Here is a 57,481-nt window from a genome sequence, read left to right on the forward strand (position 1 = left end):
CGGGCCCCTGCCGGGTCTGGGAGTCGTACCCGCGATGGCGGCCGGCATGGCGGCGGCCTCGGCCACCACGCTGCGGCTGCCGGTGAGCAGCGTGGTGCTCGTGATCCTGCTGCTCGGCAGCTCCGCCATGATGCCCGTCGTGATCCTGGCGGCCGTGGTCGCCTTCGTCGTCACCGAGCTGCTGCCTCCCGGGCCCGCCGTGGCGTAGGCAGGCCGCCCTGGCGTAGGCCGTCGGAGAGACCCCTCTCAGGTGTCTCTCCGACGGCCGCCGGACGCCGTCAGGTGGTGCAGAATTCGGCCGCCAGCATGCCGTTCAGGCTGTACAGCTCCCAGAGCGGCCAGTCGCCGTTCATGTTGAGCACGAGGGCGTGGCTGCCGTCCGCCGTGGAGTAGAGGTAGCTCAGCGAGCCGAATCCGCCGCCGTTGTGCCCGTACAGGACGACCGTGGAGCCGTTCGCGCAGGTGATCGTGCGGCGGGTGAGCCCGAGTCCGTAGTCGGCCTGGACGGCCTTCCAGGGGCGACTCGCGTACCAGTAGCCGGGCGTGGCCTTGTCACCCGAACTGACCGTACTGATGGCCGGGTTGACGATGCACTCGGGCCAGGCCCGGGCCGGGTCGCAGGGGACGCCGGGGAGTTGGGATCCGGAGGGTCCGGCCCCGGTGGAGTTCAGGTCGGTCATCATCTGCGCGAGCTGCGCCGGGGGCAGGAGTTGCCCGGCGAGCAGGGCGCGGATGAAGGTGATCAGGTCACCGCTGGTGGACACGACGGCTCCGGCCGCGCCGCCGATGGACGGGTTCCAGTCGGCGGCCGGACGGGAGAGGTGGCCGAACAGCCCTCGCGGCCGGAGGTAGTTCGTGAAGAACTGGTCGTGGGGCGTCGGCAGGGTGGCCGTGGATCCGGGGAGCACGGTGTGGGTGAGGCCGAGCGGCTGGATGACCCGGCGGGTGACCTCGTCGGCCCACGGGTGACCGGTCACCCGCTCGATGACCATGCCGAGCAGGACGTAGTTGGTGTTGCTGTAGTGCATCCCGGCGCCCGGCGCGAACTGCGGTCCGTGGGAGGCGCCTTCGTCGACGAGCTGCTGGGCGGAGTAGTCGGGCAGGTTGGGGAAGCTGCTGCCGGCGCTCGCCAGCACCCCCAGGTCGCCGAGGTAGTTGAAGACGCCGCTGGAGTGCTGGAGCAGGTTCCGTACGGTGATGGGCGGGCTGCCGGGCGGCGGGTTGAAGCACTGCCCGGTGCTCGGGTTGCAGCCCGCGACGAGGTTGGTCTTCAGGACCGGGCCCAGCAGGCCGAACACGTCGTCGTCGAGGCTGACCTTGCCCTCGGCGACGAGCTGGAGCACGGTCGTCGCGGTGAAGATCTTGGTGATCGAGGCGGCCCGGAAGGGGCTGTCCGGATTGCGTTCGGGTGTTCCCGCGTCCGTGGCTCCGGTGCCGGTCCAGGAGACCCCGTCCTTGTAGGTGCGGGCGATCACCCCGGGGATCCCGTCGCCGCCGACGGCGGTCCCCGCCTCGGCGCGCAGGGCGGCGAGCAGGGGTTCGTGGCTGTCGTGTGCGGCGGCCGGCGTGGCCGGCAGGCCCATGGCCACGGCCAGCACGGTCGCGGCGGCCACCGCGAGGCGGCCCCGTGTGGTGCGTGTTCCGCGTATGCCTCTCATCGCTCTCCCCCGTGTCGATACCGCCGGGCGGTGCTGCCCGGCGGGGCGAAACTACGCAGGTCCGGTCGACAAGGGAAGGGCCGCGGGCGGGAAGTTGGATCTTCCCGCAGCTCTTGGGCGTGCGTGGACCTATTGGGTACAGCCGGTGACAGCGGGGTTTGCGGGATCGCAGTTGCCGGGGTTGCTGTTCTCGATGGTGGTGTGGTTGAGGGTGATGCTTCCGCCTTCGTTGTGGACGCCGCCGGGGGCGTGGGCCGCGGTATTGCGCGTGACGCGGGAGTCGGTGAGCGTCGCGTCGCCCTGGTTGTGAAGGCCACCGCCGGTTCCCTGGGTGGCCGCGTTCCTGTCGATGACGGTGTTGCGGGTGTTGAGCGTGCCGAAGTTGTAGATGCCGCCACCGGAGAAGGCCCCGGTGTTGCCACGGATGGTGGTGAGCATGTTGATGGTGAGCCCGCCGAAGTTGGCGATGCCCCCGCCGGTTCTGGCGTCGTTGCTGCGGATCTGGCTGTCGGAGACGGTCGCGGAGGAACTGTTGTTGTAGAGGGCGCCACCCAGGCCTTTCGCCTCGTTGCCGGTGAGGATGCTCGAGGTCAGGGCGAAGGGCGCGGAGATGCTGGTGTGCGAGATGGCTCCGCCGTTTCCACCGCTGACGGAGCCGGTGGAGTTGTTGGTGAAGACGCTGAGGTCCACGCGCGTGGCGCCGCTGCTCAGGATGGCACCGCCGTGGCCGGCTTCGGTGTTGTTGCCCTTGAAGTAGGAACCTTCGACGCGGAGGGTTCCGTTGCTGTTGTGGATGGCGCCGCCTCCGTTGCTGGAGGTGTTCCCGGTGAGGCGGGTGTTGCTCAGGGAGACGACGGTGCCGAATCCCAGCTGGATGGCCCCGCCCTGGCCCCCTCCTCCGATTTCGGCATTGGTGAGGGTGACGTCCCGGAGGGTCAGGTTCCCGCCGGTGGTGGGGGGGAGGTTGAAGAAGCGGAATTCGTTGCCGGTGTCGTCGTCCCGGGCGATGGTGGCGTCGCGCCCGTTGATGACGATCGGGCTGGTGATCTGCGGAAGCGCGGACCGGCCGGGTCCGGCGACCTGCTCGGCGTAGCCGTAGGTGCAGTCGCGGGCGAGATTGAGGGTGTCGGACGTGGTGGGGGTGCTGTTGGCGGTGGTGATGGCCTGGATGAGGGCGGCGGGGGAACAGGCCACATCGGTGGTGGCGGCGTGAGCGGGGGTGGCTGCCAGGCCGCCGAACGTGAGGGCGAACGCGGGCGCGGCGAGCAGGGTGGCAGCCTGGCGGTGGCGGCGCAGTGGCCTCATGGTCTGACTCCTTTTATGGGGAGGCGCCGGAGAGCGATCCGATCATTGTTTACATCAGCTCAACATTCATCCTTTTCGGGACACACCGGGCAAATGCTTGGGATACTTCGGCTTGTCCATTAGTTCTTTTGTGCGATGGCGCCTTCTTCGAGGATTCGGGCGTGTCCGCGCTGTCGGGCTGAAGGGAGCGTCAGCGACCGGTCGCGGGGTGCGGGCAGCCTCGCAGCGCCGGGCGGTCCTTCGTGCGCACGGCGGGGAGCCACGCCGTGGCGGGTGTGGAGCCGGCCGGGAGGCGGACGTGGAACCACCGGGTGGACTGCTGGTCCGCCTCGTCGATGATGGCCCGGCCGTCGGGCAACTGGCAGTCGACCGCGAGGACGTCGCCGTGCCACACCCGGGACGCTACGACGTTGTCCGCGGTGTACTGGCGCATCGGGTCGATCGCCAGGCCCAGACTGCACTGCGGATCCCGGTCGGCCCGCTCCTGGCAGCCCTTCTCCGCGTTGAAGACCCGGATCGTGCCGGCCGCAGCGCCCTCCAGGGCGTCCAGCGCGGAGGAGCCCGCCCGTGCCGCGTCCGACCACAGGGTCGTACCGGCGATCCCGCAGAACGCGGTGGTGAGGATCGCGGCGCGGGCCCGGCTCCACAGCCGTCCCGCGCCCCTCCCCCGCACCTCCCGTTCGGCGGTGATGCGGGCGAGCAGGCTCTCGGCGGTGTGCGGGGCACGCGCCGAATGGGTCGGTGCGAGGCAGTCGGCGGCGAGCTCGCGCCAGAACGGCGGCACGGCCTGGTCCATGCGCAGCGGCGCGCGCCCTTCGCCGTACTCCTGGACGGCGGCGCCGCGCGCCATGGGCGTGGCGCCGGAGAACGGGGAGGCCCCGGAGCCGAACACCTCGTGGATGATGATGCCCAGGGCCCAGATGTCGGCACTCGGGCGGACCTTCACGCCCAGCTCCCCGAGGGGTGCCCGCCAGCGCTCGGGCGGAAGGTAGTCCAAGGTGCCCATGGGAGGCGCGTACCCGTGCGTTCCCGTCATCTGGGTGGCGAGCCCGAAGTCCGAGAGCTTCACGCAGCCGCTGCCGTCCAGCAGGACGTTCTCCGGCTTGAGGTCGGCGTGGACCCAGCCCGACCGGTGGAGGTGCGCGAGTCCCTCGCAGATCCCCGTGATCAGCCGGGCGCGGTCGGCCTCGGCCACCCCGGCATCCAGGAGTTCCCGCAGGCTGCCCGCGGCCCGCTCCATGACCAGCACGATCGCGCCGTCCAGGGCGGGGCGGTCCGGTGCCTCCAGGACGAAGGAGTCCAGGAGCCGGATCAGCCGCGCGTGCCCGGCCCTGCGTCCCAGCTCGACCTCCCGGCGGGCGGACTCCACGATCCTGCGCGTCTGGCGCGGGGCGTACCCGGCGGTCGGCATGATTTTGAGCGCCACGTCGGCGGATGCCGCGGTCGGGTGCGCGGGGGCCCGGCCGGTCCGGACCGGGTACCGGTCGACGGAACGTGCGGCGTAGACCGTGGACCAGCCTCCGGCCCCGATCAGGTCGGTGATCGTCCAGCCCCGCACCCGGTGGCCGGGCGGGAGCAGGTCCGTACCGTCGCATTCCGAGATGTCGTGCAGGGTGTGGGGCGTCGTCATCGCGCGGTCTGCCGCTCCCGCCCGCCGGCCCCCGTCAGGGGTGGCAGCAGCATCAGGTGCTCCTCGCGCACGAGCCCGAACCGCAGGGCGAGCCCGACGATCTCCTCCCGCTTCCCGTTGCGGCGGTCGCCCTTGCCGGGTTCGCGCGGGTCCGAGGCGCCGATGCGCAGCTTCTCCTCGGCGAGGTAGTCGATGTGCGAGCTGACCGCTCGCGCGGTCAGGGTGGCGCAGACGACGTGGCTCCTGAGCCGTTCGACGATCTGGGGCGTGGTGGGGACCGCGACGCGGGACTGGTCGCGCAGGCGCGGTTCGCAGAGCGCGAGGAGCACGAGGAAGTAGGTGGCCGTCTCGTCCAGCGAGTACGCGGTGACCGTGAGGCGCCCCAAGGGGGCACCCATGGCGTCCGGGTCGAGGTAGACGTGATCGGGAGCGAATACCTGGAAGGAGACGGGGACGTCGCTGCGGGTGGGCAGCACGACGCGCGAGAACTCGAACGGGACGGGTGCCCCGACCCGGCGGGGCGGGACCCTCAGGTACTCCCCGGCGCCCTCCGGGTTCTCCACGAGGTAGCTGTGGGTGGTGCTGTGGTTCGTCAGCTGCCAGTGGTCGTCGGCCACGCGGATCTCCCCCGCGAGCCGGGAGATCGCCGCGTCGGCGAGGCGGAGCTCCACGGGGATCTTCGCGGATCCGCGTCCGAAGCGGGCGACTTCGCCCGGTCCGAGCCGTAACGTCACCGCCTCGCCGTACGGTTCGCCGCCTTCGGCGCCACTGCACCCCTGCGGCATGTGGACGACTACCCCGCTCACCGCTCCCCCCGTTCCACGCGTCGTGCCGGACCGACGAGTGGAACAATACTCATCTCTCAAGGGAGTTCATCGGCGCAGTTCAGCCACTTCGGCCGGGACGGCCCGCCGGGTCGGACAGCCCGCATCTGCTGCCCCGGGAGGCTCTCCGAGCCCCTTGCCGGGAGGCTCCTCGATCCTCTCCTCGCGGGTGGTTCCCCCGGTGTCCCCCGGTCGTTCCGGCCCTCGTCCGGCGACGGCGGTTCGGTGTCGTTTTCGGCTCTCTGCCGCGCGGTTCGGGGGAAGTTGTCGTGCCGCGGCGCGCGTGCGCGGCCTACCGCCACCGGGTGGCGGCCGTGCGGGACCGGCCCTCGCGCCCCCGGTCGCGGACGTCGCGTACGGGACCTGCCGGGGTGGGGAAGGTCACCGTGTCCGGGGGGCCACCGACCCGCGGAACCGCCCGTTCCCCCCTTTCGCGTGGCGCGATCCGCACTCCGGGTTCAGCGTGCGGGACGGCCCGATACGACGGGTGCGACCGTCCGGTCGCCGAAGGCCGCCCATGGCCGCCACCCGCCGCTCGGCCGGTCCTGGACGCGGGTGCGCATCCTGCCGTCGGTGGTGACGGCGAAGACGTGCGTGCGCCCGGTGGCATCGCAGGCGACGGCCGGCGTGGCCGCGAGCCTGATCCCGGGCTCCCCGAACTCCCCTCCGGAAGCCCAGCTTCCGCCGGGGACGGTCTGCCAGCGGTGGCCGAGCCGGGCGCCGTCGGGCGTCAGCGAGAACGCCTCGAGGCGACCGTCCGCGTTGACGGCGAACGCCGGGGCGGCGGCGCTCCAGCCGAACAACGGCAGCCACTCGTCCCAGCCTCCGCTCGGTACGGACTGCCGACGGCCGAAGGTTCCCACGCCCGACGGTCCGATCGCGGCGACGGTGAGCCGGCCGCTGCCGTCCCCGGCCACGCGCGGCGCGGCGCCGGACGCGGTGCCGAAGCGCTGCCACGCGGGGGTCCAGGCGCCGCCCGGGGTCTGCTGCCACCGGTGGAAGATCCCGGCGCCGCCGGGAGCGAGGGCGAAGACCTCGAGCCGGCCGTCGGCATGGGCCGCGACCACCGGTGGCGCGCCCGCGGCGCCGCCGAAGCCCGCCTCCCACGGGTCCCAGGCCCGGGATCCCGGCGCCGCCTGCCGCCGCCGGGCGACGGACGCGCCGCCGGGGCTCAGGGCGAACGCCTCCAGCCTGCCGTCGGCGCCACGGGCCACGGCGGGGGCGGCTCCGGCCGGCCCACCGAACTCCTCCCAGTCGTACCAGCCGCCGTCCGGCCGCTGGGCCCGGTGGTGGAGGTTGGCTCCCTCCGGGGCGAGCGAGAACACCTCGAGCGTGCCGCCGGCGTTGCGGCCGAGCGCGGGCACCGCACCGGCCGGCCCGCCGAACGTCTCCCACGGCGACCAGGTGTCGGTGTCCGGGTCGAGCTGGACGCGCCGGAGCATCGAGTGGTCGGAGGCGTCGAGCGCGAACACCGTGAGGCGGCCGGCGGCGTCGAGTCCGGCCACCGGGTTGTCCGGGCTCTGCCACGGCGGTGGCGTCTCCCGCCACCGGAGGGGCGCCACCCGCAGCCCCTGGCGGAACCAGCCCGCGGCGCTGACGTACCAGTCCTCCCCGTAGGCGATCACCTCCACGGCGTGACCGGCCACGTGGCCCGCGTACCCGGCGAGGTCGAAGCGGAAGGGATCCCGGGACGCCAGCACGTCCGTACCTTCGTAGCCGCCCCTCGGAACGATGAACAGGTAGTACCAGCCGTCCCGTTCGACGACGTACGGCGACTCGGTGACCGAGACGGTCGCGTCCGTGGTCGCGTCGGTGAACGCGACGCCCGGCTCGCTCCAGTGCACCAGGTCGGCGGAGCGCCGGTGGGCCACGACGTGCCGGCCGCCCGGGCCCGAGAGTTCCGTGTAGTACATGACCCACTCGCCGCCGGCCCGCAGCACCATCGGGTCGCGGGCCACGATCCCGCGGAACAGCGGGCCGGACGGCTCGCGCGTCCAGGTGAACAGGTCGTCCGAGGTGGCGAGGCTGATCGCGGCGCCGCTCGCGCCGCCGCCCGCGTAGAACATCCAGAACCTGCCGCCGGCCTCGATGACATGCGGGGCCCACAGGTGCTCCTCGCCGTGGTAATCCGGGTCGACGGTCAGCGCGTCGGCGTGGGTGGTCCAAGGGCCGTACGGGGCGGGCGCCGAGGCGTGCGCGAAGGAGACCTCCGCGGCACTGTCCGGTGCCTCGCCGGGTGCCGCGCCGTCCCCGACGATGCCGAACAGGTGCCACCGGCCGTTCGCCCGGACCAGGGTGTGGTCGTTGAGGTAGCGGCGCCGGCCTGGCACGGAGGGGTCGTAGACGTGGGTGAAGGAACCGGCGCCCACCCACTGGGACGCCGGACCCGGGACGGAGGCCGCTGCCGCGGCACGGCCCGCGAGCGGGAGCCCGAGGGCTCCCGCTCCGGCCGCGCGCAGCAGGTCGCGCCTGCTGATGTGACGCACGAGAGGGCTCCAGAGCAACGTTGCCGTCAGTTGATCGCCGGTCCGGCGGTGTCCTTGAGCCAGCCCCACTGGGACCAGGCCGAGAAGTCGGTCTGCCAGCGGTGGTAGACCCCGGTGGGATTGGTCCCGAAGACCTCGATCCGACCGTCGGCATTGGCCACGGCAGTGATCTCCGTGCCACCGCCACCGAAGGACTCCCAGGGGTGGTAGGGCGCGTTCACTCCGGTCTGCCACATGTGCTGGGCATCGCTCCCGTTGAGGGCGAACACCTCGACCCGGCCGTCCACGGCGCGCTGACTCGTCAACTGCGCGTTCGCGAGACCGCCGGTCTCCTCCCAGCCGGACCAACTCGTGGGACCGGTCTGGTACCGGTGGAAGACCCCGACGGGCCCGGAGGCGAACACCTCGAGCCGGCCGTCCTGATTGTGGTCGACCGTCAGATCGTGACCACCGATGCCGAAGTCCTGCCAGGAGGACCAACGACCATTCACGGACTCCTGGTACAGATGCCGGAAGACCTCACCGTTCAGGGCGAACACCTCGAGCCGGCCGTCCGGCGCCTTCTCCATCTCGATACGGCTCTTCCCCGGACCGGCGCCTGTCCCTTCCCAGCCCGACCAGCCGCCGTTGGCCGCCGTCTGGAACCGGTGGAACACGTTCTCCGGACCGGAAGCGAAGACCTCGAGCCGCCCGTCACCATTGGAACCGACAGCGACATCACGGCCACCCTCACCGAAGTTCTCCCAGCCCGACCAACCGCCCGAGGGCTGGTTCTGGTAACGGTGCTGAAGGAACTGGCCGTTGATCGCGAACATCTCGAGTCGGCCGTCGGCATTCGGCCCGATCGCCAGCTCCGCTCCCTTGGGTCCCGCGATGAACTCCCAGGCCGACCACGTGCCGTTGATGTTCTCCTGCCAGGCGTGATGCACACCGTCGGCCCCGGCCGCGAACACCTCGAGACGCCCGTCCACCGACCGCGCCGACACCACACGACCCGACTCCGCCGGATACACGAGCGGCGCGGGACCGGGCCCGGGGTGGCCAAGACGGTCCACGGCGGCGCGCGCCGTGTCCATGTGCCGCAGATGGTGGTTCTGGTTGTAGGTGGACCAAGGGCTCCAGTCCCTGCCCCCGGAGGCTATCCGGAAGGTCTCGTTCGCATTGCACTGCGCGTCGTAGGCACAGGCGTCGCTGACTTCGGAATGCCAGTAGTCGTTGATCTGCCACAGACCGCGGTCGGTGGACGGGGGCTTGTTGTTCGTGACGTTGTACGCCTGCGGGTTGCAGCTGGACTCCGCCAGGGCGACAGCGACCGCGGTGACCAGGCCCTCGCCCCGGAAGCCGGCGTTGTACCCGACCTCCGCACACAGGTCGCTCCCGACGGCGGCGGAGGCCGGCTGTGTGGCGCCCGCCATGATTCCCGCCGCCACGCACAGGGAGGCGAACGCGGCCAGGATGACGCGGTGGGGCGCTCTTCGAGCGCGCCGTGTGGCTCTCATCTGCCTTCTCCTCAGTTGATCGCCGGTCCGGCGGTGTCCTTGAGCCAGCCCCACTGGGACCAGGTGGAGTAATCGGTCTGCCAGCTGTGGTAGACCCCGGTGGGATTGGTCCCGAAGACCTCGATCCGACCGTCGGCATTGGCCACGGCAGTGATCTCCGTACCGCCGCCGCCGAAGGACTCCCACGCGTGGTACGGGCTGTTCACCCCGGTCTGCCACATGTGCTGGGCATCGCTGCCGTTGAGGGCGAACACCTCGACCCGGCCGTCCACGGCGCGCTGACTCGTCAACTGCGCGTTCGCGAGACCGCCGGTCTCCTCCCAGCCCGACCAACTCGACGGACCGGTCTGGTACCGGTGGAAGACCCCGACGGGCCCGGAGGCGAACACCTCGAGCCGGCCGTCCAGGTTGTGATCGACCGTCACGTCACGACCGCCGATGCCGAAGTCCTCCCAGGAGGACCAACGACCATTCACGGACTCCTGGTACAGATGCCGGAAGACCTCACCGTTCAGAGCGAAGACCTCAAGGCGGCCGTCCGGCGCCTTCGCCAACTCGACACGGCTCTCCCCCGGACCACCACCGGTCCCTTCCCAGCCCGACCAGCCACCGTTGGCGGCCGTCTGGAACCGGTGGAACACGGCCTGGGGGCCGGAGGCGAAGACCTCGAGCCGCCCGTCGCCATTGGAACCCACGGCGATGTCACGGCCGCCCTCGCCGAAGTTCTCCCAGTCCGACCAGCCACCCGAGGGCTGGTTCTGGTAACGGTGCTGAAGGAACTGCCCGTTGATCGCGAACACCTCGAGACGCCCGTCGGCGTTCGGCCCGATCGCCAACTCCGCACCCCTCGGCCCGGCGATGAACTCCCACGCGGACCAAGCACCGTTGGCGCTCTCCTGCCAGGCGTGATGCACACCGTCCGCACCCGCCGCGAACACCTCGAGACGCCCGTCCACCGACCGCGCCGACACCACACGACCCGACTCCGCCGGATACACCAACGGCGCCGGACCGGGATGGCCGCCGGGGACGCAGGGCATGTCGATGCCGCGTTCCGCCAGGTAGGGAATCGGGTCCACACGCACGGACGCGCCCGCGTTCCCCCATACCCGAAGGTGGAGATGGGGCCCGCTGGACTGGCCCTCGCTGCCCATCAGCGCGATCCGCTGCCCGGCGCTCACGCGGTCGCCCTGCTGGACGTCCCGCTGGTACATGTGGCCGTACTCGGTGATGGTGCCGTCGGGGTGCAGGATGCGGATCCACTGGCCGTAGCCGGGTTCGTATCCCGAGATGGTCACCTGACCGTCGCCGACCGCGTAGATCGGGGTGCCGCGGTCGTTGGCGATGTCGATGCCGTTGTGCTCCCAGCTGTAGTACTGGGTGATGTCACCGGCGGTCGGACAGGCGGCTGCGAACCCGGCGGTCCGGGCCGGGACCGGGGAGGAGGCGGTCTGCGCCCCGGCCGGTGAGGCGACGGCGAGCCCCGGTCCGAGGATCACGGTCAGTGCGAGAAGAAGCCCGAGCACCCGCCCGGACTGGGATCGGGAAAGGACGGACATCATGCGAGGTCTCCCCGTCACGCCTTGCGCAGGCGGTCGATGACTCCGTTGATGTCGTCCTGCAGCAGGTTCCGGCGGACGTAGTGGCCGCCGTCCACCTCATGCTGCTCGTAGGGGATGCCCACGCGGTCGAGGTTCCACTTGAACTCCCGCTGGGTGGCGAGCACCAGTTTCTCGTTGGCGTACCCCTGGATGTCCTCGGGGCTGGTGCCGGCGACCAGGAAGATCCGCTTGTTCCGGTAGCTCTCGATGCGCTCGCACGGGTTGTCCGCGCTGACCCGGGCCTGGTCCCAGAAGGGCACGCCGTAGACGCTGCCGCCGTTGAGTTCCACCGCTGCGGAGGAGGCGTTGGCCCAGTGGGTGACCAGGTCACCGTTGCCGCCGCGCAGATTGGCCGGACCGGAGTGGGCGCTGACCGAGGCGAAGTGGCCCCAGTACTTGGCCGCGTACTTCAGGGCGCCGAAGCCGCCCATGGAGAACCCGGAGACGGCGCGGCCGTCGTACTCGGCGTAGGTGCGGAAGTTCGCGTCGATCCACGGGATCAGCTGGCCGATGTGGAAGTGCTCCCAGTTGCGGGCGCCGATGTTGGAGCTCACCGCGTTGGAGTACCAGCCGGCGCGCCCGCCGTCAGGCATCACGACGATGAGGTCCTTCCAGGCGGTCAGACCCCGGATGTCGTGGAACCGGTCGAAGGTGATGAAGTCCTCCAGGCCACCGTGGAGCAGGTAGAGGACGGGGTAGCGGCGCCCGCTGGTGTGGTAGCCGTCGGGGAGCAGCACGTTGACGGCCGGGGTCCAGCCGCCGATGGCGGAGGTCTGGAACCGGTAGTACCACATCCGGTGATCCTGCTCGTTGCGTTCCGTGACGCGCAGGTCGTCGGCGGCCGCCGACGACGACGCCGACGCGAGAACGCCGCCGGCTCCGAGGGCCACCGCGGCGGTGAGCCCGCCGGCGGACTTGAGGATGCTCCTGCGGGTGGGGTCCTGCGTGGTCAAGGTGACCTCCTGTGGGCGGGCTGGCTGGTGACCGGGCTGCCGCCCCAGCGGCACCGGCGGTTTGGAAGTTAGCGATCCCGGCCCGGGAGGAGTACCCGGAACCTTCCGGACTGACAGAACCGGCCCGTGTCGTCTAGGTCGTCCGCCGCGAAGGCAACTCATGGATGTGCGGATGAAGTTCGCCGCGTCCTAGCGGGAGGGGCTGCGGGTGACCATCCGTAATTCTCCGGATCCCCGGGCCGTGTCCCTCTCGGTAGCTTTCGGCGCTGTCACACCGTGACCCGGCGCGACCACGGCGGGTCCCCCTCTTCCGCAAGTGCCTCGTACCGCTACCGACCAGGAGCCCGTTGTGAGCGCACACCATCCCTCCCGCAGAGCGCTTTTCAGAGCCGCCGGTGGGTTTTCGGCTGCGATGTCTCTCGCCGGCGCAGGCGTCCTCGCGACGGGATCCGGGGCCAGTGCCGCCGGAATCGGCGTCGGCCTCCGCTCCGCCCAGCGCATCCAGTCGGACGTGGGCGGCCCGATCACCCGCGACGAGATCCTTCTCCGTGCCCAGCACTGGGTGGATCTGAACGTCTACTACAACCAGGGCGACTCCTACCCGGACCTGGAAGGCAGGCGCTTCCGCACCGACTGCTCGGGCTTCGTCTCCATGGCACTGCACCTGCCCTCGTCTCCCAGTACGGTCACCCTCTCCGAGTTCCTGGACCCGATCGCCTGGGAGGATCTGCGGCCCGGTGACGCCGTCGGCACCCTCGGGCCGGGAACCGGCGGCGACGCGGGGCATGTCGTGTTGTTCGCCGGCTGGACCAAGCGCACACCCGCTTCTTCACCATGGAGGAGATGGGCGGGGCGGGGTCCGTCAGATATGAGCGGCCGATCAACTACACCACCAGCGGCGGCCAGTTCACCGCCGCTCCGTACCGCTACAAGAGGGTTGCCGAGGCTCCTTCCGCTCACGCGGTCAGCCCGGCCGAGACGGGCCGCGTGGTGTCGGCACGATCGGCCGACGGCCGGCTGGAGACCTTCGCGGCCGGAGCTGACGGGGTGCACCACGCCTGGCAGAACGAGGTGAACGGCAACTGGTCGGCCTGGCGGCCGCTCGGCGGTCCGCGGAACGCGCAGATGGCGATCGTGCCCAACGCCGACGGCCGCCTCGAGCTGCTGGCGATCAACGGCGACGTGGCCGAGCACATCTATCAGACCGGCCCGTCCGGGGACTGGTCCGGCTGGCAGGGATTCGGCACCGGTGGTCGGTACATCGCCGCCGGAACGAATGCCGACGGCCGCATCGAGGTCTTCGCCTCCGGACCGAAGGGCGTGTACCACCGCTACCAGACCGCGCCGAACGCCGGCTGGTCGGGCTGGGAGTTCACCGGTGGCGGTCCCGTCGACGCCCGTCTGGAAATGGAGAAGTCCCCCGATGGGCGCCTCGAGGCATTCGCTCTCAACGGCAAGGTCTTCGAGCACCAGTACCAGCTCGCCCCCAACGGTGGTTGGTCCGCGTGGGAACACTTCGGAGGCGGCGGCCAGGATCTGACGGTGGACCACAATGCCGACGGGCGCCTCGAGGTCTTCGCCTCCGGGCCGGAGGCGATCTTCCACCGGTACCAGGAAAGCCCGACCTCCTGGTCAGGCTGGGTGAGAACCGGCGGACCGGCCAACGCGAAGCTCACCAGCGAACGCACCGCAGACGGCCGGGTGGAGGTCTTCGCCATCAGCGGTGAGATCGCCGTCCACGCCTGGCAGACCGGGATCAACGCACCGTTCAGTGACTGGGTCACCATCGGCACCGGCGGCACGGACATCACCGCCGCAACCAACGCCGACGGCCGCATGGAGGTCTTCGGGACCAGCCGTGCGGGCGTCTACCACACCTGGCAGACCGGCTTCACCGACTGGGCCCAGTGGGCGTGGCTCAACGGCCCCGGCCCCGCGATCAGCTGACACGAAGGAGACGACGGATCACATGCGCGTCACGACAACGCTCCTGCTCGGCGGGGCCCTTGCCCTCGCCCCCCTCACCCCGGCGACCGGCGCTCCGGCCGCCGCCTCCGGCCCCGCCGGCCGGGCGACGACGTACGACGCCGTCCAGTCCTTCCAGAACCAGGCCACGGGTCTGTGCCTGGACGACACCAGCAACGGCTTCCGCGCCTGGAGCTGCAACGGCTCGAATCCGCAGCGGTGGAGCGTGCGCGTCTGGGGTGACGGGACGCGCCAGTTGATGAACATCAACACCGGCCGCTGCATCGAGAACACCAACAGCAGCTTCCACACCGCGGCCTGCAACTCCAGCCCGGAGCAGAGCTGGTGGGTCCAGGTCTGGGGCGACGGCACCGTCCGCTTCCAGAACCAGCACACCTCGCGCTGCATCGACGACAGCTCCCAGGGCCTCCGTACCTGGACGTGCAACAGCCTTCCGTACCAGAGCTGGTCCTGAGACCGGTGGCGACGCACGTCGAAGCCCATCCCCTTCCGGCGATTCCAGCAAGGCCGGTACGTCCGGCAGACGATTCCCTCCATGAGGAGCAGGTTCGATGAAGTTGAAGCTCACCGCGCTACGGTTCTCGCTCGTCCTCGGTGTGGCCGGAGCCCTCCTGGCGGTGCCCACGGCCGCACAGGCGCGGAACCAGGCGCAGGCACAGACCCAGGCGCGGACCCCGGCCCGGGCTACCGCGGACCATGCCGCCACGCTCGCGGCCCTGAACGAGCTCAAGGCGGGCGGCGGTCCCGGGGCGGGCGTGTACGCGGGGACCCGCGACGCCTCGTGGAACCTCTCCACCGGCACGGCCACCATCAACACCAACGATCCGATCGGCCCGGACGAGTACTACCGCGTCGGGAGCCAGTCGAAGACCTTCACCGCCGTCGCCGTACTGAAGCTCGCGGAGGCCAACGGGATCGGCCTCGACGACCCCATCGAGCAGCACCTGCCCGGTGTGGTCTCCGTGAACGGCCACGACGGGAACCGGATCACGATCCGGCACCTCCTCCAGCACACCAGCGGCATACCGGTGAACGGCCTCCCGCTCGCGCAGGCCCGCCCGGACGGCTCGTACACCCTCGCGGCCCTGGTGAAGGACGGGCTGCGCTTCGCCCCGGCCTCCCAGCCCGGCGCCGCCTTCCAGTACTCGAACACCAACTACGAGATCCTCGGCATGCTGATCGAGAAGATCACCGGCCTGCCCCTACACCAGGCCGTCACCCAGCAGGTGATCCAGCCGCTCGGCCTGGCCCACACCCGCTTCCCCGCCCCCACGGACCGCGCCGTGCCGAGCCCGGCGATCCACGGCTACCGGGGCACCCGGATCGGCTCGTTCTTCTTCTGGCTGGACGGGACGGCGTTCGAACCGTCCACCTTCTACGGGTCCGGCGCCGTCCTCTCCACGCTCCGGGACATGACCGCCTTCTACCAGGCGATCGTCGACGGTACGGCGCTCTCGCCCGCGAACCTCGCCGAGATGGAGAAGACCTTCGAGCTCGGGCAGCCGGGCTCGGGGAACGGCTACGGCCTCGGGATGCTGAAGTTCGCCCTGCCCTGCGGCGGCACGGCCTGGGGACACGACGGAGCCGTCCCGGGCTACTACTCGCAGACGCTCGTGACCGAGGACGGACGTCACGCCTCCGTCGTGACCAACGCGCATCTCGCCACGAACATCCCCGGCGCGCAGATGTACAAGACCCTGACCAGCGCCCTGTGCGAGACGCCGTCCTGACCCTGGCCCTGGCCTTGGCCCTGGCCCTGGCCCTGGCCCTGGCCCAGCCCCTGACCATGCCCTTGTCCCGCTGCAAGACCAGCCTCACGGAAGGGGGAACCACCGTGCGATCCCTGCTCACCCGCACGACCGGCTTCCGCGCCGCGATACGGGCCACCGCGCTGACCGCCGCCGCCGCGGCGGCGGTCGCGGCGACGGCCCTCACCGGCTCCGCGGCTCACGCCGTCGGCGTCGCCGATGTACCCACGATCCCGGCCTTCACCGACGGGCAGGGTCTGACCCAGGTCGCCGGAGCCACCGAGGTACGCTCGGAGACCGACTTCACCCTCACCGTCACCACGCCGCAGCTCTCCGGCCGGCACAAGGTACGCGTCTTCCTGCCGAGCGGCTACTACGCCGAGCCCGGCAAGCGCTGGCCGGTGACGTACTTCCTGCACGGGGGTGGCGGCACGGTGAACGACGCCGCCGCGGCCCCGGCCCTGCGGGACGACCGGATGATCACCGTCGTACCGGACGGCGGTCTGAAGGGCTGGTACGCGAACTGGCACATGCAGAACACCGCCGAGGGCGCCGCCAACTGGGAGACCTTCCACCTCCTGCAGGTGGTCCCCTTCATCGACGCCAACCTGCGGACCCAGCCCGACCGCGGCCATCGTGCGGTCGTCGGCCTGTCCATGGGCGGCTTCGGGGCCCTGCACTACGCCCAGGCCCGCCCCGACCTGTTCGGGCGCGTCGCCTCCCTGTCCGGGGGCATCGACTTCGGCCTGTGGGAGGTCCGTGCCGCGGTGCTGGCCACGGAGCTCAACCTGACCGGCGCCTGGTGCGCCTCCACCACCTCGGGTACCGGCGACTGCACCGGCTACGGACCGGTGGTGGACAGCGACGCGATCTTCGGCTCGCCGTACGCGATCTTCAACGACCGGAAATGGAACGAGGCCAACCCCGCCTCGCTCGCCAATCTGGGCAAGCTCGCCGGCACCGGGGTCACCCTCTACACCGGAAACCAGGGGCTGATCGACGGCAAGACGGCGGTCGCCTCCACCAACGTCGCGAACCGCCTGAACCACCTGGGCATCCCGAACCGCTTCGTCAACTACGGCAACGGCTCCGCCCTGTCGCCCACCTGCAAGGGCGACCACTCCTACGGCTGCTGGGCCCCCGCCCTCGCCGACTACATCCCCCGCCTGGCGAACGAGTTCGCCCAGGCGGGCTGAGGCACCCGCTCGTCCCCACCTCGGGCTCTCGTGCACGTACAGTGGTCCGCTTGATCAACTGGCATCCGGGCGGGCGGCGCGTCTTTCCGGAATGCCGTCCGGTTCCCCCTGCGGGCCGTGACATGCGTCACGGCCCGCATGTCGCCTTGAGGCCCTCCGCGGAGATCCAATGGCTCGGGACATTTCACCGCATGTCCCTGTTTGGCATTGACATGCCTCACTCCGCCGGAAACGGAATTCGAAGCTCCCTTTCGGTCGGCTCCAACAGGGCTGGCAGGGACGCGTTCTGGCGGCAGGCCGGGTGGGCTCCGCAGTGGCCGCGCCGCGGAGATGCACGATCTTCCGGCCGTTTCAAGCCCGGTCCCGAACACCCCGCGCGCCCGATCGGCGGCGGCTTGCCAGGCCGCGGGAGGGCTTCTAAGAATGGCGATTCCTCCGGCGCCTTCGCGGTCCGGCGCCGGGAGCTTCGCGATCACCGAGTGAGGTCCCGCATGAAGAAGCACCGTAAGAAGACGCACCACAGGAAAATAGCCGTCGCTGTCGGGGCACTGGCCCTCGTGGCCGTACCCGCCACGGCCATGGCCTGCCTCGACCCGCAGGGAACCGGCCCGACACGGTCCGTCGTGGCCGAGCGGGACAGCCGCCCCTGGCACGGCGACCCCGGTGCGCAGCAGCCCGCGGAGGCCCCGGTCCAGGCCGACGCCCCCGCCGAGATCGTCGAGCAGCCGCCCGTCCAGCAGCCCGTCGAGTACGCGCCTCCCGCGCCGAGCGAGGCGCAGCAGCCGGCGGAGCCGGTGGAACCGGTGGAGCCCCCCGCCGAACCGGCCACCGAGCCGCCCGTCGCGCCGACCGCAGCCCCCGGGCCCTCGGACTCCGCGGCGCCCGCCGGTGCCGTGGCCGAGGTTCTCGCGCTCGTCAACAAGGAGCGCGCCGCGGTCGGGTGCCCCGTACTCACCGTGAACGAGAAGCTCACGAAGGCAGCTCAGGACCACAGTGAGGACATGGCCGCCCACTCGAACATGTCCCACACCGGCTCCGACGGATCCGACCCGGGCCAGCGGATCACCCGGGCCGGCTACCAGTGGCGCACGTACGCCGAGAACGTCGCGTACGGCTACCCCACCGCCGCCAAGGTCATGGAGGGCTGGATGAACAGCCCGGGCCACAAGCGGAACATCCTCGACTGCAACGTCAAGGAGATCGGCATCGGCCTCGCGCAGCCCGGCCAGTACTGGACACAGGACTTCGGCGCCACCCGCTGACCCGATCACGGATCGCCGGGCAGGAGGCTGGGGGGCGGCCCGGCCCCGGTGAACCCCTACGGCAGCGAGTCAGCCGGGCGAACCCCCGCAGCTCGGAGACCTACCGGTCGACCGGTACGGCATGGCCCTCGGCGCCGCCCTGGCGCCGGACGGCTGCCGAACGCCGGCGAGGCTCCGGGGGGTGTGGAGGTCGGCCACCGCCTCTTGGTTCGATCAGTTCGACCTTGCCGCAGCCAGTCTTCAAGAGTTCCTCGAAGGACTGGCCTGCCGGATCAGCAGCCGGCGCCCGTCCGGTCAGGGCTGAAAGGACGACTGGAACGCCAGGCGGTCGTCGGCGCCTTCGCCGATGCGGGAAAGGAGTTCGTCGAGTGCGATGAACTCCTCCCATGCGGGCCGGCCGGTCGCTGCGGCCAGCCGCGCAACGACCAGATCCTCCAGGTCGGACACGCGCTTGTTCTTCCAGATCTTGTCGGCGAGGCTCACCAGGAGGTCCTCCGAACCGACCGACGCCGTCCACGACGCATGGGTCGCGGCGAAGCGGGCGAGTTCAGGGCTGACACCATGGGCAAGCAGAAGAGCCCGTCCAGCCTGCTCGTGCGCCGATCCTGGCCCGGAGAGCTCAGCGACGTGCACGCTCTTCCCGATGTCATGTGTCGCGGCCCCGAAGAGCACCGCCTCGCGATCGAAGAGCACCGCGGCGTAACGCTCCTCCATCCAGTCGACGAGTTGGTGCGCGACATCGTGGACGGCCCGCAGGTGGGCAGCCAACCGTGGCGGACTCCCCAGCTCGATCAGAAGCTCCGCGACGCGCTCGGGCAGCGCGCGGAGTGGCGGGTCGACTATGCAGCTCATGGCCCTCGACAAGGCGACGTTGGTCATCACCGCGTCAAGGTACTGACCGCGCCCGACCGACGCCGACACTTCCGGGCCCGCCCGCACTGGACCGCCGGTGCCCACCGCCCGGTGTTCCTGGACGTCGTGGCAGCTCTGCCCGAGGCAGAGGCAGTGACCTCCGAGGGCGGCATCGAGGGTGGATCAGCATGAGAGGGTGGATCGGTATGAGGAGCATGACCGAACGGCCGATGAGCTGGGCGTGGAACACCGCCGGACCGGAAGCCCGTTCATGGATGCTGCGCCACATCGAGCAGACGGGGCGAAGCTGGACGCCACCCCCACCGCTGCCACCATCCCGCAGGGCCCCGTCGCCGATGACGCCGCGGCAACGGGTGGGCCCTCCGCTCAGACGCTGGCCGGTCAAGGCCCCCGCCGGGCGGCAGCCGCTCCCCGCGGCAGCGAACGTTCTCAAGGCCTCGACACCGAAGCGGTCTGCGCCGTGAACGACGAGGCCCGACGGCTGCGGCTCGGCCTGGGCGGTGGCGGATCGTGGCTCCGGGCCCATCTCGCCCCCGACGGCGTCCACTATCTGCTTCCGGATCCGGCGAACTACTACTGGCCCGGAACTCCGAACTCTGAGGGTGGCGAGATCGATTGGTGGCAGTGCACCATGCTGCTGCAGATGTCCGACGGAGAGCAGGTCGGCTCCATGGTCGCCGTACTCCCTGAGACCTTCACGGCATTGCCCTCGACATTGCTCCGGAAGGAGCAGCTGCGACTCGTCCACCGGGTCCGCTCCATCGAGCGAGACACCTCCCAGTGAGGCCGGGACCACAAGGCCGAATGCGCACCGCGACTCTGCGGCAACATCCCCGAATCAACCGATGGCGCCCCGTGAGCCGCTCCGCGGCGATGTAACCGCCGCCAGCCACTGTCCGGCGGATCACGCTTCGGGGTCGAGGGGCCGGAGGTCGTAGAGGTAGGAGCGGTCGCTCTTGAAGCTGCGCCAGACGGTGGCCGGGGGTTCGGGTTCATCAGCGTGGCTGTTGAGGGGATGAACGGTGACGAGGCCGTCGGCGATCTCGCAGTGCCAGCCGCCGGTCGGCGACCAGACACACCACACGTTCCCGTCCGTTCGGCGGTAGGCGGGGCGTCCGTAGCGCTCGCCGTCGCGTTCGAAGTGGTAGCGGAGCCCGTCGATGTGGCGCACGGAGGTGAAGGATCGCTCCACCGGCCGCCACGCTGCCCCGACGCCGGCAAGTGGTTCTCCAACCGGCCCACTGCGCATTCGTCAGATCACCCCGCCTCATGCCGGGAACAACGAGCCGGTGTTCCGCCGAGGCGGCCGGCGCCCCTTCCTCACGGGTCGTGACCAAGGGAATTCGACAGGTAGTAATTAGGTGAATCCTTGACTGAATTCCCGTCAACAGGACCCCACTTGTTATCTCGATTAGATAACGACTACCCCGGATAAGGCCTGGACCAATACCACGTGACGCGCGTAACTCACCTTGCTTTATTGCTTGTTGAGTGTTCATCAGATCCAACGGACAGGTAACGGAACGATTTCTCGAACCGCTCCCCCGTTTGTCCGAATTTTCTGCCGCATTCGTCTGGCAGGCTTCCGCGCACCCACTCATCCGACGTTCACTTGAGGTGCCCATGACAGAACGACGCAGGCGTCGTGAACACCGCCGCAAGCCGCGGCGGTTGATGCTCCTCACCGCCGCGATGGCCTCGGCCGCGGTGATCGCCGCCGGCATCGCCTACTCCGGACTGGGCGACGGAGCCCAGGCCGTATCCGTACAGGCCGGTGCGGAGGCCTCCGCACCGGCCGCCGCGCCCGCCCGGGACCAGGAGCCCCAACCCCTCGCGGCCGCGCCCGCCAACGAAAAGGCGCGCGGCATGGTCTACGACGGGCTCGCCCCCGCGCCGAAGGGCGACCGGTGTGCCGGCGTCTACCGGACGGGCGCGGGTCTGTGCACCCACGGTCCCGACGCCCCGCCCAAGGGCGTCGACATATCGAAGGACGTCGCACCCGCCGTCAAGGCCTCGGCGCCGGCGGCCGATCCGGCCCGGCCCGCCGCAGACCCGGCGGCCGGAGAAGGCGGCGGGCGCCCCCAGGACGCGCCCGCGGCCGACGCCGACCGCGCCGCCGACAAGTCCGCGGCGCCCGCGCCCTCGGCCACCGGCCAGGCCGTCGCCGCCGGCCCCGCGGGCCAGACCGTCCAGTGCGACGGAGACGGCAGCACGGGCAACCGCGTGCAGGTCGTGTACGTCCACGGCCCTGGCCGCGACCGCTACTCCGCCTACGTGGCCTCGTTCCGCAAATGGGCGGCCGACGCCGACCTCATCTATGCCGCCAGCGCCCAGGAGACCGGCGGGGTCCGGCACATCCGCTACGTGACGGCCGCCGACTGCACCCCGACCGTGCTCAACATCGAGCTCCCGGACTCCGCGCTCGCGGAGTTCAGCGCGACCAACGCCGCGCTCGCCGGCAAGGGGCTCGACCGTCGCGACCGCAAGTACATGATCTTCGCGGACACCCAGGTCTACTGCGGCATAGGAACCTTCAACGGCGACGAGCGGCCCGGCCAGGCCAACATCAGCAACTTCGGTCCCTCCTACGGACGTACGGACTCCGGCTGCTGGGGCGGCCACACCGCGGCGCACGAACTCGGCCACAACCTGGGCGCGGTCAACAACAGCGCCCCGAACACCAGCCGCGGCGCGCACTGCACCGACGAGTTCGACGTCATGTGCTACTCGGACACCCCGTACTACCCGCAGATGCGCAACATCTGCACCAACAAGGCCTCCGAGAACATCCTGGACTGCAACCACGACGACTACTTCCACACCAGCCCCAAGGCCGGCAGCTACCTGGCCACGCACTGGAACATCGCCGACAACCAGTTCCTGATGAAGAACAAGGGCGGCGGTGGCACCGACCCCGGTCCGAACCCGCGGCCGAGCCCCTCGCCGACCAAGAAGCCGACGCCCGGCCCGACCAAGAAGCCCACGGGCGGACCGGCTGTGACGGTTGGTCAGATTCAGTCGGACTCCGCCGTCGCGAGCTGGCCCAAGGTCGAGGGGGCGGCCTGGTACCAGGTCCTGCTGAACGGCAAGCACCTGGGCTGGGTCCAGTCCCCGGTGCTGCGCGTCTACAACCTCCGGCCCGACACCTCCTACACGGTCGCCGTCTCCGTCCGCGACAGCGCCGGCCGGGACAGCGGAGCCGGCAAGGCCGCGTCCTTCCGTACGAAGGGCACGGGCGGTGGCGCGACCACCCCCGGGACCCGGTACCTGCTCGGGAACGGCAGCACCGGCATGGCCGCCGAGGTGTGGGGCGGGCGCGCCGCCGACGGCACCGTGCTCGTCGGGGCGCGCTCCAACGGGTACGCGCAGCAGCAGTGGTACTTCGACGACGCGGGCGGCGGACTGGTCCGCATCCGCTCCGCGGTCTCCGGCAAGTGCCTGCAGCCGGGCGGTACTCCCGCCGCGGGCATGTGGATCGTGCAGCAGCCCTGCGGTCGCGCCGCTGCGCAGAGCTGGAAGCTGACCACCCGCGGTGGCGCGGTGAGCGTCACCGACCCGAGCGGCGGCTTCGCGCTGACCGTGAGCAGCCGTCCCTACTACGGCAACTGGCTGCTGGACCTCCAGCGCACCGACGGCCGTGCCCCGCAGGTCTGGACCGTGCAGAAGGCCGGCTGACCCCGGCATCCCCTGAAGTCCCCTCCGGTGGACGGCCGCATCGCGCGGCCGTCCGCCGACCCCTCACCCACCAGGAGCACGCCACGATGCGCATGCGAATCGCTTTCCGGGCCGTCCTGACCACCGTCGGCCTGATCCTGCTGTCCCCGGCCGTGGCGCACGCCCACGGCGACACCGTGAAGGTGGTGGTCACCGGACAGCGGGAGGGCCACGTCACCGCGGACGTCACCTGGGAGAACGACGGCGACGCCGTCGAAGAGGCGGTCGCCGCCACCGTGAACGCGGTCAGCGCCGACGGCGCCCGCACGCTGGGGCCCTGGCGGCTGGTGCGCGATCCCGCCGCGACGCCGGCCGGCTGGACCACGGCCGAATCCCTGCCGCCCGGTGCCTGGAAGGTCAGCGTGGACGTGGGCTTCCCCGCCCTCGGGCACGGCGAACTCGAAGTCGGTGTACCGGTGGTGGACCCCGCCCCGACCACCGGCGGCCCCCGCCCCGCCGACGCGTCGTCCACCCCCACCGGGACGCAGACGCAGACCCCGACGCCAACACCGACGCCCGCGACGGCCTCCGAGGCCCCGGCGGAACCCGGCACAGGTCCTGCCGTCTGGTGGACAACGGCGGGAGTGGCGGCAACGGCCCTGGCCGGGGCGGCCGTCGGCATCCTCCTGCGCCGCAGGCGGGCGCGCGCCCAGTGACCTGAGTCCGGACGTTCAGCCCGCGGCGGCCCGTTTGATCAGGCCGGCGACGGCGGCCGGCTGCGAGACGTAGACGGCGTGGCTGCCGACGACCTCGACGGTCCGGGCCCCGATGCGCTCCGCCATCGCGCGCTGGGCGCGCGGCGGGATCATGCGGTCGTCGGAAGCGACCAGGTACCAAGCGGGCTTGGAGCGCCAGGCCGCTGTGGACACCACGCCGCCGGCCGCGTCGAGACCCCAGGGGACCTGCGCGTCCGCCAGGAACTCCGCCTGCGCGAGCGGGATGTCGCCCGCGAACGCGGCGGCGAACTTGTCCCGGTCCAGGAGCAGGCAGCCGTTGACCGGCGGGAGGATCGGCAGCACGGGGGTGCCGGGCCGCGGGTCGTCGATCAGGGTGTTCACCGACTCGCCCCTGCCGGGGGCGAACGCGGCGATGTACACCAGCGCCGCCACCTTCTCGTGGTTGCCCGCCTCGGTGATCACCACTCCGCCGTAGCAGTGGCCGACCAGGACGACGGGACCCGACCGGGCATCGATGACCCGCCGGGTGGCGGCCACATCCCCGTCCAGCGAGAGGGTGGGCTTCTGCACGACGGCCACGCCGTAGCCGTCCTGCTTGAGAGCTTCGTAGACGCCCTGCCAGCCGGACCCGTCCACGAATCCGCCGTGGACCAGGACGACGGTCCCGCGCGGCGCCTCGTCGCTCATCGTTCCTCCAGGGTTCCCCGGGCCCGCGGACGGGACACCCCTGGCCCGGACTGTAGGAAGGGTGCCGCGTCGGCCGCTCCTGTCAGATGACTGAATTCCGGGAGGTGTTCGGCCGCGCGAGTCCTCGGGTCGCCGCGCTCCCGTGACCTCCGCACCTGTGTCAACGGGCCTGGTGGCCAAGTAGAGTCGCGGCGTGGCGGGTTGGATGTGGGGCAGCGCTTCGCCGCGCTCCATCAGCTGGTCGCGCCGCTCGGAGCCGAGCTGGCCGTTCTCCCACCCGATGCCCGACGGGCGATCGGCGTCGCGGTCGGCCTCGCGGAAGGGCCCGCCCCCGACCAGCTCGCGCTGACGAACGCGCTGATCGCCGTGCTGTCCGAAGCGGCCGACCAGGACGCCGTACTGGTGATGGTCGACGACCTGCAGTGGCTCGATCGCGCGAGCGCGACCTTGTTCGGCATCCTCGCGCGGCGGCTGGGCGGCTCGCGCATCGGGCTGCTCGGCGTCGTGCGGACCGGTGAGGGCAGCATGTTCGAGGAGGCCGGGCTCGCGGAGATCACCGTAGGGCCCCTCGATGACGAGGACGCGAAGACGCTCCTCACCGAAGCCTTCCCCGAGCTGCGGCCGGGGACGGCCCGGCAGGTGATCGCCGAGGCTCAGGGAAACCCGCTGGCACTGATCGAGCTTCCCGCGCACGCCGACCCGACCGCCGACGAACCCCCGCTCGGCCGCACGCCGGTCGGCCGGCGGCTGCAGTTGACCTTTGCCCGGCGGATCGACGGACTCCCGGCCGTCACGCGCGGCCACCTGCTCCTCGCGGCGCTCGACGCGACGGGCGAACTGTTCCCGGCGATCCCTGCTGACGAGCTCGAACCGGCGGAGCGCGCCAGGCTGATCCGTGTTCACCCGGTCACCCGCGGCATCCGGTTCCGGCATCCGCTCACCCGCGCCTCGGTCGTCGAGCTGTCGACCGTGGAAGAACGGCGCGCGGCACACCGGCGACTGGCGGAACTGCAGCCGGCCGGCTCCGAGCGGCGCGCATGGCCTCCATGCAGGCCATGGCGTCCGACCCGCTCGGCACATCGACCACCGATCCGCTGCGCCGCGACGCCCTGACGGACAGGGCCGGCCAGCTCCGGCGATGGCTCGACCGGCATGCGGCCTTCCTCGCCGACCGGAGCCGGATCACCGAGCAGGTGCGCGGCTACCAGAAGTACGAGGGCAAGATGGGAGCCGCCTGATCGGCACGACGGGCCTTCAGTGGCCCTCGGGGGAGTTCCGGAGCCGTGGGGCAGCGCCCCGGGGGACGGCGAAGGCGGTCAGCCGTGCCGAGCCCGGCGTGAGCTCCTGCCAGGAACCGGGGCAGGCGAGCACCGCGATGGCGGACGTCGGGAACTTCTCCGACAGGCGCCCCATCACCTCGGCATCGACGGCGTCCCCCGGCTCCTGGGCGAGGTTGACGGCCAGATCCTCCAGGCCCGGGTTGTGGCCGACGAGCAGCAGGGTCCGTACCTCCGCCGGCACCTCGGACACCACCTCCAGCAGATCCTCCGGTTCGGCGGCGTACACCCGCTCGTCGAAGCGCACCGGGACCTCGATGCCGAGCTGTCCCGCCGCCAGCGCCCAGGTCTCCCGCGTCCGCCGGGCGGTGGAACAGATCACCAGGCCGGGCAGGCAGCCGGCGTCGCGGAGCCAGCGTCCCGCCTCGGGCGCGTCCCGCAGGCCGCGCGGGCCCAGTGGCCGCTCGTGGTCCGCGACATCCGGCCAGGCGGATTTGGCGTGGCGCAGCAGCACCAGACGGGTGACGGCTCCCGTGCTCATGACGACCTCATGACATGAGCCTCGCACGGTCCACGGCCTTGGTCCACGACGCAGGCCTGTCCGCAGGTCCGGGCGCGTCGGCCGGCCCGGTCCGCCGCCGCGCCCGTGCGGTGCCGGACCGGGCCGGCCGGTCGTACGTCGGTGCGGCGTCAGCGCTTGGGGCAGGCGGCCTGGGTGACCTTGCCGGCCTTGGCCGTCGACGTGCCGGGGTCCAGGGTCAGGCATTTGCCGGTCCACTGGTTGATGAAGTAGTAGCCGTGCGACTGGCCGTTGCTGTCGGTGTTGGTCGGCATGACGTTCCACAGCTGGCTGCCGGAGAACCACTTGGTCTCGCAGGGCCACCAGAAGAGCTGCGTGCCGTCGCCGGGCGGGGTCCCGTTGTTGTACGGGACGGTCAGGCAGGAGCCGTTGCCCGCCTTGATCCAGTAGTGGCCCTTGCCGTCGTAGTTGGGCTTGGTGGCCGTCCACTGGTGGCTGCTGGGCGCCGGGTTCGCGCAGGCCCGCTGAGTGACCAGGCCGCCGGAGCCGTCGGGGAACTCGTCGCCGCGCACCATGCAGCGGTTGGTGCCGTAGGTGCCGACGTACTGCTTGGCGTCGTTGACGGTCCACACCGCCGGGTCGGGCTCGAAGACGTAGTTGTCGCGGTTGAGCTCGTCGACCACCGACACGGGCGTGAGGCCCGAGTTGTCGGAGAGCTGGTAGTAGTCCACCGCGACGAAGTTCGGGTTGCGGCCGCCCGCGGCGGGCCGGCACGACTTCTGGATCCGGCTCTTGAGCTGGGTGCCGTTGTCGATCTTGGCGTAGGACTTCGGGTCGAGGTTGTCCGAGCTGAACTGGTTCATGGTGAACAGCGGGGTGAGGCCGGTCGTCCCCGGCATCGGGTTCGTGTTCAGCGCGTTGCCGTTCCGCGACTCGCAGCCGAACGGCTGCCCCAGGCCGTAGCTGTACCGGTTCTCCACGGTGTGCGACCAGGTGTTCATCAGGGTGCCGGAGCCGGCGGCCACGTCGCCCCAGCTGTCCTGGAAGATCACCAGGCGCTGGTTGGCGGAGACCATGTCCTTCAGCCGCGGCCAGTTGCTGCTGAAGATGCCCCAGTCGTTCTGGTCGAAGAGCATCTTGCCGGCGCCCTTGGCGTCCAGCAGGTCGGTGACGGCCTTGCTGAGCGTCTCGCGGCTCGCGTAGTTCTCCAGGAAGATCGTCACCACCTCCTGCGGGTTCTTCTGCAGGAAGTTCACGACGGTCAGCAGCGCGGAGTTGAACTGCTCGTAGCACAGGGACGTGCCGCCGTGGCACAGCTCGACGGGACCGCTGCCCTTGGGGTCGTACGTGTCGAGCATGAGCCCGCGCACCCCGCCCTCGAGCTGCTCCTTGATGCTCTGCGACTGGTTCGGCGCCGGAAACGGCCAGTTCACATCGGTGTTGGCGTAGGCGTTGTGCGAGGTCACGAACGACCACTGGTGGTAGCGCGCGTTCCCGTACTTGCTGCTCGCCGCCTCCGCCCCCGTGGGAGCCGTCAGCACCGAGGCCAGGACGAGGAGCGCGAGCGCCGGCAGGGCGAGCAGGCGCAGCAGGCGAGCACGGCGGTCGGCGCCCGGACGGGGCGCGGTACCACTGGTTCTCATGTGAAATTCCCCTGGTAGAAGCGGCCGTCGGCGTCCGCGGGTACGGCACGGCGGCGACCGGGTGTACGGAGGTCCCCCGCGCCCGGCGCGCGGCCTCATGCGGGAGCGCGGGCGGAGCGGTGACGGACCGGATCCGGGCGGGAGCTGGTCGGGCTCCCTCCGGGGTCGCCCCAGCCAACCGCGGCCGGCCGATCCGGACCAGGCAGTTCCACCGGCAGAAGTACGGTCCGGCATACTTTTGCCGGACGAAAGGACCGGCGGACCGGCCGGTCCGCGCGGCACCGGGGGACGAGCGGGCATGGGGACGGACACACCGGCCACCGGCGGGTTCGGCGAGCGCCTGCTCCGCCTGCGCACGGACGCCGGGCAGACCCAGGAAGAGCTGGCGCACGCGGCGGGGGTGAGCGTGCGGGCCCTGTCGGACATGGAGCGCGGCCGGTCCCGGGGGCCGCAGCGGCGCACCGTGGCGGCCCTGGCCGCGGCGCTGGGGCTGGACGCGACCGGCACCGGGCATCTGGAACGGGCCGCCGCCCGGGGACGGCCCCGCGCACGCCGGACCGGGGATGACCCGGCGGCCGGCCCGCACGCGGGCACCGGCCCGGCGGCGGAGGCCGGCGGGCAGCCAGCGGCGAAAGCCGGTGGGAAGCCAGCCACAGGCTCGTGCGCGGGCGCCGACCCGACAACGGAGGCCGGCCGGCAGCCAGCGGCGAAAGCCGATGGGAAGCCAGCCACAGACTCGTACGCGGGCGCCGACCCGACAACGGAGGCCGCCGGGCAGCCAGCGGCGAAAGCCGATGGGAAGCCAGCCACAGACTCGTACGCGGGCGCCGGCCCGAGGACGGAGGCCGGCGAGAAGCCGGTGGTCGGGTCGCCCGAAGGCGCCGGCACGGCGGGCGCCACCGCCCCGGACCCCGCCTTCCGCCACACGCTCGCGCTCCCCCGCGACCTGCGCGACTTCACCGCCCGCGGGCCCGCCCTGGCGCGGCTGGCGGCCCTGGCCGAGCGGTCCGGCCCCGACCGTCCTCCGGTGGCGGTGGTCTGCGGGCAGCCCGGCCTCGGCAAGACCGCCTTCGCCGTGCACGCCGCCCACACCCTGGCACCCCACTTCCCCGACGGGCAGTTCCACCTCGACCTGCGCGGCATGGATCCGCGACCCACCCCACCCCGCGACGCCCTCGCCCGCCTGCTGCGCGCCCTCGGCGCCACCGACGTACCCGCCGACACCGACGACCGCAGCGGCCTCCTGCGCTCCCTCCTGCGCGACCGGCGCGTCCTGCTCCTGTTGGACAACGCCGCGGACGAGGACCAGGTACGGCCCCTGCTGCCCGGGGAGGGTGCCTCCCTCACCCTCGTCACCAGCCGCCACGCCCTCGCCGGCCTCGAAGCCGTCCACCGCACCGAACTCGCCCTGCTCCGCCGCGAGGAAGCCGTCGAACTCCTCACCCGCATCATCGGCCCCCACCGCATCGCACAAGAGGCCCAGGCCGCCCGCGACCTCGCCGAACTCTGCGGCCACCTCCCCCTCGCCGTCCGCATCGCCGGACAACGCCTCGCCGCCCGCCCCGCCGAACACATCACCAGACTCGCCGCCCAACTCGCCGAACAAGGTGGTCGCCTCGATGCCCTGAAGGCCGGTTCGCTCGAGGTCCGGGCCGCCTTCGCCCTCTCCTACCGTCAACTGGGCCCGCGGGCACGGACCGTCTTCCGACGCTCCTGCCTGGCCCTCGGCCCCGACTTCAGCCCCCGGACCGCCACCCTGCTGGCCGACCTGCCCACCCGCACGGCCGCCCGGTGTGCCGAGGACCTGGTCGACGCCGGCCTCCTCCAGTCCCACCCCACCACCGACCGCTACCGCTACCACGACCTCCTGCGCCTGTTCGCCGCCGAGCAGTTGGCCGAGGAGGACGGGCCCGAGGAGATCGCCGCCGCCGAGGACCGGGCCGCCCGCTGGACGCTGCGCCGGGCCACCGCCGCCGCCCTGCACTTCGAGGCCGAGTACGGGTCGGCCGCCGACCAGGGTGACGAGGAAGGCGATCCCGACCCGGCCACCGCGCCGGTCGGCCGCGACCGGGCCCGTGCCTGGCTGGAGGAGGAACGGGCCCAGTGGCTCGGGGCCCTGCGCCACGCCCAGTCGACCGGCCGTCACCGGCAGGTCGTCGACGCGGCGGAGGCGATGCACTGGTTCTCCGACGCCACCATGGACTGGGAGCTGTGGGCGGAGGTGTTCCGGCGGGCCGCGGACTCCGCCCGGGTGCTGTGCAGCACCCGCGAGGTGGCCGTACAGCTGAACTACCTCGCCTGGGCCCGCAACATGTGCGTCTTCGACTACGTCGGAGCACTGGCCGCCGCCGACACCGCTCTGGAGGCGGCCCGGGAGGCGGGCGACGAGCTCCAGGTAGGCTGGGCGCTGGGGTACGGCGCGGGGGCGCTCCAACGGCTCGGCCGTATCGGGGAGGCAGTCGCCCGGCTGAGGTCGTCGGTCGCCCGGTTCGCCGGGCTGTCCTGCGGCGAGAGCAGGCTGGCCGAACTCACCGCCCTCAACGCGCTGGGCCAGGTCCTGCGCATGGACGGCCGGCCCGAGGAGGCACTGACCCTCCACCGCCGCAGCGAGGCGCTCTGCCGGGCGGGCATCCCAGGACGGCCGACGGAAGTGAGCCGTTCCTACCTGGCCCTGGTCACCCAGAACCTCGGCAACGACCTGGCCGCGCTCGGCCGGTGGAGCGAGGCGGAAGCCCCGCTGCGCGAGGTGCTGACCCTTCGTGCCGCGAACCCGATGTCCTTCTGGAGCGAGACCGCCCGGCTCGAACTGGGCGTCGTCCTGCGCCACCTCGGCCGCCACGAGGAGGCCCGGGAAACCCTGACGGCCGCCCACGAAGCCCTGATCCGGCTGAACCACCCCCGCCAGCTCGAAGCCGCCGCCGAACTCACCACCCTGGAAGCCACCGCCGGCACCGCTCAGAGGGCGTTCCATCCCGCCGTTTCAACCCACGGCCGCCGAGCACGGCGGGGACCCGGCCCCGGACTCGCTGATGGACTCCGCCACCCCTGAGCGCGAACCGGAGCACCCCTCCCCGGGTCCCCCGGTGCCCCGGCCGGCACCGGTCCCGGGAATCAGGCCGCGACGAGTTCCTGCTTGCGGTCCGGCATCTTGACCTTGGGCTTCTTGTTCGGCAGCGAGAGCCGGAAGACCTTGTGCCACGCGGAGAAGACCTGCTTGGGCAGTGGCCCGGTGACGTACTCCAGCTCGTACTTTTCGAACAGCGCGCGCACCTTCACCGCGACCTCGGCGTAGCGGTTGCTCGGGAGGTCCGGGAACAGGTGGTGCTCGATCTGGTGCGACAGGTTGCCGGTCATGAAGTGCATGGCCTTGCTGCCGCTGATGTTCGCCGAGCCCATCATCTGGCGCAGGTACCACTGGCCGCGCGTCTCGCCCTTGATCGACCGGCGCTCGAAGACCTGCACGCCCTCGGGGAAGTGCCCGCACATGATCACCGAGTGGGTCCAGAGGTTGCGGACCAGGTTCGCCGTGAACGTGGCGGCGAGCGTGGTGAGGAACGACGGGCCCGACAGCAGCGGGTGGATCACGTAGTCCTTGAGTACCTGCTTGCGGATCTTGCGGCCCACGGCCTTGGCCCGCGCGCGGAACTCCGGGTTCTTGCGGCGGCGCTTGTGGAGGTTCTTCGCGAGCTCCAGGTCGTACGCCGCGATGCCGTACTCGAAGAAGCAGGCGTTGATGAAGTTCCACAGCGGCTGGCCGAGGTGGAACGGGTGCCACCTCTGGTCCTCGTCGACGCGCATGATGCCGTAGCCGAGGTCGTTGTCCTTGCCGATCACGTTGGTGTACGTGTGGTGCAGCTCGTTGTGCGAGTGCTTCCACTGATCGGACGGCGAGGCGTGATCCCACTCCCAGGTGGTGGAGTGGATCTTCGGGTCCCGCATCCAGTCCCACTGGCCGTGCAGGATGTTGTGGCCGATCTCCATGTTGTCCATGATCTTCGCCACGGACAGGCCGGCGGTGCCGATCAGCCACGCGGGCGGGAAGAAGGAGAACAGCAGCACGCCCCGGCTGACCAGCTCGAGCTTGCGCTGCGCCGAGATGACCTTGCGGATGTAGGCGGCGTCCTTCTCGCCACGGCCGGCGATCACCTCATCGCGGATCGCGTCCAGCTCGCGGCCGAGCTCCTCGATCTGCTCCGCGGACAGGTGGGCGGTGGGGTCGGTGGCGGTCAAGGTGCTCCTACCGTTCGATGTCGCAGGGGCCCGCCGCGGCGGACACGCAGGTCTGGATGAGGACGCCCGGTTCGGCCTCGGTGATCTCGCCGGTGCGCAGGTCGCGGACGGCGCCCGCCTTGAGCGGCGTGACGCAGCCGAAGCAGATGCCCATGCGGCACCCGGACGGCATGAGCACACCGGCGTCCTCGCCGACGTCCAGCAACGGTGTGGCGCCGTCCGCGTCGACGGTCTTGCCGGTGGTGCTGAAGGTGACCTCGCCGCCGTCGCCGACGACGGCGATGCCGGGGCGGAAGCGTTCGGTGTGCAGGAGCTCTTGCGCACCGTGCTCGGTCCAGTGCTCCTCGGCTGCGTCGAGCAGGCCCGCGGGCCCGCAGGCCCAGGTCTCGCGCTCGGCCCAGTCGGGCACGAGTTCGCCGAGACGGGCGATGTCGAGGATGCCGTCCGTGTCGGTGTGCACCTCGGCGAGCCGCAGCTTCCCGGCCGCGACCAGGTCGTGCAGTTCGTCGCGGAAGATCACGTCCTGCGGCCGCGGCGCGCAGTGGACCATGACGACGTCGTCGATCGCGGTGTCACGCAGCATGCCCATCACGGGGGTGATGCCGCTGCCGGCCGTCAGGTACAGCACCTTGTCGGGCTTGGCCCGCGGCAGCACGAAGTCGCCGGTCGGCTGGTCGAGCTGGATCAGCGTGCCCGGTATCGCCCTGCGGACCAGGTGGTTGCTGACCTTGCCGTCCGGGATCGCCTTCACGGTGATCGTGACGCGGCCGTCCCGGCGGTCCGTCGGCGAGGTGACGGAGTAGGCACGCCACAGGCGCACCCCGTCGACGTCGACCCCGATCCGCACGTACTGACCGGCCGTGTGGCCGCGCCAGCCCCGTCCCGGCCTGATCACGAGGGTCGCGGCGTCCGCCGTCTCGGGGTGCACGGCCTCGATGCGCCCCCGCAGGTCGGCACCCGCACGCAGCGGGCTGACCAGGTCGAGGTAGTCCGACGGCAGCAGCGGCGTCGTGACCATCTCCAGCAGTTTCCACGCCCTGCTGCGGAGGGCTGTACTCGTCATGGCTCCAGCTTGCTGCGCCTCACGGGGTAAAGTCCTGACCGCAGGACGTAAATCTGGTCGGTTAGATTGTTCGCAGGGAACAAAACGTGAGCCATGCAATCCGGAGGGCCAGCGAATTGGCCCTGGACGAGACGACGGTCACCGTACTTCGGGCCGCGCTGAAGACGACCGCCGACGAGGTCGTCCAGGCGATCATCGACGAGGTCCCTCCCTACGCCAACGCCCTTTCGGGCCGCATGGGGGCCACCATCCGCCGAGCCGTCCGCACCGCCCTGGGGCACTACCTGGACCTCGCGAGCGGATACGCCACGGGCGGCGTCGCGGGCGACGCCGGCGACGCGGCCTACGAGCTGGGCCGCGGCGAGGTGCGCGACGGCCGCTCGATGGACGCCCTGCTCAGCGCCTACCGCGTCGGCGCCCGCGTGGCCTGGCGATGCCTGGCGGCGGGTGCCGTGCCCGCAGGTCTGCCCGCCGCAGCGGTCGCCAAGTTCGCCGAGCTGACCTTCGCCTACATCGACGAGCTCTCCGCCGCGAGCGCCGCGGGCCACGCCGACGAACTGGCCGCCCGGGGCAGGGACCACGAACGCCACCTGGAACACCTGGCACGCGACCTCCTCGCCGACGCGAGCCCCGACGTGCTGCTCGCCTCCGTTCAGCGGGCCGGGTGGCAGCCTCCGGTCTCGCTGACCGCGGTCCTGCTGCCGGCCGCCCAGGCCCGGCCCGCCTACCGCGGGCTCGACCCGAACACCCTCGTCCTCGACGACCTGCCGGACGCCACCGGTGTGCTGCTCGTCCCCGATGCCGACCGGTCACATCTCCTGCGGCAGCTGACCGACCGCACCGCCGTGGTCGGCCCGGCCCGGCCATGGCATCGCGCATCCGCCTCGTACGCACGAGCCGAACGCGCGCGCGCCCTCTCCGCCGACATCCGCGACACCGAGGAGCACCTGCCCGACCTGGTGCTGAGCGCTGACGCCGACGCGTTCGCAGACCTGCGTGCCCGAGCCCTCGCACCGTTGCGGACCTTGCCCGCCGCGACCGCCCGGCGGCTGGAGGAGACCCTGCGTGCGTGGCTGCTGCACCAGGGCAGGCGCGACGAGGTGGCGGCGGCGCTGTTCGTCCATCCCCAGACGGTCCGGTACCGGATGACGCAGCTGCGGGACCTGTTCCCGGACCTCGCATCGCCCCAGCGGGTCCTTGAACTGACCCTGGCGGTCGGCCTCCGCGTCAGCTGACACGCACTTCCGTCACGGCCTCACCGCGCCGGCTCGTGGAGCTCGGCTCGGGCGGCCCCTCACACTGCCGGCAGCGGCGAACGCAGCGCGCTGCGCCCCTGGTCCCAGGCCCGGCGGATGTGGTGGGCGAGGCGGTCTTCCAGGAGGACGGTCGCCGCGCACCCGAAGGCGACGTCCGCCTCCAGCTCCGGTTCATCGGCCAGGAGCCCGCCGATCACCTCGCGGCGTACGACCTGTTCGTGGACGGCGTCGGCCTCGACGTGCTCGGCGTAGAAGTGCTCGGCGGCGGGTCCCGCGCCGCAGCGCCGCATGGCCTTGGCCAGGCGTCTGGACCCGGGCGAGGAGGTGACCTCGACGCAGGCGAAGTGGCCGACGAGAGCGCCGCGCAGGGCCCGGTGCAGGCCGAAGAGGGACATCAGGTTCACCGTCGCGAGCAGGGGCGCCGGCGCCCGGTCCAGGTACAGGCCGTAACGGGGATCCAGGTCGAGGTCCGTCATGAGGTCCGCGAAGAGTTGTGCGTGGACGCGGTCCGCACGGCCGGCGCCGAACTCGTCGTACTCGATGGCGGCCAACCCGGCTTTGGCCCGGCCGGTGAGCCGGGGGATCGCCCAGGCGTGCGGGTCCGCTTCCTTGAGGTGGTAGAGGGATCTGAGGGCCGCGTACTCGCGTAGCTGCCACAGCTCGCCCTCGGTCTCGAGGTGGTGGCTGAGGCTGCCGGAGAGGGCGATGGGCTCCAGGAGGAGCGGCGCGAAGGCTTCCCCGACCGATCGGGGCGCGTCGGACAGCTCGGTGCGCAGGGCGTGGAGGAAGCGGGTTTCCATGGCTTGGCGGAGCCGGAGCAGCTCAGGGTCCCATTCCCGTTCGTCGTCCACGCCTTCGAAACCGCGGTAGTGGAGTTCGTAGAGGAGGTACAGGGCGAGCTGGAGGTCCTCGCCCGCCGGGTCCGCCTTCAGTATCGCCTTGGGGGCGTAGACCGGCGGGCCGCCGTAGCGCAGGGCCTGGGTCACGGCCCGGGACAGCTCGCCCCGGCCCGCGACCAGCCGGGGGCCGGAGGTGGCCGATGCCGTGGTCGGGCTGGGAAGCGTCATGAAGGGTTCCTGTCCTCGGGCGGCGCGTCCTGGGGCGGCGCGGCGGGCCGCTCGCGGTGCCGGTGGCTGGTGTCGCACCACGGGTACGTACGGCTGCGACGGCAGGTGCACACCGCGACCATGAAGCGGTCGGACCGGGCGACCGTCCCGTCGTCCAGGACGACCTCGACCGGCCCCTCGACCAGGACCGGTCCGTTCGGTTCCACGGTCACCCGGCGGGCCGGCCCCGCCGCGGAGACCGGGTTAGGGTCACGTTCACATGGGCCGCGCACGGATGATCACCAACTCTTCCCATTCCTGGGCTTCGGCCGCCAGCCCCTGGCGCTCGAGCCAGGACCGTCGCGAACGCAGTACGGGACCCCACGGCACGGAGACCTTCGCGGTGACCTCGGCGGCCAGCCCCACCCTGGCCAGGCTCTCCAGCGTCTCCTCGGCTCGGCACATCTGCGAGTGCACGAGGGCAGGACTCCCCCGGGACGCAGCAGGACCGGGGCCCTCCCGCAGATCCGGTCGAGGACCGCTCGCCCGTCGGGGCCGGCGTCCCAGGCCCGCTGCGGACCGTGCGACGGAAGCCGGTCCTCCGGCGCCGGCACGTACGGCGGGTTCGCCACGACGAGGTCGAAGCGACGGCCCGCGGTGCGTGCCGCGAAATCGCCGTGCACGACGTGCAGGGGCAAGCGGCGGCGCAGGGAGTTCAAGCGGGTCGTGACCACAGCGGGCCAGGAAACATCGACGGCCATGACCCGGGCTCCCGTGGCTGCGGCCTGCAGCGCCAGCGCTCCGGTGCCCGTACCGATCTCCAGCACGTCGCTCTGCGGCCCGATCTCCTCTTGGCCGAGCGCCTCCGCGAGGAGAAGGGTGTCCGGCTGCGGCCGGTAGACGCCGGGTAGGGCCATCAGTCCGGCGGACAGTGGGGGCAAGGACAGAGCCGTGTCGGGCATCGCGCACCTCCTGGTCGTACCGCACTTCACGTCGGGCGTGCTCAAACCCGGGGACCGTGGCCGGCGGCGTCGTCGTCCGGTGTCTGCCAGGAGTCCTCACGCTGCCGTGCCGCGGGGTTCTGCTCGGCCGGCCGGACAGGAGCACGGCGCCGTGCGCTCCGTCGGCTGCCGTACCAGAACGCACCGATCAGAAGCACGACCACCACCACTCCGGCGATCACGAGGAAGAGCGCTCCCTGGCCTTCGGCAGCAAGACTTTCGGTAGGAATCATGGGTGGCGCCTACCCGCGATCGGCGGATCTACGGATCCGTAGGCGGTCACCGCCCCGTGCGGTGCGCCCAAGGTCATCGTGCTGGAGTCGTCCGTCCCGCTTTCCGTGTGCAGGGAACGGCCTGCCGGGGAAGGCGCGCCGGGGACCGTACACCTGAGGAGGGACGGACACCATGGCACGACCGAGGATCGTGGTCGTCGGCGCGGGCTTCGCCGGCGTCGCCTGCGTACGCCGCCTGGAGCGGACACTGTCACCCGGGGAGGCGGAGATCCTGCTGGTCACTCCGTTCTCCTACCAGCTCTACCTGCCCCTGCTCCCGCAGGTGGCCTCGGGGGTGCTCACGCCCCAGTCCGTGGCGGTGTCGCTGCGCCGCAGCCGCCGCCACCGGACCCGGATCGTGCCCGGCGGGGCCGTGGGCGTCGATACCCGGGCCAAGGTCTGCGTCATCCGGAAGATCACCGGGGAGCTGGTGGACCAGCCGTACGACCACCTGGTGCTCGCGCCGGGGAGCGTGACCCGCACCTTCGACATCCCGGGCCTGGCGGAGCACGGCCGCGGCATGAAGACGCTGGCCGAAGCGGCCCACCTGCGCGACCACGTGATCGCCCAGCTGGACCTGGCCGACGCCGCCGCACCGGGCTCCGCGGAACGGGCCTCACGGCTCGGCTTCGTCGTGGTGGGAGGTGGTTACGCGGGCACCGAGACGGCCGCCTCCCTGGAGCGGCTCACCACGAACGCCGCAGGCCGGTACCCCCGGCTGGACCGGCGCGAGATCAGCTGGCACCTCGTCGACGTGGCCCCGAAACTGATGCCCGAGATCGGCGACCGGCTGGGCCGGGCGGCCCTCGACGTGCTGCGCCGCCGTGGCATCGAGGTCTCGCTCGGCTCCTCCGTCGCCAAGACGGGTGCCGAAGGAGGTCACCCTCACCGACGGCCGCGTGCTGCCCTGCCGCACCCTCATCTGGACGGCCGGCGTCGCCGCGAGCCCGCTCATCGCCACCCTGGGCGCCGAAACCGCGAAGAGCGGCCGGCTCGTCGTCGCTCCCGACCTGCGGGTGCCGGGGGCGGAGGGCGCGCTCGCGCTCGGTGACGCGGCGGCCGTGCCCGACCTCGCCGGCGGCAAGGACGGTGCGGTGTGCCCGCCCACCGCGCAGCACGCCGAGCGCCAGGGCAGGCTCGCCGCCGACAACGTCGTCGCCACGCTGCGGGGCACGCCGCTGCGTCCCTACGTCCACAAGGACCTCGGGCTGGTCGTGGACCTGGGCGGCCGTGACGGCGTCTCCCGACCGCTCGGCATCGGCCTGCGCGGGATGCCCGCCCAGGCCGTGGCCCGCGGCTACCACTGGGCGGCGCTGCGCACCGGGGCCGCGAAGACCCGGGTGATGACGAACTGGCTCCTGAACGCCGTGGCCGGCGACGACTTCGTCCGGACCGGCTTCCAGACGTACAAGCCGGGGACGCTGCACGACTTCGAGTACACGGGCCACTACCTCACCGCGGAGCAGGTACGGGCCCGCACGGCGGCCGACGGTGGCTGACCGTTCCGGCGAAGGAGGTCTCGCGCAGGGCAACCCGCTGGCCGGCCGGCAGTTTTCATAGGGATTGTCGCCCTACGGGGGAAGAGGGGAGGGGTGAGAGGAGTTGTGATGCCAGAACTGGAGCGCCGGATGGCCGGACTTGGGTGCGGGGATGCCCGGCAGGTCGCCCGGGAGGCACTCGCCGGCGTTGGAGTGGGTCAGCGTGCACTGGACGATGCGCTGACAGTGGTCACGGAGCTCGTGACCAATGCGATCCGGCATGCGGGCGGCGTGACCGGCTTCCGAATCCGCTCTCTCCCCGGGGCCGTGGCGATCGAGGTGTCGGATGCGTACCCGCTGATGCCCTGCTCGCCGGGGACACCGGCCTCGGTGCCGGGCGGGTTCGGCTGGGTCCTGGTCCGCAGGCTGACGAGCCGAACGGATATCCGGTCCCGCCATGACGGGAAGACCATCACCGCCTACCTTCCCCTCACCACTTCGGCCACTTAGCGCAATTCCACTGCGTGCATGCTTCCGGCGAGTTCGGGCAAGAGCGGCTCTGGAGGTTGATAACTATGGTTCCCCTGCTTCTCGTTCTTCTGCTGATTCTGGTCCTCGTCGGTGCGGGTTTCGCGATCAAGATTCTCTGGTGGGTCGCCATCGCGGTCCTGGTGCTGTGGCTGATCGGTTTCGTCGCCCGCCCGAAGGGTCGCAGCGGCCGCTGGTACCGCTGGTAGGTGCCCGACACAGGTGCAGTTCAGGCGGAAATCAAATGAACCACCGCACACCACAAGCCCCACGCGGGAAATGCCGGGAATTCGCTTCCCTTCCGTTTCCCATTTCTATCGGAGGAGTTGTTTCGCGTGACTGAGCAGATATGGAGTTCAAGTCGACTGCGGGCCACCTGGCCGGCACCGATCTGACGGGGTACAAGGTCGAGGCGGCCGACGGCAGCATCGGCAAGGTCGACAAGCACTCCGACGAGGTCGGTGACGCTTACCTGGTCGTGGACACCGGAGTCTGGATCTTCGGCAAGGAAGTCCTGCTGCCGGCGAGCACCGTGACCCGCGTCGACCCGCAGGAGAAGAAGGTCTACGTCGACCGGACCAAGGAGCAGATCAAGAGCGCTCCCGAGTTCCACCGAGACCAGCACCTCGGCAACGCCGGCTACCACGAAGAACTCGGCACCTACTACGGCACCGGCGCCCCCTTCGGGGGCCGTCCCGCCTGACCCTCGGGCATGTCTGCGGCCCGGCCCCTCCTGGGGCCGGGCCGCAGACGCATGACCGGCCGCGCCGAAGACCCGAAGCGGCGCGGACGATGACCGACGCGCTGAGCGCCGTGCTCACGCGGATGTTCGCCACGCTTCACGCCCCCGGCCTTTGTCCGGCCGGGGGCGTGAAGTCATCGGGTCGTGCGCGGATCAGCCGCGGCGGGTCTTGCGCCAGCCGAAGGGGCCGGGCAGGTTCATCGAGGTGGTGCGGCGCCCGGTGCTGCTGCGGGTGCGGCGGGGGCCGTACTTGCCGCCGCCGGTGGTGATCGACCACGACTTGCGGTTGATGTTGAGCCGGACACCGGGCAGGATCCTGAAGCTCTTGCGGAATGTCAGCGGCATATCGTTTCACTTCCTCGGTGCGCATGCGGACGGGGGGCGAACTGTGCCTACATTCAGGCAGGTTGACGTACCGCCCGTATGTCCGGTGGTCCCCGTTCCATGCGTCTGACGGCACCTCAGAGTTGTTTCCGCAGAGGTTGTTTGCCCGGCCGGAAGCGGGTCAGACGCATGGACAGCGGAGCACGCAGCCCGGACTGCAGCGAGGCTTCGCCGGCCGGAGTCGTGCGAGAACGATGCTCACGCGGCCCCGGCCCCCCGCACCACGACTGCCGCACGGGATCCGCGCGGCATCGGGAACTCCGACGCCCCCGGCCATCTCTCCCGGTCGCGGCGGCGGAGCGGCTTCCCGGCAGCCCCCGACGACGGCGCTCAGACCACCGTCCCCGGGCCTCGGATCCCGGCGGCAGCCGCACACCCGAGATCACAGACCGGGCGCGGACACCGGGCAAACCCTCGCCGAGCTCCCGGCCTTCGAGGGTGAGCAGCTCGGCGTCGCGCTCGCCGTCGCCGCGTACGAGACGTAGCGCGGGCGACCGATCGCGCACCGCGCGAGGCACGCGGAGAGGTGGACCTCGCCGCGCCCAGAACACCACCACCGCGTCCTGTCCGTTTCAGACGGCTCGCAGCGGTCATACGGGGTTCCGTAAGGCATTTCCACCGTAGAGGAGTGATCAGCTGTGTCTGGTGAGCAGAAGGCCGAAGCGAAGGGCGAGCAGGCCAAGGGCAAGCTCAAGGAGGCCGCTGGGCGCCTGACGGGCAACGAGCGTCTGACGGCGGAAGGCCGCGCGGAGCAGGCCAAGGGCGATGCCCGCGACGCCAAGGAAAAGATCAAGAACATGTTCAAGCGCTGACCTCACACGCCGTGAGAGCGGGACCGCTGCAGCGGTCCCGCCCTCACGCATGTCGACGCGCAGCCGGCTGACCTCAGCGCAGAACGCGGACTGCCCCTGCTCCACCGAACCGGCCGCGCACACCGACCCCAGGCCGAGTTCTCCTCCGCGGCCCTTCGGCCTCCCCGGAGGGTCAGGCGCGGCGCGGGCGCGTAGCGGTGTCCAGATAGAAGGAATCGATGCTCTGGACGGCCTGCTCGAACTCCTCCAGATTGACCGGCTTCGTCACGTACGCGTTGGCGTGGCTGGTGTAGGCGCCGACGACGTCGTCGGGTGCCGAGGAGGTCGTGAGGACGACGACGGGGATGGTCTGGAGGTCGGCGTCGTTCTTCAGGATGCGCAGCAGGTCCCGGCCGTTCATCCGGGGCATGTTCAGGTCGAGCACGATGAGGTCGGGACGCGGGCTGTCGGGGTCGCGCAGGTGCTCCAGGGCGGCGACGCCGTCGGTGGCCTGGACGAGATTGCGGGCCCCGCGCTCGGAGAGCGCCTCCTCGATGAGCATGGCGTCCGCGATGTCGTCTTCCACGAGCAGCACGTCGAACGGTCGGGCGGGGTCGTTCATCGTCATCTGCTCCGTGAGTGCATCGTCGGTGTGGTTGAAGAGCCCGGGCCAGCGGCGGCGGGCTCCCTGGCGGGTCATGCCGCATGCACGGCCGATCTGGGGGTATCCGGCTCCCGCACGCACGGCGTCCGTGGCCGCTTCGCGCTGCAGTCGTTCCACGGCCTGTTGAAGGTGGTCGAGTACGTGCAGACGTGCCAGGGCCTGCGAGCGGGCGTCCGCCGCAGGATCGGAGAGGTCCTTCTGCAGACCGAGGGCCAGGCGCCGGGCGAGGTCCGCGACGGCCGCATCGGCGACGGCGGCCGTCTCCTTCGGGGTGGTCCGCAGGTGGAAGTTGGTGCCGGGCATACCCGCACCCTAGGCCCTGATCCGGCCTGCGACAACATTTGTTGTCCGGGCCCTCTACAGTGTGCGCTGCGCCCTGTTCAAGGCGGCTGTCTCGGGAGGGGAATCAGAGGATGACCGGCATGTTGACGCCGTCGGGCGCGCGGAGGTTCTCCGCGTGGACGACCCGGCGGTGGCTCCGCGTCGGGGTCGCCGCTTCGCTGACGGTGCTGGCCCTGCTCGGTGTGACCGGCGCGTGGGTGCTGGGGCGTACGGCGTCGATCAGCGAGGAGCTCGTGGACGTACGGTCGCCCGCGCTGGCCATCGCCTTCCGCCTGGAATCGGCCCTCCTCAACCAGGAGACCGGTATCCGCGGCTACGGTCTCACCGGGACCCCCGAGTTCCTCCAGCCCTATCAACAGGGGCTCACCGATCAGGACGCGTACGCCTCGGAGCTCGCGCGGCTCCTGAACGACGACCGTCGCGCGCTCTCAGACCTGAAGGCGGTCCAGGAGGCGGCCTCCACGTGGCAGGAGAGGATCGCCCGCCCGGTCGCCGCCTCCCCCTCCGGGGCGTCCTCCCCCCTGGCCACCGCACGCGCCGCGGAGGCCAAGACGTCGTTCGACGCCCTGCGTCAGGCCATGGCCGACCAGCAGGGCCGGTTGCTCGCGGAGCGGGACCGGACCCGGGCCGACCTCGCCACCACGATGAGGTTGCGCAACTGGCTGTTCGCGACGATCGCGGCCGTGATCGCCCTCATGGCCGGCCTCGTCTTCGAAGGGCTGCGCCGCGGAATCAACCGGCCGCTGGAGCAGCTCGGGGCGGACGCCCGTACCGTCGCCGGAGGTGACTTCGACCACCCCATCAACTCGGCCGGTCCGGCGGACCTGCGGCGCCTCAGCGGCGAGATCGACTTCATGCGCCGTCAGCTCGTGCGCGAGCTGGCCTTCAGCGAGGAGGCCCGGCGGCGCCTGGACACCCAGACCGCCGACCTCCAGCGTTCCAACGACGAGCTGGAGCAGTTCGCGTACGTGGCCTCCCACGACCTGCAGGAGCCGCTGCGCAAGGTCTCCAGCTTCACGCAGTTGCTCCAGCGGCGCTACGGAGGGCAGCTCGACTCCAAGGCGGACCAGTACATCGCCATCGCCGTCGACAGTGCCAACCGGATGCAGACCCTGATCAACGACCTCCTCGACTTCTCCCGGGTGGGCCGCGTCCACCACGATCCCGAGAAGGTCGACCTCGAAGTGGTCATGGAACGGGCCCTGTCCGCGCTGAGCCTCGGCATCGAGGAGTCGGGCGCGTCGATCACGTGCGATCCGCTGCCCTCCCTGGTCGCCGATCCCACCCAGATGGGCATGCTCTGGCAGAACCTGATCGGGAACGCGGTCAAGTTCCGGCGCCCGGACCTGGCGCCGGAGATCCGTGTCGGTGCGGTCCGGGAAGGGGAGCTGTGGCGGTTCACGGTGACCGACAACGGCATCGGCATCGACCCTGATTACGCCGACAAGGTGTTCGTGATCTTCCAACGGCTCCACACCAAGGACGTCTATCCCGGCAGCGGAATCGGCCTGGCCATGTGCAAGAAGATCGTCGAGTTCCACGGCGGCACCATCGCCGTCGACCCGGAGTACCGGGACGGGACGCGCATCACCTTCACCCTCGCCGCCGAACCGCCCCCGGCCCCGTCGACCATCGCGGAAGCGACCCGGGCCGACGCGGAGCCGGCGCCATGACCGAAACCCTCCCCCACACCGGCGGCGTCGCCGCGACCGAACCTGTCTACCGCATCCTCCTCATAGAGGACGACGCCGCCGACGCCCTGCTCGTCGAAGAGCTCCTCCACGACACCGAGCTGCGGTTCGAGCTCACCACGAGCAGTTCGCTGGCCGCGGCGCGTGCGGAACTCTCGCGCCTCACCTTCGACTGCATCCTCCTGGACCTGCACCTGCCCGACGTGTCGGGCACCAACGCCGTCACCACCGTCCGCGCCATGGCCCCGCACACCGCGGTGGTCGTCATGACCGGCCTGTCCGAGAAGCAGGCGGGGGCCGAGGCGATGGCCGCCGGCGCCCAGGACTACCTCGTCAAGGGCAAGGTCGAAGCCGACCTGCTGCGCCGCACGGTCCGCTACGCCGTCTACCGCAGCCACACCGAGCGCGCGTCGGCCGAAGCCCAGTCGGCCCGGCTGCGCGCCGAGGAGAACGCCCGTCTGGAACGGGGCCTGCTGCCCCAGCCCCTCCTCGACGCCTCCACCGTCACGGTGACCACCCGCTACCTGCCGGGCGTCGAACAGGCCCTGCTCGGAGGCGACTTCCTCGACGTCGTCGAGGGAGACGAAGGCCTGCTGCACGCCGTCGTCGGCGACGTCAGCGGACACGGACCGGATGCCGCGGCCCTCGGCGTCTGCCTGCGCATCGCCTGGCGCTCCCTCGTCCTGGCCGGACACCACGGCACCGATCTGCTGCACCTGATGGAACGCCTGCTGGTGGCGGAGCGCGGCGCCCAGCCCCTGTTCGCCACCGTCACGCTGCTCACCCTCGACCAGAAGAACTCCACCGCCACCCTCCACCTGGCCGGCCATCACGAACCGCTCCTCACCACCGCGGAGGGGACCCGGGAGGTGCCCGCCGAGCACGGCATCGCGCTCGGCATCATGCCCGGCTACCGCGACTGGCCGGCCACGGTCGTTCCGCTCCCCGAACGCGGGGCGCTCACCCTCTACACCGACGTCCTCACCGAAGGCCACAACGGCGACGCCGACGGCCGGCTGGGCATCGAGGGGCTCCTGCCCCTGATCAACGCCACTCCGTCCGCCGACCCCGCGGCGCACCTGGACAGCCTCATCCACCAGACCAGAGCCCTCAACGCCGGAAGACACACCGATGACCTCGCCGTACTCCGCCTCGGCTGGGGGTCCCGGGGCTGAGGCCGGATCCCACCGGCAAGTCCAGACCCTCCGTCGCGCGCCTACAGTCGGTGCATGCGCATCGTCTCCCTGCTTCCCGCGGCCACGGACATCGTGGTGGACCTCGGACTCGCCGCCGATCTGGTCGGGCGCACCCACGCATGCGACTGGCCTCCCGCGGTGGTGGCCCCGGTTCCCGTCGTCACCCGTGCCGAATTCGACGCGGACGGACTCAGCAGCCGGGAGATCTCCGCAGCGGTGGGCGGCGCGGCACACAGCGGGTCCTCGCTCTACACCTTGGACACCGAGGCTCTTGCCGCGCTCGCCCCGGACGTCCTGCTCACCCAGGACCTCTGCCAGGTCTGCGCGGTGTCCTACGAGGGCGTCGCTGACCTTCACCGCGAGCGTGGCCCTCGTCGGTGCGACGGCGCCCGCCTCGGCAGACCCCATCGGGCAGTGCACGGCGACCACCGGGGCGATCGTCGCCGTGGACTTCGGTCCCTTCGGCGGCACGGTGGAGAAGGGCTGTGACACCACCCCCACCACCGGCTACGAGCTGCTGCAGACCGGCGGGTTCACCACCGAGGGCACCGTCCATGACGGCCCCGCCTTCATCTGCCGCATAGGCAAGGGCTCCGGTACGCGGTACCCCACGCCGGACAAGGAGGACTGCGTCCTCACGCCGCAGGCCACCGTCTACTGGTCGTACTGGACCGCCTCACCCGGTCAGCGGAAGTGGTCCTACAGCCAGCAGGGGGCCATGGCCCGGACCCCGAAGCCCGGCGACGTGGAGGCCTGGGTCTACGGCGGCACCGACATCGCCGGCACCAAGGGCAAGCCCTCCTTCTCCCCCGACGACATCCGGGGGTTCACCACCCCCGACCCCACCGTCCCCACGAGCCCTCCCCAGGTGCCCGCCGGTTCGGTCGACGTACCTGCGGCCACCCGCTGGGTTGCCGGGACGCTGACGGACGGGGAGCGCGTCGTCGACGAGGGCTCCACCACCCCGAACCACTTCCTCACCACGGAGGCCGTGTTCGCCCTCGCGGCGGCCGATCGCGAGAGCCCGGCGGCGAAGAGGATCGCCGACTTCCTCGCCACGCCCGTGCAGACGGACGCGTACGCCTACCCGGCCGGCAAGGACGGCATCCCGGACGCCACCGCCGCCGCCAGGCTCGCCCTGGTGGCCGAGGCCACCGGCAAGGATCCCCGCGCCTTCGGCGGGCACGACCTGCTCGGCGACCTCGCGAAGTACGCCTGCCCCCGCGACATCGGCGACGGCGAGACGGTCGAAGGCTGCTTCACCCAGGGCGACTTCCGTACCACCGGCCAGGCCGACGCCCAGGCCATGGCCGTCATCGCCCTGGTCAACGCCGGTATGACGCCCCCTGCTCACTCGGTGGCCCGGCTGACCTTCCTCCAGTGCGAGGACGGCGGTTTCACCAGCGTCCTCATCCGGCCCGGAAGCCCGGGATGTGAGAGCGAGGCCGGCGCCACCGGTCTGATCACCCTGGCCCTGGAACGGGCCGGCGGCCACGAGGCGGTGCTCCAGAAGGCCCGCGGCCACCTGAAGAGGTCCCAGCTGGCGACCGGCGCATGGCCCGCCCTCTCCTACGAGACGACCGGCAACCCGGCCGCCACCGGCTGGGCCGCGCAGGCGCTGCGCGCCCTCGGCGACGAGGCGTTCGCCGACGCCGGTGTCTCCTGGCTCTCCAGGCACCAGCTCCCGACGGGCGGATTCGGCTTCGCCGAGGACGACACCGAGTCGAGGCTCCACCCCACCGCGACCGCCGCGATCGCGGGCGCCCGCGGCGATCTCGTCACCCTGACCGCCAAGCCGGCCGAACCGCCGACCCCGACCGAACCTCCGACCCCGACCACGCCGCCCACACCGACCGTGCCGCCGACCGGCGAAGGGCCCGACGTGAAGAAGGGCGTCACCTACCTGACGGCCCCGTCCCGGCTGATCCAGGGCCGCTTCTACGAGAGCCAGCCCGGCACCGGCTTCGCCGACTACGGCCTCACCATCGACGGCGCGTACGCCCTCGCCGCCAGCGGCGAGGACAACGCCACGCTGCGGGGCATCGTCGACTTCATGGACAAGGGCGGCAAGGACGGGCAGAAGCGCGGCATCCAGGACTGGACCCTCGTCGGCACGAAGTACGCGAACGGCGGCTCCATCGGCAAGGTGGCCCTGCTCGCGGAGGCCGTGGGGCGCGATCCGCGGAACTTCGGTGGCCAGGACCTGATCGCCGCGCTCGCCAGGATCACCTGTCAGGCCAGGACGTCGACCCGTCAGGAGTGCGCGGCCAAGGGCAACTACGCCTATGCGACGTCGGTCTTCAAGCAGTCGCTCGGCGTCATGGCCCAGCTCCGCGCCGGTGAGAAGGGCGCCGCGGCCGAGCCCGCCGCGTACCTCAAGAGCCTCCAGACGCCCTCCGGCGCCTGGGTCAGCCTGATCGGCGAACCCAGCGGCCCCGAGGTGGACTCCACCGCCATGGCCGCCATGACCGTGGACCTCCTCACCGACGCCGACTCCCAGGCGGCGGTGGACAAGGCCCTCTCCTGGCTCGCCACCCAGCAGAAGGAGGACGGCGGGTTCCCGGGCGCCTCCGGCAACTCCGTCAACTCCGCGGCCCTCGCCGTCCAGGGGCTCTCGCTGGACGCACCCAAGTACAGCGCCCAGATCGCCAAGGCCCGCACGTTCCTGGCGGGCCAGCAGAACACCGACGGCGGCTTCAACGTCGCCAAGGGCGGCCAGAGCGGCTCCGACCTCCGCGCCTCCACCCAGGCCGTGGGCGGCGCCCTCGGCACGTCCTTCGGTCTGCTGACCCGCGACCTGAGCGGGACCACGCCCGAGCCCGTCCCCAGCACGTCCGGAGGCTCCTCCGGAGGAAGCGCCGGAGGAAGCGCCGGAGGAAGCGGCTCGCCCGTCATCGTGACCCCGGGCGAGAACGGCGACGCCACCGGCTCGACGGGCGGCTCCGGCCCGGGCCGCGGTCCGCTCGCCTCCACCGGAGCCCAGGCCGGCACGCTCGCCGCCGCGGCGCTGGCCCTGACCCTCGGCGGCTGGGGCCTCACCCGCGCGGCGAAGCGCCGTCGCCGGGCGGGAAGCGGAGCATGAACCGCAGCCGTGCCGTGCGCACCCTTGCCAGGACCATCGCCGCGCTGGGGCTGACGGTGGCGGCCTTCGCCGCCACGGCGGCCCCGGCCGGCGCCGCACCGCAGCCGATGGGCCGGTGCACCACTTCCTCGGGCGTGGTCCTCGCAGTCGACTTCAGCCGCTGGGGCGGTCCCGTCTACCGCTCCTGCGGCAGCACCCCCACCACCGGCTACGAGCTGCTCAACCAGGGCGGCTGGGCCACCACCGGCACCGGACACGACGGCCCCGCCTTCATCTGCCGCATCGGCTACAGCGGATTCCAGGGCGGCAGGCAGTTCCCGGCCCCGCAGCAGGACGACTGCGTCCTGACCCCGCCCGCCTCCGCCTACTGGTCGTACTGGCACGCCGACGCGGGCCGGAACACCTGGGAGTACAGCCAGCTCGGCGCCATGCTCTACAAGCCGAAGCCGGGCAGCGTAGACCTGTGGATCTTCGGCGGGACGAACGTCGAGGGCACCGAGGGCAAGCCCACGGTCTCCCCCGACCAGCTGCGCGCCAAGAACTCCGAGCCCACCGGGGGCCCCGCACCCGAGGACACCCGTTCAGCGGCGCCCCCGCCTCCGGACGTCAACACCGGTCCCAGGCCGGAGAACCCGCCCCCGGCCGCCCCGCAGACCACGACGCCGTCGCCCGGCCCCACGGGTCCGGAAACCCCCTCGGCCTCGGCGAGCCCCTCCGAGAGCGTCTTCCCCGCACCCTCCGCGCCACCTTCATCCGATGCTCCGGCCGTGGCCGCCGCCGGCCCCCAGGTCGTCGAGGCGGCGCCTGCGGCCGACGCGAAGCACGATGCCGGGTCGTACCTGCCCGCCGTCGCCACCGGAGCGCTGGTCCTGCTGATCGGCGCCGCCGCCGTGTACGCGGCCAAGCAGCGCCGTCGTACGGAGTAGCCGCATGCCGCGCACCACCACCTCGGCGCGGGCGGAGAAGCCCGTGTCCGGCCCCGCGCCGGACACGGGCGGCCGTCGGCTGCCCCGCACCCTGCACCCGGTCGCCTGGTGGATCTGGGCCCTTGCCCTGGCCACCGCCGTCAGCCGCACCAACAACCCGCTGCTGCTGTTCCTCGTCCTCGCGGTCCTCGGCTACGTCATCACCATGCGCCGCACCGAAGCCCCCTGGGCCCGCGGCTTCAAGTACTACCTGTACCTCGCGCTCACCGTCGTCGCGATCCGCGTCACGTTCCGCGCTGTCTTCGCCACCGGCATCACCCCCCGCGACCACTTCCTCTTCTCCCTGCCCCACATCCCCACCCCCGACTGGTATGCGGGCATCCGACTCGGCGGCCCGGTCTCCCTGGAGGCCCTGCTCTCCGCTGCCACCGACGGGCTGCGGCTCGCCTGCATGCTGTGCTGCATCGGCGCCGCCAACACCCTCGCCAATCCCAAACGGGCCCTGCGCGTCCTCCCCGGCGCCCTCTACGAGCTGGGCGTCGCCGTCACCGTCTCCATCAGCGTCGCCCCACAACTCGTCCAGAGCGTGCAGCGCGTCCACCGCGCCAAGCGCCTGTGGGCAGGCCGCTCGAAGGGGCTCCGGGCCTTGCGCGGCATCATCGTCCCCGTCCTCGAAGACGCCCTGGAACGGTCCCTGCGGCTGGCCGCCGCCATGGACTCCCGCGGCTACGGCCGCGCCGGCACCGCCACCCGCCGCTCCCGCCGCCTGACCGGCGCCCTGATGCTGCTCGGCATGTGCGGACTGTGCGCAGGGGCGTACGGACTCCTCGACGCCACCGCGCCGAGGCTGCTCGGGGTCCCCGCCATGGGCGCAGGGGCCGTACTGTGCTTCGCCGGGCTGCGCCTGGGCGGCCGCCGGGTCACCCGGACCACCTACCGGCCCGATCCGTGGCGCTTCGCCGAGTGGGCCGTCGCCGGCTGCGGCGTCCTGTCCGCCGTCCTGCTCTTCACCGACGCCGGCTTCGACGCGGCCGAGCTCAACCCCTCCATCTACCCCCTCAGCTGGCCCACCCTGCCGCTGGTACCGGCGGCCGCGATCCTCCTCGCGGGGACCGCGGGATTCCTGGCACCGCCCCCGACCGCACCGTCCGCGACCGCACCGGCCCGCCCGGTCGTCCCCGCACAGCGCACCGAGGAACCCAAGTGATCACCTTCGACCAGGTCACCGTCCAGTACGAGGACACGGCCGAACCGGTCCTGCGGGAGGTGGACCTCACCGTCGAGGAGGGCGAGCTCTGCCTCGTCGTCGGCCACACCGGCGTCGGCAAGTCCACCCTCCTCGGCGCCGTCAACGGCCTCGTCCCGCACTTCACCGGCGGCACCCTGTACGGCCGCGTCCTCGTCGACGGCCGCGACACCGCGGACCATCCGCCCCGCGAACTCGCCGACGTCGTAGGGGTCGTGGGACAGGACCCGCTCGACGGCTTCGTCACCGACACCGTCGAAGAGGAACTCGCCTACGCCATGGAACAGTTGGCTGTCCCGCCGGCCACCATGCGCAAGCGCGTCGAGGAGACCCTGGACCTGCTCGGCCTCGCCGACCTGCGCCACCGGGCCCTGCACGAGCTCTCCGGCGGCCAGCAGCAGCGGGTCGCGATCGGCTCCGTCCTCACCGCGCACCCACGCGTCCTCGTACTCGACGAGCCCACCTCCGCGCTGGACCCGACCGCCGCCGAGGAGGTCCTGGCCGCCGTCACCCGCCTCGTCCACGACCTCGGCGTCACCGTCCTCCTCGCCGAACACCGCCTGGAGCGCGTGGTCCAGTACGCCGACCGCGTCATCCACCTCCCGGGCAACGGCCGCGTCGTCTCGGGTACGCCCGCCGAGATCTTCCGCACCTCGTCCATCGCCCCGCCCATCGTCGAGCTGGGCCGCGCGGCGGGCTGGAACCCGCTGCCGCTCTCCATCCGCGACGCCCGCCGGGCCGCGGTCCCGCTCCGGACCCGGCTGGCCGGCGCCGTCCCGCCGCCGGTTCGTCCCGTCCCGGCCGTCGACCGCCCGGAGCTCCTCACCGCACGCGGGATCACCGTGGCCTACCACGGCGTACCGGCCGTCCGCGAGGTCGATCTGACCCTGTACGGCGGAGAGGTCACCGCGCTCATGGGCCGCAACGGCTCGGGCAAGTCCTCCCTCCTCTGGGCGCTCCAGGGGTCCGGACCGCGCAAGGCCGGCTCCGTGGCCGTCGGTTCGCCCGGCGGCCCGAAGCCGCTCGACCCCAAGAAGTTGTCCGCCACGGGCGCCCGGCAGCTGGTCGGCCTGGTCCCGCAGACCCCCACCGACCTCCTCTACCTGGAGAGCGTCGAGCAGGAACTCGACCAGGCCGACACCGAGTCCGGGGTCGCGTCGGACGGGATCCGGGCCCGCACCGTCCTGGACCGGCTGGCACCCGGCATCCCCGGCACCGCCCACCCCCGCTACCTCTCCGAAGGCCAGAAGCTGGCCCTCGTCCTCGCGATCCAACTGACCGCCGCACCACGGGTACTGCTCCTCGACGAGCCCACCCGCGGCCTCGACTACCGAGCCAAGAGCGAGCTGATCCGCATCGTCGACGATCTCACCGCCGAGGGCCGCGCCGTCGTGATCTCCACCCACGACGTCGAGTTCGTGGCACGCGCCGCGGACCGCGTCGTCGTCATGGCCGAGGGCGACATCGTCGCCGACGGCCCCACCACCGAGGTCATCGTCGCCTCCCCGGTCTTCGCCCCCCAGACCGCGAAGATCCTCTCCCCGCTCCCCTACCTCACGGTCGCCCAGGCAGCCGCCACGCTCAACGACCACGGGACGGATCCGGCCTCATGACCGCACGTGCCGCAGCCATACGGATCAACGCACGGGCCGGAATCGTCATCGCCATGGCCGCGTTCCTCGGCATCGTCGCCTTCTTCTGGCCCTTCCTCGTCGCTCCGGGGAAGTTCGGGTCGAACTACGCCCCGCCGCTGATCTTCGGCGTCCTGCTCGTCATCGTGCTCTGCGTCGTCATCTCCGAGATCGCCGAGGGCGGCATCAACTCCAAGGCCCTGGCCATGCTCGGCGTCCTGTCGGCCGCCAATGCCGCCATCCGACCGCTCGGAGCGGGTACGGCCGGCATCGAGACCGTCTTCTTCATCCTCGTCCTGGCCGGACGGGTCTACGGCCCGGGCTTCGGCTTCACCCTGGGCTGTACCTCACTCTTCGCCTCCGCCCTCATCACCGGCGGGGTGGGCCCTTGGATGCCGTACCAGATGTTCGGCTGCGCCTTCGTCGGCATGCTCGCCGGCTTCCTCCCGAAGGCCACCGGCCGCAAGGAGGTCGCGATGCTCGCCGTCTACGGCTCGGTCTCCGGCTACCTCTTCGGCTTCCTCCTCAACCTCTCCTTCTGGCCCTTCTCCCTCGACCCGAACAGCTCCATCGCCTACCTCCCCGGACTCCCCTTCACCGAACAGTTCCAGCGCTACCTGGCCTTCGACCTGGCCACCTCCCTCGGCTGGGACACGGGCCGGGCCGTCACCAACTTCGTCTGCGTCTGCCTGGCCGGCCCCGCCGTCCTCACGGTCTTCCGCCGAGCCGCCCGCAAGGCCCGCTTCCAGGCCCCGATCCGCTTCGAGCCCCGCCCGGTCCCGGCTGAGCAGTGACCACGGAGTGCCCGCCGTCCGCTTCGGGGACGGACCGGAGCATCGACCGCTGACCGCCGCCTGCCGGGGCATGCGGTCAGGCCTGCGTCACGCCTGACCGGTCGGACGCAGTTCGCGTTCGAGGGCGGACAGGGCGAAGGCGTGCGGGGAGGTGTGCTGCCAGCGGGTCCGTCCGAACATCACGTCCTCGGAGATACCACTCAGCATGGCCACGGCCCTGATGGTGAACTCGGCAACGTCCACCTCGGCGAAGTGTCCCAGGTCCCTGCCCTCACGAACGATGGCCCCCAGTCGCTCGTCCCAGCCGTCCAGCAGCGCGGTGAGGACGTGCCGGCCCGCTTCGTCGTGGCGCTGGGCCAGAACCTGCGTCCACAGTGCGTAGCGTTCGTCACCCTGGTGGCGGGGCAGGTAGGAGCGGACGAACAGGTCCAGCTTCTCCGCAGGGGATACGGCCTGGTCACAGGCCTCCTGGAACCGGTCCCAGAGATCCGCTTGGCTCCATGCGAGGACTTCGAGCAGGAGACGGTCCTTCTTGCCGAAGTGGTAGAGGATGTGCCCGGTGCTCATGCCGGCCCGCTCGGCGATGTCCGACATCCGCAGGGCCGCGGTGCCCTTCTCGGCGATGACACTGATGGCGGCCCGCATCGCCCGCCCCCGCGCCTCGTCCCCGCTGGGCTGACGCTTCCTGTCGACCGGGGCAGTGGCGGCCGGCCGGGAAGCGGCACCGGCGTCGGTCCCCGCCCCCTTCACACCCTCGGGCAGGACAGAGTGCTGCGGCCGCGCGGGCCCGGTCTCTGACGTCGGCATGATCTGGCTCACCTCGGTTCCAGGAATCTAGATCTCTACTCTAGACTGAAAATCTAGTCAGGGCGGCAGGGTGGGCCGATTCTCGCTCGACCGGCCGCCCGATGCGCCGGACGCTCGCCCGTCCGTCCGACCCGATCACCCAGGAGGCAGCCGTATGACGCGCGGATTCGATGTTGTGGAGACCTGTATCGCCGATCTGCGTGAGGCGCTGGAGAAGGGCGAGACCACCGCGGTCGGCCTGCTCGACGCCTACCTCGCGCGGATCGAGGCGTACGACCGGCCCGGTACGGCCACCGCTCTCAACGCGATGGTCGTGATGAACCCGGACGCCCGGGCAGATGCTGCGGCCTCCGACGCACGCCGCGCGCGGGGCGAGACGCTCGGCCCGCTGGACGGCATCCCGTACACCGCGAAGGACAGCTACCTCGCGAAGGGCCTGACGGCCGCCTCCGGCTCCCCCGCCTTCGAGCACCTCGTCGCCCAGCACGACGCCTTCGCCATCGAGCGCCTGCGCGCGGGCGGAGCCGTCCTCATCGGCCTGACCAACATGCCGCCGATGGCGAACGGCGGCATGCAGCGCGGCGTGTACGGCCGCGCGGAAAGCCCGTACAGCGCCGACTGGCTCACCAGCGCCTACGGCTCCGGCTCCTCCAACGGCTCCGGCACCGCGACAGCGGCGTCCTTCGGCGCGTTCGGCCTCGGCGAGGAGACCTGGTCCTCGGGCCGCGCCCCCGCCTCGAACAACGCGCTGTGCGCCTACACGCCCAGCCGCGGCGTGATCTCGGTCCGCGGCAACTGGCCCCTCGTACCGACCATGGACGTCGTCGTCCCGCACACCCGCACCATGGCCGACCTGCTCGAACTGCTCGACGTCATCGTGGCCGACGACCCGCAGACCCGCGGTGACCTCTGGCGCGCACAGCCCTGGGTCGCGGTTCCCCCGGCATCACAGGTTCGGCCCACCTCGTACCCGGCCCTCGCGCCCGCCGGCGCCCAGGCCGCGTCCGACGCGCTCTCCGGCAAGCGTGTCGGTGTGCCCGCGATGTACATCAACGCCGACCCCGACGCGGGAACCAACCCCGACGGAGGCATCGGCGGCCAGACCGGGCAGCGCGTCGACACGCGTCCCTCGGTCATCGCGCTGTGGGAGGCCGCCCGCCGCGACCTGGAGGCCGCCGGCGCCGAGGTGGTCGAGGTCGACTTCCCCGTCGTGTCGAACTACGAGTCCGACCGCCCCGGCGCGCCCTCGCTGCTCACCCGCGGACTGGTCAGCCGCGAGTTCCTCACCTTCGAGATCGAGGACCTGTCCGCCTGGGCGTGGGACGACTTCCTGCAGGCCAACGGCGACCCGGCGCTCTCCACCCTGGCCGAGGTCGACGCCACCCGGATCTGGCCCAAGCAAAATGGCGAACTGCCCGACCGCTACGAGGGCTTCGACGACACCATCGGCGACTACCCGCGCTTCGTGCGCGAGCGCCCGTACGCCTCCCTCACCGACATGCCGCACCTCGAACAGGGACTGCGCGGGCTCGAAGAGACGCGCCGGGTCGACCTGGAACTGTGGATGGACGGACTGGGTCTGGACGCGGTCGTCTTCCCCGCCGTCGCGGACGTCGGCCCCGCCGACATGGACGTCTCCGTGGCCTCCGCCGACCTCGGCTGGCGCAACGGCGCCTGGGTCGCCAACGGCAACCTGGTCCCCCGCCACCTCGGCATCCCGACCGTGACCGTACCCATGGGCGCCATGGCGGACACCGGCATGCCCGTCGGACTGACCTTCGCAGGCCGCGCCTACGACGACAACACCCTGCTGACCCTCGCCGCGGCCTTCGAGAAGACCGGCAGCCGACGCACGGAACCGCCCCGTACGCCGCGACTGTCGGCGGAGTGACCTGACAAGGAGGGGTGCACCGCCGGGGATCCGTCCCTTGCGGGCCCCCCTCCGTGGGCCCCCCTCCGGCTCGTCGCGTGACGTTGGGATCCCCGGCGGTGGAACGAGCAGGAACCTACTGGTCGTCATGACGCCGGCGGCCCTGCCCAGCCTGATGGTCGTGCCGTCCTGACGGCGGCACGGTGCATTGCGTCAGGACTCCGTGAACGGGGCGTCAGGAACCGTCCCTTCGGTCTGCGGCGCGTCGAGGCGGAAGCGCAGCCGGCAGATCGCGGCGTCGGTGTCGCGGCGGACGGCGTGGGCGACGACGGATCCGCGCTGGTTCTGGAGGATCCGCTGCCACAGGTGGGCGGGTTCGGTCTCCGGGATGAGCACGGTGACCTGGGCGTCCGGGTGGGTCCGGGCGAGCTTGCGGACGTACGCCGATATCGGACGGCCCAACGCGCGCTTCTCCGAGGCGAGTTCGATGAGTTCCACGCCGGGGTTCCACAGCTCCCAGTCCCGACGGAGGGCGTCGGCCGACTGCCGGTCCTCCTCCGTGCGGTGGGTGACGGTGACCGCCAGGACTTCGTCGCCGAGCGAACGGGCCGCGGTGAGGGCCTGGCAGGTCAGGCGGGACAGCCCCGAGACGGGAACCACGACCAGCGAGTGTGCCCGGTGCGGCGGCTGCGGGACACGGCCCAGTTCGAGGCGTTCGCCGATCTCGGCGTAGGCCCGGTGGACCTTCTCGAAGCCGAGGACGATCAGCGGGAGGGCCAGGACGATCAGCCAGGCGCCCTCGGTGAACTTGGTGGCGGTGACGACCATCGCGGAAACGCCGGTCAGAAGGGCGCCGAAGCCGTTGAGCGCCGCCTTCGTCTGCCAGCCCTTGGGGCGCTCGCCGTACCAGTGCAGGACCATGCCGACCTGGCAGATGGTGAAGCCGACGAAGACGCCGATGGCGAAGAGCGGGACGAGGGTGTTGGTGTCGCCGCCGGAGAAGACGAGGAGTACGGCCGAGACGAGCGCCAGCCAGACCACGCCGTGGCGGTGGACCTGACGGTCGGCCTTGAGGGCGAAGAAGTGCGGCATGTGGTTGTCGCGGGCCAGCAGGCTCATCAGCACCGGGAGGCCGCCGAAGGAGGTGTTCGCGGCGAGCGCGAGGAGCACCATGGTGGCGAACTGAACCACGTAGAAAGCCGCGTTGTGACCGAAGGAGGCGTCCGCGAGCTGAGCGAGGACGGTCACGCCCTCCACCGGCTGGAGGTGGAAGCGGCCGATGAGGATCGACAGGCTGATCAGCATCACGCCGAGCAAGGCGCCGAGGGCGACCTCGGTGCGCTGGGCCCGCCGGGCGGCCGGGGCCCGGAAGGACGGGACGGCGTTGGCGACGGCCTCGACTCCGGTCAGTGCCGAGCAGCCGGCGGCGAAGGCCTTCAGCAGCAGGAGCGCGCCGACCGTGGTGGCACCCTCACCGAGCGCGGAGGCGTGCCCGGCGGCGGAGGCGGTGCTGACCGGGCCGTCGCGGAAGAGCCCGACGGTAATCATCGCGAGGATCGAGCCGACGAAGAGCGCGGTCGGCACGAGGAAGGCCTTGGCGGAGTCGACGACCCCGCGCAGGTTCACGCCGGTGACCAGAACCAGGACGGCGAGGCAGATCCAGACCCGCTGACCGTGCAGGCCCGGGAAGGCCGAGGTCAGGGCGGCCACGCCCGCGGTGACGGAGACCGCGACGTTCAGCACGTAGTCGAGGATCAGCGAGGCCGCGGCGACCAGGCTCGTACGCCGGCCCAGATGCCGCTTGGCGACGGCGTAGGAACCGCCGCCATCGGGGAACGCGGCGATCACCTGCCGGTACGAGGCGACCAGTACGGCAAGGAGCGCGGCGATCGCCAAGGTGACGGGAAGGGTGAAACCGAGCCCGTACGCGCCGGCCGCGGCCAGTACGAGCACGATCGACTCGGGGCCGTACGCGACGGAGGCCATCGCGTCGAGCGACAGCGCGGCGAGGCCCTGCACGGCGGTCAGCTTGTGCCGGTCCCCGGCCACCGTCGCGCCGGTATCAGGGGGCTCCTCCTGGCCCGGCCCCTGAGCTGCCGCGGTCGCTTTTCCTACCTGTATGGCCATGTCGCCGTTCCCTCCGAATGAGCAAAGTGAGAACAGCGTCGAAGTCGTACGGGGCGGCCGCCAGCACTCTTGGCGTGATCCATACGGCCACCCCGCCACTCTTCACGCGATCCATATGCGACGGGGCACGGTCTTCGGTCTGCCCCCGCGGGCGCCGGAGTCGGGCTCGGCCCGGCGGTCACACGTCCCAGGTGACCGGGAGGCTCTTCACCCCGTAGATGTCCGCTGTCTCCGGGCGCAGCGCAACCTTCTCGGCCGGTACGGCCAGGCGCAGCGTCGGGAAGCGGCCCAGCAGCGCGGAGAACGCGACGCGCATCTCGACACGGGCCAGCTGCGCACCGAGGCACAGGTGGATGCCGTGCCCGAAGGCCAGGTGCCCGCCGGAGTCCCTGCCGAGGTCGAGCGTGTGGGGATCCGCGTAGCGCTCGGGGTCACGGTTGGCGGTGTTGTACGACAGGACCACCGTCGTGCCGGCCTCGATGGTCTGGCCGCCCACCTCGACGTCCTCCAATGCCGTCCTCATGAAGGACTTGGCGACGCTCAGATACCGCAGCAGCTCCTCGACGGCCTGGTCCACGAGCGCGGGATCGGCGCGCAGGGCCGCCAGTTGCTCCGGATTCTCCAGCAGCGCGAAGGCCCCGAGGGCCAGCATGTTCGCGGTGGTGTCGAATCCGGCGGCCAGCAGGATCAGGCTGATCCCCTGCAGCTCCTCATCGGTCAGGTCGCTGTCGGTGAGTTCGCTGAGCACGTCGTCGGTGGGGTTCGCGCGCTTCGC

48 protein-coding genes and 3 pseudogenes (2 of these 51 only partly in view) are annotated in these 57,481 nt (G+C 71.5%); 27 read left to right on the plus strand and 24 right to left on the minus strand.

Annotation, left to right across the window (positions count from 1 at the left end):
• Positions 1-208, plus strand: the 3' portion of a protein-coding gene (locus tag OG435_RS04405; RefSeq protein WP_266875388.1) for a chloride channel protein. It extends 1,127 nt beyond the left edge of the window; 208 of the gene's 1,335 nt are visible here — the last part of the coding sequence; its start codon lies off the left edge, out of view; the stop codon is at positions 206-208.
• Positions 209-278: 70 nt separating this feature from the next.
• Here the strand turns inward: OG435_RS04405 and OG435_RS04410 are convergent, their stop codons facing one another.
• The 8 genes from OG435_RS04410 to OG435_RS04445 all read right to left on the minus strand — a co-directional run bounded on the left by OG435_RS04410 (position 279) and on the right by OG435_RS04445 (position 11,956).
• Entirely contained in the window at positions 279-1,658 is a 1,380-nt protein-coding gene (locus OG435_RS04410) for a serine hydrolase domain-containing protein (protein WP_266875389.1), read from the minus strand.
• A gap of 129 nt (positions 1,659-1,787) precedes the next feature.
• Entirely contained in the window at positions 1,788-2,963 is a 1,176-nt protein-coding gene (locus OG435_RS04415; RefSeq protein WP_266875390.1) for a hypothetical protein, read from the minus strand.
• A 190-nt stretch (positions 2,964-3,153) separates the two neighbouring features.
• A complete protein-coding gene (locus OG435_RS04420) occupies positions 3,154-4,593 on the minus strand; it encodes a serine/threonine-protein kinase (RefSeq protein WP_266875391.1) in 1,440 nt (479 codons plus the stop codon).
• Entirely contained in the window at positions 4,590-5,399 is an 810-nt protein-coding gene (locus OG435_RS04425) for a serine/threonine protein kinase (RefSeq protein WP_266875392.1), read from the minus strand. Before OG435_RS04425 ends, OG435_RS04420 begins: the two co-directional genes overlap by 4 nt.
• A gap of 476 nt (positions 5,400-5,875) precedes the next feature.
• Complete coding sequence (locus tag OG435_RS04430) at positions 5,876-7,903, minus strand: family 43 glycosylhydrolase (RefSeq protein ID WP_266875393.1); 2,028 nt, start codon at positions 7,901-7,903, stop codon at positions 5,876-5,878.
• Positions 7,904-7,929: 26 nt separating this feature from the next.
• On the minus strand, positions 7,930-9,402 hold the full coding sequence (locus OG435_RS04435) for a hypothetical protein (RefSeq protein WP_266875394.1): 1,473 nt from the start codon (positions 9,400-9,402) through the stop codon (positions 7,930-7,932).
• Between the two features lie 11 nt (positions 9,403-9,413).
• A complete protein-coding gene (locus OG435_RS04440) occupies positions 9,414-10,964 on the minus strand; it encodes a peptidoglycan DD-metalloendopeptidase family protein (protein ID WP_266875398.1) in 1,551 nt (516 codons plus the stop codon).
• Positions 10,965-10,978: 14 nt separating this feature from the next.
• Positions 10,979-11,956 carry an alpha/beta hydrolase-fold protein gene (locus OG435_RS04445; protein WP_266875399.1) on the minus strand — a complete coding sequence of 326 codons (978 nt, stop codon included), beginning with the start codon at positions 11,954-11,956 and terminating at the stop codon, positions 10,979-10,981.
• Between the two features lie 963 nt (positions 11,957-12,919).
• On the opposite strand from OG435_RS04445, the pseudogene OG435_RS04450 reads away from it, so the two are divergent.
• The 5 genes and pseudogenes from OG435_RS04450 to OG435_RS04470 form a co-directional block, all read left to right on the plus strand.
• Positions 12,920-13,903: pseudogene (locus OG435_RS04450) on the plus strand (hypothetical protein); the annotation flags it as partial.
• A 22-nt stretch (positions 13,904-13,925) separates the two neighbouring features.
• On the plus strand, positions 13,926-14,396 hold the full coding sequence (locus OG435_RS04455) for an RICIN domain-containing protein (protein ID WP_266875401.1): 471 nt from the start codon (positions 13,926-13,928) through the stop codon (positions 14,394-14,396).
• A gap of 97 nt (positions 14,397-14,493) precedes the next feature.
• Entirely contained in the window at positions 14,494-15,672 is a 1,179-nt protein-coding gene (locus tag OG435_RS04460) for a serine hydrolase domain-containing protein (protein WP_266875403.1), read from the plus strand.
• Positions 15,654-16,886, plus strand: a complete 1,233-nt coding sequence (locus tag OG435_RS04465) for an alpha/beta hydrolase (protein ID WP_266875405.1) — start codon at positions 15,654-15,656, stop codon at positions 16,884-16,886. Before OG435_RS04460 ends, OG435_RS04465 begins: the two co-directional genes overlap by 19 nt.
• Positions 16,887-17,377: 491 nt before the next feature.
• Positions 17,378-18,148: a CAP domain-containing protein gene (locus OG435_RS04470; protein WP_266875407.1), complete on the plus strand. Its 771-nt coding sequence runs from the start codon at positions 17,378-17,380 to the stop codon at positions 18,146-18,148.
• 294 nt (positions 18,149-18,442) lie between these two features.
• On the opposite strand, the gene OG435_RS04475 is transcribed toward OG435_RS04470, so the two are convergent.
• Entirely contained in the window at positions 18,443-19,027 is a 585-nt protein-coding gene (locus OG435_RS04475; protein WP_266881527.1) for an HD domain-containing protein, read from the minus strand.
• A 244-nt stretch (positions 19,028-19,271) separates the two neighbouring features.
• On the opposite strand from OG435_RS04475, the gene OG435_RS04480 reads away from it, so the two are divergent.
• On the plus strand, positions 19,272-19,805 hold the full coding sequence (locus tag OG435_RS04480) for a hypothetical protein (protein WP_266875409.1): 534 nt from the start codon (positions 19,272-19,274) through the stop codon (positions 19,803-19,805).
• A 120-nt stretch (positions 19,806-19,925) separates the two neighbouring features.
• Here the strand turns inward: OG435_RS04480 and OG435_RS04485 are convergent, their stop codons facing one another.
• The gene (locus OG435_RS04485) at positions 19,926-20,213 is read right to left on the minus strand and encodes a hypothetical protein (RefSeq protein ID WP_266875411.1); all 288 of its coding nucleotides are present in this window, start codon (positions 20,211-20,213) and stop codon (positions 19,926-19,928) included.
• Positions 20,214-20,644: 431 nt separating this feature from the next.
• Here OG435_RS04485 and OG435_RS04490 point away from each other — a divergent pair, with 431 nt between their 5' ends.
• Positions 20,645-22,696 (plus strand): RICIN domain-containing protein, encoded by a 2,052-nt coding sequence (locus tag OG435_RS04490; protein ID WP_266875412.1) that lies wholly within the window; start codon positions 20,645-20,647, stop codon positions 22,694-22,696.
• Between the two features lie 86 nt (positions 22,697-22,782).
• Positions 22,783-23,391 (plus strand): hypothetical protein, encoded by a 609-nt coding sequence (locus tag OG435_RS04495; protein WP_266875413.1) that lies wholly within the window; start codon positions 22,783-22,785, stop codon positions 23,389-23,391.
• A 15-nt stretch (positions 23,392-23,406) separates the two neighbouring features.
• Here OG435_RS04495 and OG435_RS04500 read toward each other — a convergent pair whose 3' ends face one another.
• Entirely contained in the window at positions 23,407-24,099 is a 693-nt protein-coding gene (locus tag OG435_RS04500; protein ID WP_266875414.1) for an alpha/beta fold hydrolase, read from the minus strand.
• Between the two features lie 201 nt (positions 24,100-24,300).
• Here OG435_RS04500 and OG435_RS04505 point away from each other — a divergent pair, with 201 nt between their 5' ends.
• On the plus strand, positions 24,301-25,212 hold the full coding sequence (locus OG435_RS04505) for a hypothetical protein (RefSeq protein ID WP_266875416.1): 912 nt from the start codon (positions 24,301-24,303) through the stop codon (positions 25,210-25,212).
• Positions 25,155-25,337, plus strand: coding sequence for a hypothetical protein (locus tag OG435_RS04510; RefSeq protein WP_266875418.1), 183 nt, complete (start codon positions 25,155-25,157; stop codon positions 25,335-25,337). The genes OG435_RS04505 and OG435_RS04510 overlap by 58 nt, the downstream gene beginning before the upstream one ends.
• 16 nt (positions 25,338-25,353) lie before the next feature.
• Here OG435_RS04510 and OG435_RS04515 read toward each other — a convergent pair whose 3' ends face one another.
• Both OG435_RS04515 and OG435_RS04520 read right to left on the minus strand, forming a co-directional pair.
• On the minus strand, positions 25,354-25,917 hold the full coding sequence (locus OG435_RS04515) for a SixA phosphatase family protein (RefSeq protein WP_266875420.1): 564 nt from the start codon (positions 25,915-25,917) through the stop codon (positions 25,354-25,356).
• Between the two features lie 149 nt (positions 25,918-26,066).
• Positions 26,067-27,539, minus strand: coding sequence for a phosphatidylinositol-specific phospholipase C domain-containing protein (locus tag OG435_RS04520; RefSeq protein WP_266875422.1), 1,473 nt, complete (start codon positions 27,537-27,539; stop codon positions 26,067-26,069).
• Between the two features lie 298 nt (positions 27,540-27,837).
• Here OG435_RS04520 and OG435_RS04525 point away from each other — a divergent pair, with 298 nt between their 5' ends.
• Positions 27,838-30,588: a tetratricopeptide repeat protein gene (locus OG435_RS04525; protein WP_266875424.1), complete on the plus strand. Its 2,751-nt coding sequence runs from the start codon at positions 27,838-27,840 to the stop codon at positions 30,586-30,588.
• 62 nt (positions 30,589-30,650) lie between these two features.
• Here OG435_RS04525 and OG435_RS04530 read toward each other — a convergent pair whose 3' ends face one another.
• Both OG435_RS04530 and OG435_RS04535 read right to left on the minus strand, forming a co-directional pair.
• Positions 30,651-31,769, minus strand: a complete 1,119-nt coding sequence (locus OG435_RS04530; RefSeq protein ID WP_266875426.1) for a fatty acid desaturase family protein — start codon at positions 31,767-31,769, stop codon at positions 30,651-30,653.
• A 7-nt stretch (positions 31,770-31,776) separates the two neighbouring features.
• Positions 31,777-32,832, minus strand: coding sequence for a ferredoxin reductase (locus OG435_RS04535; protein ID WP_266875427.1), 1,056 nt, complete (start codon positions 32,830-32,832; stop codon positions 31,777-31,779).
• A gap of 86 nt (positions 32,833-32,918) precedes the next feature.
• Between OG435_RS04535 and OG435_RS04540 the strand changes: the two genes are divergently transcribed.
• Complete coding sequence (locus OG435_RS04540) at positions 32,919-34,067, plus strand: PucR family transcriptional regulator (protein ID WP_266875429.1); 1,149 nt, start codon at positions 32,919-32,921, stop codon at positions 34,065-34,067.
• A gap of 59 nt (positions 34,068-34,126) precedes the next feature.
• Here OG435_RS04540 and OG435_RS04545 read toward each other — a convergent pair whose 3' ends face one another.
• The 4 genes and pseudogenes from OG435_RS04545 to OG435_RS04560 form a co-directional block, all read right to left on the minus strand.
• Positions 34,127-35,155, minus strand: coding sequence for an iron-containing redox enzyme family protein (locus OG435_RS04545; protein ID WP_266875430.1), 1,029 nt, complete (start codon positions 35,153-35,155; stop codon positions 34,127-34,129).
• On the minus strand, positions 35,152-35,427 hold the full coding sequence (locus tag OG435_RS04550) for a CDGSH iron-sulfur domain-containing protein (RefSeq protein WP_266875432.1): 276 nt from the start codon (positions 35,425-35,427) through the stop codon (positions 35,152-35,154). The genes OG435_RS04545 and OG435_RS04550 overlap by 4 nt, the downstream gene beginning before the upstream one ends.
• Positions 35,411-36,096: pseudogene (locus OG435_RS04555) on the minus strand (HemK2/MTQ2 family protein methyltransferase). Before OG435_RS04555 ends, OG435_RS04550 begins: the two are co-directional and overlap by 17 nt.
• A 41-nt stretch (positions 36,097-36,137) precedes the next feature.
• Positions 36,138-36,368 carry a DUF6479 family protein gene (locus OG435_RS04560; protein ID WP_266875433.1) on the minus strand — a complete coding sequence of 77 codons (231 nt, stop codon included), beginning with the start codon at positions 36,366-36,368 and terminating at the stop codon, positions 36,138-36,140.
• 172 nt (positions 36,369-36,540) lie between these two features.
• Here OG435_RS04560 and OG435_RS04565 point away from each other — a divergent pair.
• From OG435_RS04565 to OG435_RS04580, 4 genes and pseudogenes are all read left to right on the plus strand, one after another.
• A pseudogene (locus OG435_RS04565) lies at positions 36,541-37,906 on the plus strand (NAD(P)/FAD-dependent oxidoreductase).
• A 108-nt stretch (positions 37,907-38,014) separates the two neighbouring features.
• On the plus strand, positions 38,015-38,395 hold the full coding sequence (locus OG435_RS04570) for an ATP-binding protein (RefSeq protein ID WP_266875434.1): 381 nt from the start codon (positions 38,015-38,017) through the stop codon (positions 38,393-38,395).
• A 65-nt stretch (positions 38,396-38,460) separates the two neighbouring features.
• On the plus strand, positions 38,461-38,622 hold the full coding sequence (locus OG435_RS04575; RefSeq protein WP_266875436.1) for a hydrophobic protein: 162 nt from the start codon (positions 38,461-38,463) through the stop codon (positions 38,620-38,622).
• A gap of 140 nt (positions 38,623-38,762) precedes the next feature.
• On the plus strand, positions 38,763-39,116 hold the full coding sequence (locus OG435_RS04580) for a PRC-barrel domain-containing protein (protein ID WP_266875438.1): 354 nt from the start codon (positions 38,763-38,765) through the stop codon (positions 39,114-39,116).
• Positions 39,117-39,308: 192 nt separating this feature from the next.
• On the opposite strand, the gene OG435_RS04585 is transcribed toward OG435_RS04580, so the two are convergent.
• A complete protein-coding gene (locus OG435_RS04585; RefSeq protein ID WP_266875440.1) occupies positions 39,309-39,500 on the minus strand; it encodes a DUF4236 domain-containing protein in 192 nt (63 codons plus the stop codon).
• 677 nt (positions 39,501-40,177) lie between these two features.
• Here OG435_RS04585 and OG435_RS04590 point away from each other — a divergent pair.
• Complete coding sequence (locus OG435_RS04590; RefSeq protein ID WP_266875442.1) at positions 40,178-40,351, plus strand: CsbD family protein; 174 nt, start codon at positions 40,178-40,180, stop codon at positions 40,349-40,351.
• 172 nt (positions 40,352-40,523) lie between these two features.
• Here OG435_RS04590 and OG435_RS04595 read toward each other — a convergent pair whose 3' ends face one another.
• The gene (locus tag OG435_RS04595; RefSeq protein ID WP_266875444.1) at positions 40,524-41,297 is read right to left on the minus strand and encodes a response regulator; all 774 of its coding nucleotides are present in this window, start codon (positions 41,295-41,297) and stop codon (positions 40,524-40,526) included.
• 110 nt (positions 41,298-41,407) lie between these two features.
• Between OG435_RS04595 and OG435_RS04600 the strand changes: the two genes are divergently transcribed.
• From OG435_RS04600 to OG435_RS04635, 8 genes are read left to right on the plus strand one after another with little or no spacing between them, the layout of a single operon-like run.
• On the plus strand, positions 41,408-43,009 hold the full coding sequence (locus tag OG435_RS04600; RefSeq protein ID WP_266875446.1) for a sensor histidine kinase: 1,602 nt from the start codon (positions 41,408-41,410) through the stop codon (positions 43,007-43,009).
• Positions 43,006-44,202: a PP2C family protein-serine/threonine phosphatase gene (locus OG435_RS04605; protein ID WP_266875447.1), complete on the plus strand. Its 1,197-nt coding sequence runs from the start codon at positions 43,006-43,008 to the stop codon at positions 44,200-44,202. The genes OG435_RS04600 and OG435_RS04605 overlap by 4 nt, the downstream gene beginning before the upstream one ends.
• A gap of 54 nt (positions 44,203-44,256) precedes the next feature.
• Positions 44,257-44,712 carry a hypothetical protein gene (locus OG435_RS04610; protein WP_266875448.1) on the plus strand — a complete coding sequence of 152 codons (456 nt, stop codon included), beginning with the start codon at positions 44,257-44,259 and terminating at the stop codon, positions 44,710-44,712.
• On the plus strand, positions 44,669-47,305 hold the full coding sequence (locus tag OG435_RS04615; protein ID WP_430625573.1) for a prenyltransferase/squalene oxidase repeat-containing protein: 2,637 nt from the start codon (positions 44,669-44,671) through the stop codon (positions 47,303-47,305). Before OG435_RS04610 ends, OG435_RS04615 begins: the two co-directional genes overlap by 44 nt.
• On the plus strand, positions 47,302-48,231 hold the full coding sequence (locus tag OG435_RS04620) for a hypothetical protein (protein ID WP_266875450.1): 930 nt from the start codon (positions 47,302-47,304) through the stop codon (positions 48,229-48,231). Before OG435_RS04615 ends, OG435_RS04620 begins: the two co-directional genes overlap by 4 nt.
• 4 nt (positions 48,232-48,235) lie before the next feature.
• Positions 48,236-49,438, plus strand: coding sequence for an energy-coupling factor transporter transmembrane component T (locus OG435_RS04625; protein ID WP_266875451.1), 1,203 nt, complete (start codon positions 48,236-48,238; stop codon positions 49,436-49,438).
• Positions 49,435-51,090 carry an ABC transporter ATP-binding protein gene (locus OG435_RS04630; RefSeq protein WP_266875452.1) on the plus strand — a complete coding sequence of 552 codons (1,656 nt, stop codon included), beginning with the start codon at positions 49,435-49,437 and terminating at the stop codon, positions 51,088-51,090. The genes OG435_RS04625 and OG435_RS04630 overlap by 4 nt, the downstream gene beginning before the upstream one ends.
• On the plus strand, positions 51,087-51,902 hold the full coding sequence (locus tag OG435_RS04635; RefSeq protein WP_266875453.1) for an ECF transporter S component: 816 nt from the start codon (positions 51,087-51,089) through the stop codon (positions 51,900-51,902). The genes OG435_RS04630 and OG435_RS04635 overlap by 4 nt, the downstream gene beginning before the upstream one ends.
• A gap of 87 nt (positions 51,903-51,989) precedes the next feature.
• Here the strand turns inward: OG435_RS04635 and OG435_RS04640 are convergent, their stop codons facing one another.
• Positions 51,990-52,709, minus strand: a complete 720-nt coding sequence (locus OG435_RS04640) for a TetR/AcrR family transcriptional regulator (protein ID WP_266875454.1) — start codon at positions 52,707-52,709, stop codon at positions 51,990-51,992.
• 154 nt (positions 52,710-52,863) lie between these two features.
• Here OG435_RS04640 and OG435_RS04645 point away from each other — a divergent pair, with 154 nt between their 5' ends.
• Positions 52,864-54,600 (plus strand): amidase, encoded by a 1,737-nt coding sequence (locus tag OG435_RS04645; RefSeq protein ID WP_266875455.1) that lies wholly within the window; start codon positions 52,864-52,866, stop codon positions 54,598-54,600.
• Positions 54,601-54,792: 192 nt separating this feature from the next.
• On the opposite strand, the gene OG435_RS04650 is transcribed toward OG435_RS04645, so the two are convergent.
• Positions 54,793-56,706: an APC family permease gene (locus OG435_RS04650; protein WP_266875456.1), complete on the minus strand. Its 1,914-nt coding sequence runs from the start codon at positions 56,704-56,706 to the stop codon at positions 54,793-54,795.
• Between the two features lie 178 nt (positions 56,707-56,884).
• Positions 56,885-57,481, minus strand: the 3' portion of a protein-coding gene (locus OG435_RS04655; protein WP_266875457.1) for a cytochrome P450. 594 nt of this gene lie beyond the right edge of the window; the window shows 597 of its 1,191 coding nt (coding positions 595-1,191); its start codon lies beyond the right edge, outside the window — the gene reads right to left on this strand; the stop codon is at positions 56,885-56,887.

Origin of the sequence: Streptomyces sp. NBC_01264, from assembly GCF_026340675.1 — a bacterium.
Taxonomy (GTDB): domain Bacteria; phylum Actinomycetota; class Actinomycetes; order Streptomycetales; family Streptomycetaceae; genus Streptomyces.

Bases quoted from the DNA above. Each gene is read 5' to 3' on its own strand.
- OG435_RS04410 (WP_266875389.1), bottom strand. From the start codon at position 1,658: ATGAGAGGCATACGCGGAACACGCACCACACGGGGCCGCCTCGCGGTG.
- OG435_RS04415 (WP_266875390.1), bottom strand. From the start codon at position 2,963: ATGAGGCCACTGCGCCGCCACCGCCAGGCTGCCACCCTGCTCGCCGCG.
- OG435_RS04420 (WP_266875391.1), bottom strand. From the start codon at position 4,593: ATGACGACGCCCCACACCCTGCACGACATCTCGGAATGCGACGGTACG.
- OG435_RS04435 (WP_266875394.1), bottom strand. From the start codon at position 9,402: ATGAGAGCCACACGGCGCGCTCGAAGAGCGCCCCACCGCGTCATCCTG.
- OG435_RS04440 (WP_266875398.1), bottom strand. From the start codon at position 10,964: ATGATGTCCGTCCTTTCCCGATCCCAGTCCGGGCGGGTGCTCGGGCTT.
- OG435_RS04455 (WP_266875401.1), top strand. From the start codon at position 13,926: ATGCGCGTCACGACAACGCTCCTGCTCGGCGGGGCCCTTGCCCTCGCC.
- OG435_RS04460 (WP_266875403.1), top strand. From the start codon at position 14,494: ATGAAGTTGAAGCTCACCGCGCTACGGTTCTCGCTCGTCCTCGGTGTG.
- OG435_RS04470 (WP_266875407.1), top strand. From the start codon at position 17,378: ATGAAGAAGCACCGTAAGAAGACGCACCACAGGAAAATAGCCGTCGCT.
- OG435_RS04475 (WP_266881527.1), bottom strand. From the start codon at position 19,027: ATGACCAACGTCGCCTTGTCGAGGGCCATGAGCTGCATAGTCGACCCG.
- OG435_RS04480 (WP_266875409.1), top strand. From the start codon at position 19,272: ATGGATGCTGCGCCACATCGAGCAGACGGGGCGAAGCTGGACGCCACC.
- OG435_RS04490 (WP_266875412.1), top strand. From the start codon at position 20,645: ATGACAGAACGACGCAGGCGTCGTGAACACCGCCGCAAGCCGCGGCGG.
- OG435_RS04495 (WP_266875413.1), top strand. From the start codon at position 22,783: ATGCGCATGCGAATCGCTTTCCGGGCCGTCCTGACCACCGTCGGCCTG.
- OG435_RS04500 (WP_266875414.1), bottom strand. From the start codon at position 24,099: ATGAGCGACGAGGCGCCGCGCGGGACCGTCGTCCTGGTCCACGGCGGA.
- OG435_RS04510 (WP_266875418.1), top strand. From the start codon at position 25,155: ATGGCGTCCGACCCGCTCGGCACATCGACCACCGATCCGCTGCGCCGC.
- OG435_RS04515 (WP_266875420.1), bottom strand. From the start codon at position 25,917: ATGAGCACGGGAGCCGTCACCCGTCTGGTGCTGCTGCGCCACGCCAAA.
- OG435_RS04520 (WP_266875422.1), bottom strand. From the start codon at position 27,539: ATGAGAACCAGTGGTACCGCGCCCCGTCCGGGCGCCGACCGCCGTGCT.
- OG435_RS04525 (WP_266875424.1), top strand. From the start codon at position 27,838: ATGGGGACGGACACACCGGCCACCGGCGGGTTCGGCGAGCGCCTGCTC.
- OG435_RS04535 (WP_266875427.1), bottom strand. From the start codon at position 32,832: ATGACGAGTACAGCCCTCCGCAGCAGGGCGTGGAAACTGCTGGAGATG.
- OG435_RS04545 (WP_266875430.1), bottom strand. From the start codon at position 35,155: ATGACGCTTCCCAGCCCGACCACGGCATCGGCCACCTCCGGCCCCCGG.
- OG435_RS04560 (WP_266875433.1), bottom strand. From the start codon at position 36,368: ATGATTCCTACCGAAAGTCTTGCTGCCGAAGGCCAGGGAGCGCTCTTC.
- OG435_RS04570 (WP_266875434.1), top strand. From the start codon at position 38,015: ATGCCAGAACTGGAGCGCCGGATGGCCGGACTTGGGTGCGGGGATGCC.
- OG435_RS04575 (WP_266875436.1), top strand. From the start codon at position 38,461: ATGGTTCCCCTGCTTCTCGTTCTTCTGCTGATTCTGGTCCTCGTCGGT.
- OG435_RS04580 (WP_266875438.1), top strand. From the start codon at position 38,763: ATGGAGTTCAAGTCGACTGCGGGCCACCTGGCCGGCACCGATCTGACG.
- OG435_RS04585 (WP_266875440.1), bottom strand. From the start codon at position 39,500: ATGCCGCTGACATTCCGCAAGAGCTTCAGGATCCTGCCCGGTGTCCGG.
- OG435_RS04595 (WP_266875444.1), bottom strand. From the start codon at position 41,297: ATGCCCGGCACCAACTTCCACCTGCGGACCACCCCGAAGGAGACGGCC.
- OG435_RS04600 (WP_266875446.1), top strand. From the start codon at position 41,408: ATGACCGGCATGTTGACGCCGTCGGGCGCGCGGAGGTTCTCCGCGTGG.
- OG435_RS04605 (WP_266875447.1), top strand. From the start codon at position 43,006: ATGACCGAAACCCTCCCCCACACCGGCGGCGTCGCCGCGACCGAACCT.
- OG435_RS04610 (WP_266875448.1), top strand. From the start codon at position 44,257: ATGCGCATCGTCTCCCTGCTTCCCGCGGCCACGGACATCGTGGTGGAC.
- OG435_RS04620 (WP_266875450.1), top strand. From the start codon at position 47,302: ATGAACCGCAGCCGTGCCGTGCGCACCCTTGCCAGGACCATCGCCGCG.
- OG435_RS04625 (WP_266875451.1), top strand. From the start codon at position 48,236: ATGCCGCGCACCACCACCTCGGCGCGGGCGGAGAAGCCCGTGTCCGGC.
- OG435_RS04635 (WP_266875453.1), top strand. From the start codon at position 51,087: ATGACCGCACGTGCCGCAGCCATACGGATCAACGCACGGGCCGGAATC.
- OG435_RS04640 (WP_266875454.1), bottom strand. From the start codon at position 52,709: ATGCCGACGTCAGAGACCGGGCCCGCGCGGCCGCAGCACTCTGTCCTG.
- OG435_RS04645 (WP_266875455.1), top strand. From the start codon at position 52,864: ATGACGCGCGGATTCGATGTTGTGGAGACCTGTATCGCCGATCTGCGT.
- OG435_RS04650 (WP_266875456.1), bottom strand. From the start codon at position 56,706: ATGGCCATACAGGTAGGAAAAGCGACCGCGGCAGCTCAGGGGCCGGGC.